The organism is Serratia sp. BW106 (genome assembly GCF_002607755.1).
Taxonomy (GTDB): domain Bacteria; phylum Pseudomonadota; class Gammaproteobacteria; order Enterobacterales; family Enterobacteriaceae; genus Serratia; species Serratia proteamaculans.
Genome location: NZ_MCGS01000014.1, coordinates 57,672 through 115,342, shown reverse-complemented (window position 1 = coordinate 115,342; position 57,671 = coordinate 57,672). Strand labels below are relative to the sequence as shown.

49 protein-coding genes (2 of these 49 cut by a window edge) are annotated in these 57,671 nt (G+C 55.6%); 23 read left to right on the top strand and 26 right to left on the bottom strand.

What is annotated here, in order from left to right; genetic code table 11:
- A protein-coding gene (gene malP, locus BEI65_RS11745; protein ID WP_099063490.1) for a maltodextrin phosphorylase crosses the window boundary here: on the bottom strand, window positions 1-1,136 show its beginning. It extends 1,270 nt beyond the left edge of the window; the window shows 1,136 of its 2,406 coding nt (coding positions 1-1,136); its start codon is at window positions 1,134-1,136; its stop codon lies beyond the left edge, outside the window.
- Between the two features lie 544 nt (window positions 1,137-1,680).
- Here malP and malT point away from each other — a divergent pair.
- The 5 genes from malT (at window position 1,681) to glpD (ending at window position 8,961) form a co-directional block, all read left to right on the top strand.
- Window positions 1,681-4,395 (top strand): HTH-type transcriptional regulator MalT, encoded by a 2,715-nt coding sequence (malT, locus tag BEI65_RS11735; protein ID WP_099063489.1) that lies wholly within the window; start codon window positions 1,681-1,683, stop codon window positions 4,393-4,395.
- Between the two features lie 666 nt (window positions 4,396-5,061).
- Window positions 5,062-5,388, top strand: coding sequence for a thiosulfate sulfurtransferase GlpE (gene glpE / locus BEI65_RS11730; RefSeq protein WP_099063488.1), 327 nt, complete (start codon window positions 5,062-5,064; stop codon window positions 5,386-5,388).
- 164 nt (window positions 5,389-5,552) lie between these two features.
- Entirely contained in the window at window positions 5,553-6,389 is an 837-nt protein-coding gene (gene glpG, locus BEI65_RS11725) for a rhomboid family intramembrane serine protease GlpG (protein WP_099063487.1), read from the top strand.
- A 36-nt stretch (window positions 6,390-6,425) separates the two neighbouring features.
- Window positions 6,426-7,184 carry a DeoR/GlpR family transcriptional regulator gene (locus BEI65_RS11720; RefSeq protein WP_020837378.1) on the top strand — a complete coding sequence of 253 codons (759 nt, stop codon included), beginning with the start codon at window positions 6,426-6,428 and terminating at the stop codon, window positions 7,182-7,184.
- A gap of 268 nt (window positions 7,185-7,452) precedes the next feature.
- Window positions 7,453-8,961, top strand: a complete 1,509-nt coding sequence (gene glpD, locus BEI65_RS11715; RefSeq protein WP_099063486.1) for a glycerol-3-phosphate dehydrogenase — start codon at window positions 7,453-7,455, stop codon at window positions 8,959-8,961.
- A gap of 43 nt (window positions 8,962-9,004) precedes the next feature.
- Here the strand turns inward: glpD and glgP are convergent, their stop codons facing one another.
- The 6 genes from glgP to asd form a co-directional block, all read right to left on the bottom strand.
- Window positions 9,005-11,452 (bottom strand): glycogen phosphorylase, encoded by a 2,448-nt coding sequence (gene glgP, locus BEI65_RS11710; protein WP_099063485.1) that lies wholly within the window; start codon window positions 11,450-11,452, stop codon window positions 9,005-9,007.
- Window positions 11,453-11,543: 91 nt separating this feature from the next.
- The gene (gene glgA / locus BEI65_RS11705) at window positions 11,544-12,977 is read right to left on the bottom strand and encodes a glycogen synthase GlgA (RefSeq protein WP_099063484.1); all 1,434 of its coding nucleotides are present in this window, start codon (window positions 12,975-12,977) and stop codon (window positions 11,544-11,546) included.
- A gap of 131 nt (window positions 12,978-13,108) precedes the next feature.
- A complete protein-coding gene (gene glgC, locus BEI65_RS11700; RefSeq protein ID WP_099063483.1) occupies window positions 13,109-14,386 on the bottom strand; it encodes a glucose-1-phosphate adenylyltransferase in 1,278 nt (425 codons plus the stop codon).
- 12 nt (window positions 14,387-14,398) lie between these two features.
- Window positions 14,399-16,384, bottom strand: a complete 1,986-nt coding sequence (glgX, locus tag BEI65_RS11695; RefSeq protein ID WP_099063482.1) for a glycogen debranching protein GlgX — start codon at window positions 16,382-16,384, stop codon at window positions 14,399-14,401.
- A complete protein-coding gene (glgB, locus tag BEI65_RS11690; protein WP_099063481.1) occupies window positions 16,381-18,567 on the bottom strand; it encodes a 1,4-alpha-glucan branching protein GlgB in 2,187 nt (728 codons plus the stop codon). Before glgB ends, glgX begins: the two co-directional genes overlap by 4 nt.
- Window positions 18,568-19,065: 498 nt before the next feature.
- Window positions 19,066-20,169 carry an aspartate-semialdehyde dehydrogenase gene (asd, locus tag BEI65_RS11685; RefSeq protein WP_099063480.1) on the bottom strand — a complete coding sequence of 368 codons (1,104 nt, stop codon included), beginning with the start codon at window positions 20,167-20,169 and terminating at the stop codon, window positions 19,066-19,068.
- Window positions 20,170-20,408: 239 nt separating this feature from the next.
- Between asd and BEI65_RS11680 the strand changes: the two genes are divergently transcribed.
- Window positions 20,409-21,002 carry a YhgN family NAAT transporter gene (locus BEI65_RS11680; RefSeq protein ID WP_165366405.1) on the top strand — a complete coding sequence of 198 codons (594 nt, stop codon included), beginning with the start codon at window positions 20,409-20,411 and terminating at the stop codon, window positions 21,000-21,002.
- 48 nt (window positions 21,003-21,050) lie between these two features.
- On the opposite strand, the gene gntK is transcribed toward BEI65_RS11680, so the two are convergent.
- The 4 genes from gntK to BEI65_RS11660 all read right to left on the bottom strand — a co-directional run bounded on the left by gntK (window position 21,051) and on the right by BEI65_RS11660 (window position 25,187).
- Complete coding sequence (gntK, locus tag BEI65_RS11675; RefSeq protein ID WP_085119867.1) at window positions 21,051-21,578, bottom strand: gluconokinase; 528 nt, start codon at window positions 21,576-21,578, stop codon at window positions 21,051-21,053.
- Window positions 21,579-21,706: 128 nt separating this feature from the next.
- Entirely contained in the window at window positions 21,707-23,023 is a 1,317-nt protein-coding gene (gene gntT / locus BEI65_RS11670; protein ID WP_099063479.1) for a gluconate transporter, read from the bottom strand.
- A gap of 341 nt (window positions 23,024-23,364) precedes the next feature.
- Entirely contained in the window at window positions 23,365-24,360 is a 996-nt protein-coding gene (gene gntR / locus BEI65_RS11665; RefSeq protein WP_099063478.1) for a gluconate operon transcriptional repressor GntR, read from the bottom strand.
- 131 nt (window positions 24,361-24,491) lie between these two features.
- Entirely contained in the window at window positions 24,492-25,187 is a 696-nt protein-coding gene (locus BEI65_RS11660; protein WP_099063477.1) for a pirin family protein, read from the bottom strand.
- A gap of 388 nt (window positions 25,188-25,575) precedes the next feature.
- On the opposite strand from BEI65_RS11660, the gene BEI65_RS11655 reads away from it, so the two are divergent.
- Window positions 25,576-26,094 carry a GNAT family N-acetyltransferase gene (locus BEI65_RS11655; RefSeq protein ID WP_099063476.1) on the top strand — a complete coding sequence of 173 codons (519 nt, stop codon included), beginning with the start codon at window positions 25,576-25,578 and terminating at the stop codon, window positions 26,092-26,094.
- A complete protein-coding gene (locus BEI65_RS11650; protein WP_099063475.1) occupies window positions 26,091-27,269 on the top strand; it encodes a P1 family peptidase in 1,179 nt (392 codons plus the stop codon). Before BEI65_RS11655 ends, BEI65_RS11650 begins: the two co-directional genes overlap by 4 nt.
- 64 nt (window positions 27,270-27,333) lie before the next feature.
- On the opposite strand, the gene iolE is transcribed toward BEI65_RS11650, so the two are convergent.
- The 5 genes from iolE to BEI65_RS26805 all read right to left on the bottom strand — a co-directional run bounded on the left by iolE (window position 27,334) and on the right by BEI65_RS26805 (window position 32,680).
- Window positions 27,334-28,230, bottom strand: a complete 897-nt coding sequence (gene iolE, locus BEI65_RS11645) for a myo-inosose-2 dehydratase (protein ID WP_099063474.1) — start codon at window positions 28,228-28,230, stop codon at window positions 27,334-27,336.
- Between the two features lie 58 nt (window positions 28,231-28,288).
- Window positions 28,289-29,173, bottom strand: a complete 885-nt coding sequence (locus BEI65_RS11640) for a sugar phosphate isomerase/epimerase family protein (RefSeq protein ID WP_099063473.1) — start codon at window positions 29,171-29,173, stop codon at window positions 28,289-28,291.
- Between the two features lie 39 nt (window positions 29,174-29,212).
- Complete coding sequence (locus BEI65_RS11635; protein WP_099063472.1) at window positions 29,213-30,226, bottom strand: Gfo/Idh/MocA family protein; 1,014 nt, start codon at window positions 30,224-30,226, stop codon at window positions 29,213-29,215.
- Between the two features lie 64 nt (window positions 30,227-30,290).
- A complete protein-coding gene (iolD, locus tag BEI65_RS11630) occupies window positions 30,291-32,231 on the bottom strand; it encodes a 3D-(3,5/4)-trihydroxycyclohexane-1,2-dione acylhydrolase (decyclizing) (RefSeq protein WP_099063471.1) in 1,941 nt (646 codons plus the stop codon).
- 149 nt (window positions 32,232-32,380) lie between these two features.
- A complete protein-coding gene (locus tag BEI65_RS26805) occupies window positions 32,381-32,680 on the bottom strand; it encodes a hypothetical protein (RefSeq protein ID WP_157765447.1) in 300 nt (99 codons plus the stop codon).
- Window positions 32,681-32,765: 85 nt separating this feature from the next.
- On the opposite strand from BEI65_RS26805, the gene iolC reads away from it, so the two are divergent.
- Together iolC and BEI65_RS11620 are read left to right on the top strand one after the other, a co-directional pair.
- Entirely contained in the window at window positions 32,766-34,694 is a 1,929-nt protein-coding gene (iolC, locus tag BEI65_RS11625; RefSeq protein WP_099063470.1) for a 5-dehydro-2-deoxygluconokinase, read from the top strand.
- 197 nt (window positions 34,695-34,891) lie between these two features.
- Window positions 34,892-35,728, top strand: coding sequence for a MurR/RpiR family transcriptional regulator (locus BEI65_RS11620; protein WP_099063469.1), 837 nt, complete (start codon window positions 34,892-34,894; stop codon window positions 35,726-35,728).
- A 64-nt stretch (window positions 35,729-35,792) separates the two neighbouring features.
- Here BEI65_RS11620 and iolB read toward each other — a convergent pair whose 3' ends face one another.
- Both iolB and BEI65_RS11610 read right to left on the bottom strand, forming a co-directional pair.
- Complete coding sequence (gene iolB / locus BEI65_RS11615; RefSeq protein ID WP_099063468.1) at window positions 35,793-36,614, bottom strand: 5-deoxy-glucuronate isomerase; 822 nt, start codon at window positions 36,612-36,614, stop codon at window positions 35,793-35,795.
- 86 nt (window positions 36,615-36,700) lie between these two features.
- On the bottom strand, window positions 36,701-38,206 hold the full coding sequence (locus tag BEI65_RS11610; RefSeq protein WP_099063467.1) for a CoA-acylating methylmalonate-semialdehyde dehydrogenase: 1,506 nt from the start codon (window positions 38,204-38,206) through the stop codon (window positions 36,701-36,703).
- Window positions 38,207-38,773: 567 nt separating this feature from the next.
- On the opposite strand from BEI65_RS11610, the gene BEI65_RS11605 reads away from it, so the two are divergent.
- A complete protein-coding gene (locus tag BEI65_RS11605) occupies window positions 38,774-40,201 on the top strand; it encodes a sugar porter family MFS transporter (protein ID WP_099063466.1) in 1,428 nt (475 codons plus the stop codon).
- 45 nt (window positions 40,202-40,246) lie between these two features.
- Window positions 40,247-41,083: a TIM barrel protein gene (locus BEI65_RS11600; RefSeq protein ID WP_099063465.1), complete on the top strand. Its 837-nt coding sequence runs from the start codon at window positions 40,247-40,249 to the stop codon at window positions 41,081-41,083.
- A gap of 82 nt (window positions 41,084-41,165) precedes the next feature.
- On the opposite strand, the gene fetB is transcribed toward BEI65_RS11600, so the two are convergent.
- The 3 genes from fetB to BEI65_RS11585 form a co-directional block, all read right to left on the bottom strand.
- Window positions 41,166-41,939: an iron export ABC transporter permease subunit FetB gene (gene fetB / locus BEI65_RS11595; RefSeq protein WP_099063464.1), complete on the bottom strand. Its 774-nt coding sequence runs from the start codon at window positions 41,937-41,939 to the stop codon at window positions 41,166-41,168.
- Window positions 41,926-42,603, bottom strand: a complete 678-nt coding sequence (gene fetA, locus BEI65_RS11590; protein ID WP_099063463.1) for an iron ABC transporter ATP-binding protein FetA — start codon at window positions 42,601-42,603, stop codon at window positions 41,926-41,928. Before fetA ends, fetB begins: the two co-directional genes overlap by 14 nt.
- A gap of 183 nt (window positions 42,604-42,786) precedes the next feature.
- Window positions 42,787-43,068, bottom strand: a complete 282-nt coding sequence (locus BEI65_RS11585; protein ID WP_085119890.1) for a FaeA/PapI family transcriptional regulator — start codon at window positions 43,066-43,068, stop codon at window positions 42,787-42,789.
- A gap of 1,169 nt (window positions 43,069-44,237) precedes the next feature.
- Between BEI65_RS11585 and BEI65_RS11580 the strand changes: the two genes are divergently transcribed.
- The 9 genes from BEI65_RS11580 (at window position 44,238) to BEI65_RS11540 (ending at window position 53,143) form a co-directional block, all read left to right on the top strand.
- A complete protein-coding gene (locus tag BEI65_RS11580; protein WP_099063462.1) occupies window positions 44,238-44,768 on the top strand; it encodes a fimbrial protein in 531 nt (176 codons plus the stop codon).
- A gap of 88 nt (window positions 44,769-44,856) precedes the next feature.
- Complete coding sequence (locus tag BEI65_RS11575; protein ID WP_099063461.1) at window positions 44,857-45,408, top strand: fimbrial protein; 552 nt, start codon at window positions 44,857-44,859, stop codon at window positions 45,406-45,408.
- A gap of 98 nt (window positions 45,409-45,506) precedes the next feature.
- The gene (locus BEI65_RS11570) at window positions 45,507-48,008 is read left to right on the top strand and encodes a fimbria/pilus outer membrane usher protein (RefSeq protein WP_157765446.1); all 2,502 of its coding nucleotides are present in this window, start codon (window positions 45,507-45,509) and stop codon (window positions 48,006-48,008) included.
- A gap of 19 nt (window positions 48,009-48,027) precedes the next feature.
- Window positions 48,028-48,783, top strand: a complete 756-nt coding sequence (locus tag BEI65_RS11565) for a molecular chaperone (protein ID WP_099063460.1) — start codon at window positions 48,028-48,030, stop codon at window positions 48,781-48,783.
- 11 nt (window positions 48,784-48,794) lie between these two features.
- Entirely contained in the window at window positions 48,795-49,409 is a 615-nt protein-coding gene (locus BEI65_RS11560; protein ID WP_099063459.1) for a fimbrial protein, read from the top strand.
- Window positions 49,387-50,331, top strand: coding sequence for a fimbrial protein (locus BEI65_RS11555; RefSeq protein WP_099063458.1), 945 nt, complete (start codon window positions 49,387-49,389; stop codon window positions 50,329-50,331). The genes BEI65_RS11560 and BEI65_RS11555 overlap by 23 nt, the downstream gene beginning before the upstream one ends.
- Before the next feature lie 11 nt (window positions 50,332-50,342).
- The gene (locus tag BEI65_RS11550; RefSeq protein ID WP_099063457.1) at window positions 50,343-50,870 is read left to right on the top strand and encodes a fimbrial protein; all 528 of its coding nucleotides are present in this window, start codon (window positions 50,343-50,345) and stop codon (window positions 50,868-50,870) included.
- Between the two features lie 24 nt (window positions 50,871-50,894).
- Window positions 50,895-52,529 (top strand): PglL family O-oligosaccharyltransferase, encoded by a 1,635-nt coding sequence (locus BEI65_RS11545; RefSeq protein WP_099063456.1) that lies wholly within the window; start codon window positions 50,895-50,897, stop codon window positions 52,527-52,529.
- A gap of 2 nt (window positions 52,530-52,531) precedes the next feature.
- Complete coding sequence (locus BEI65_RS11540; RefSeq protein ID WP_099063455.1) at window positions 52,532-53,143, top strand: LuxR family transcriptional regulator; 612 nt, start codon at window positions 52,532-52,534, stop codon at window positions 53,141-53,143.
- A gap of 12 nt (window positions 53,144-53,155) precedes the next feature.
- Here BEI65_RS11540 and ctlX read toward each other — a convergent pair whose 3' ends face one another.
- Entirely contained in the window at window positions 53,156-54,082 is a 927-nt protein-coding gene (ctlX, locus tag BEI65_RS11535; protein WP_099063454.1) for a citrulline utilization hydrolase CtlX, read from the bottom strand.
- 143 nt (window positions 54,083-54,225) lie between these two features.
- Between ctlX and BEI65_RS11530 the strand changes: the two genes are divergently transcribed.
- Window positions 54,226-54,648, top strand: coding sequence for an Lrp/AsnC family transcriptional regulator (locus BEI65_RS11530; RefSeq protein WP_099063453.1), 423 nt, complete (start codon window positions 54,226-54,228; stop codon window positions 54,646-54,648).
- Window positions 54,649-54,738: 90 nt separating this feature from the next.
- Here BEI65_RS11530 and BEI65_RS11525 read toward each other — a convergent pair whose 3' ends face one another.
- The 4 genes from BEI65_RS11525 to BEI65_RS11510 all read right to left on the bottom strand — a co-directional run bounded on the left by BEI65_RS11525 (window position 54,739) and on the right by BEI65_RS11510 (window position 57,474).
- Window positions 54,739-54,948 (bottom strand): hypothetical protein, encoded by a 210-nt coding sequence (locus BEI65_RS11525; RefSeq protein WP_099063452.1) that lies wholly within the window; start codon window positions 54,946-54,948, stop codon window positions 54,739-54,741.
- A gap of 51 nt (window positions 54,949-54,999) precedes the next feature.
- Window positions 55,000-55,209 (bottom strand): hypothetical protein, encoded by a 210-nt coding sequence (locus BEI65_RS11520; protein WP_099063451.1) that lies wholly within the window; start codon window positions 55,207-55,209, stop codon window positions 55,000-55,002.
- Between the two features lie 559 nt (window positions 55,210-55,768).
- The gene (locus BEI65_RS11515; protein ID WP_099063450.1) at window positions 55,769-56,530 is read right to left on the bottom strand and encodes an SDR family NAD(P)-dependent oxidoreductase; all 762 of its coding nucleotides are present in this window, start codon (window positions 56,528-56,530) and stop codon (window positions 55,769-55,771) included.
- A 158-nt stretch (window positions 56,531-56,688) separates the two neighbouring features.
- Entirely contained in the window at window positions 56,689-57,474 is a 786-nt protein-coding gene (locus tag BEI65_RS11510; protein ID WP_099063449.1) for a hypothetical protein, read from the bottom strand.
- A 112-nt stretch (window positions 57,475-57,586) separates the two neighbouring features.
- Between BEI65_RS11510 and BEI65_RS11505 the strand changes: the two genes are divergently transcribed.
- Window positions 57,587-57,671, top strand: the beginning of a protein-coding gene (locus tag BEI65_RS11505) for a LysR family transcriptional regulator (RefSeq protein ID WP_099063448.1). 836 nt of this gene lie beyond the right edge of the window; only the first 85 of its 921 coding nucleotides appear in the window; the start codon lies at window positions 57,587-57,589; its stop codon lies beyond the right edge, outside the window.

The window sequence follows — 57,671 nt, the reverse complement described above, 5'->3', positions numbered from 1 at the left end:
TGCTTGATGATGGAGAAATGACGTGGCAGCAGGCTGCGCACCAGTTTCTCATCCCAGCACTCCAGCGCTTCCGGCATCAGGGTATGGTTGGTGTAGGCGAAAGTTTTGCTGGTGATCGCCCAGGCGGCATCCCAGTCCAACTGATGTTCATCCAGCAGAATACGCAGCATTTCCGGAATGGCGATGGTCGGATGGGTGTCATTCAACTGGATCACTTCGTACTTCGGCAGGTCTTCAATTTTGCGCCCCGCCAGATGGTGCTTACGCAGAATATCGGCCACCGAACAGGCGCACTGGAAGTATTGCTGCATCAGGCGCAGGCGCTTGCCCGCCTGGTGGTTGTCATTCGGGTACAGCACCTTGGTCAACCTGGCGGCTTCTACGCCCTGCTTCTCCGCCTGCAGGAATTTGCCGTCGTTGAAATCGCTCAGGTCAAACGGATGCTGATGGGTCGCCTGCCACAGGCGCAGCGGCTGGGTCACGCCATTACGGAAGCCCAATACCGGCAGATCCCAGGCTTCGCCGCGCAGGGTAAACTCAGGACGCCACAGTTCGCGGCCATCGGCCAGTTTTTCCAGCTTCCCACCGATGCCGACATCCACCGACAGCGCCGCATTGTGACGGAACCACGGGTAGCTCTCGCGCTGCCAGTTATCCGGGGCCTCTTGCTGCTGGCCGCCGCTAAACGACTGGCGGAACAGCCCATACTGGTAATTCAGCCCGTAGCCGGTGGCCGGTTGTTCCACCGTCGCCATCGAATCCAGGAAGCAGGCCGCCAAGCGCCCCAGTCCGCCATTGCCCAACGCCGGATCGGTTTCCTGCTCCAGCAGGTCTGCCAGCTTGATATCCTGTTCCGCCAATGCCTGCTCGACGGTGTCGTACCAGCCCAGGTTAATCAGGTTGTTGGCCGTCAGGCGACCAATCAGAAACTCCATCGAAATGTAGTTCACATGGCGCAGCGGCTTACTGCTTTTGGGTGGCGCAGGCTGTGCAGCAAGCTGTTCGGCCAGTGCGCGGCTTACCGCTTCCCACCATTGGTGCTGGGTCATCTGTTGTGCAGAACTGAGGCCAAACTGTTGCCACTGACGGGTCAGTGCCGCCAGAAAAGCATCCTTTTTAAGCGTAGGCTGTGACATAAGGAAAACTCTCTATCCAGTAAGTGGGTCAAATTACCGTTATCGTGCCGGGGAGAAACAGTGAAGGCATCATCCCGCCTGGGGATTAGCTGGGGAGGAGGATTGGGGCGTAGCTAAAATTGTGATCTCAGGCACTTTTTGACTCCCTTGCATCATGCAAAAAAGCCCACCGACGAAGGCAGCGAGCACTGAGAATACGCTGAAAACTTGTTCAATGACGTTAGCATAGTTATTGCGCTGGCTATAGTGGCGCAGATTGCCAGAAATGCTTTTCTGTATCTGCGTCACCAAACCGTGCCACACCACGGCTATTCCACAAGGAATTGCCTGCAAACGTAAAAAAGTGTGATCAATAGCAATTTAACTCCAAGCCAATGCTGAACCTTGTTGCAATACGTTTAACGTTGTCAGAAGTTAGGAGGGGGATTAATTACGAGCCATAAAATAATTAGCCTCACTCCGATCCCGGCAGGCGTCACGATGAAAAAAACGCCATCGGGCCGGCCTACGGCGGCGGGAACCGCGCTTTTCACTCTGGAATACTATGCTGATCCCATCAAAACTGAGCCGCCCGGTACGGCTGCAAAATACCGTGATCCGCGATCGCCTGTTGGCCAAATTGGCCAGCGCGGCCAACTATCGTCTGACATTGGTCAATTGCCCTGCGGGATACGGAAAAACGACGCTGGTCGCACAGTGGGCGGCCGGCAAATCAGACTTAGGCTGGTACTCGCTGGATGAGAGCGACAACCAGCCCGAGCGTTTCGCCAGCTATTTGATCGCCGCCTTGCAACTCGCCAGCGGTGGCCACTGCGTGAAGAGCGAAGCGCTGAGCCAAAAACATCAGTACGCCAGCCTGTCGGCGCTGTTTGCCCAGTTGTTTATCGAACTGTCTGACTGGCACCAGCCGCTGTACCTGGTGATTGATGACTACCACCTGATCACCAATGATGTCATTCACGAAGCCATGCGCTTTTTCCTGCGTCACCAGCCGGAAAATCTGACGCTGATCCTGCTGTCCCGTACCCTGCCCCCGCTGGGTATCGCCAACCTGCGCGTGCGCGACCAGTTACTGGAAATGGGCACGCAACAACTGGCGTTTACCCATCAGGAAGCCAAACAGTTCTTCGACTGCCGCCTGGTCGCACCAATGGAGCAACAAGACAGCAGCCGCCTGTGCGATGAGGTCGAAGGTTGGGCCACCGCGCTGCAGCTGATCGCCCTGTCTGCCCGGCAGTCTACCTCTTCCGCCCAACAGTCGGCCAAACGCCTGGCCGGGCTGAACGCCAGCCACCTGTCGGATTATCTGGTGGACGAAGTGCTGGATCACGTCGACGCCGAGGCACGCGCCTTCCTGCTGCGCTGTTCGGTATTGCGCTCCATGAACGATGCGCTGATCGTACGCCTGACCGGCGAAGACAATGGCCAGCAACGGCTGGAAGAGCTGGAGCGCCAGGGGTTGTTTATCCATCGCATGGACGACAGTGGCGAGTGGTTCTGCTTCCACCCGCTGTTCGCCACTTTCCTGCGTCAACGCTGCCAATGGGAGCTGGCCCTGGAACTGCCCGGCTTACACCGTGCCGCCGCCGAAGGCTGGCTGGCATTGGGTTACCCGGCAGAGGCGATTCACCACGCACTGGCGGCCAGCGACGTCAGCATGCTGCGAGATATCCTGCTGCAGCACGCCTGGTCACTGTTCCATCACAGCGAATTGGCCCTGCTGGAAGAGTGTCTGAATGCACTCCCCTATGAACGGCTGATTCAAAATCCCAAGCTGGCACTGCTGCAGGCCTGGCTGGCACAGAGTCAACACCGCTACAGCGAAGTGAACACCCTGCTGGAGCGGGCCGAACAGGCGATGCGCGAGCAAAAAATTGAGGTTGACCGCACCTTGCAGGCCGAATTTGACGCCCTGCGCGCCCAGGTGGCGATCAACGCCGGTAAACCGGAAGAAGCCGAGCGCCTGGCCACCGAAGCGCTGAAGTTCCTGCCACTTTCCAGCTATTACAGCCGCATTGTCGCCACTTCGGTGACCGGCGAAGTCCATCATTGCAAGGGCGAACTGGCCCGGGCGCTGCCGATGATGCAGCAAACCGAGCAAATGGCCCGGCGTCATCAGGCATACCACTATGCGCTGTGGGCGCTGTTGCAGCAGAGCGAAATTCTGATTGCACAGGGTTTCCTGCAGGCCGCCTACGAAACACAGGACAAAGCTTTTGAGTTGGTGCGTGAACAGCACCTGGAACAGTTGCCGATGCATGAGTTCCTGCTGCGCATCCGTTCGCAGATCCTGTGGTCATGGTCGCGGCTGGACGAAGCGGAAGATGCGGCCCGCGAGGGCCTGAAAATCCTGGCCAACTACCAGCCTCAGCAGCAGTTGCAATGCATCGCCATGCTGGCCAAATGTTCGCTGGCGCGTGGCGATTTGGATAACGCCAATGCGCACATGCAACGTTGCGAAGTGCTGTTGCACGGCACCCAGTACCACCGTGACTGGCTAACCAACGCCGATAAACCGCGGGTGATCCACTGGCAAATGACCGGTGATACCGCGGCGGCGGCCCAATGGTTGCGTCAGACCGAAAAACCCGGCATGGCGGACAACCACTTTATGCAGGGCCAGTGGCGCAACATTGCCCGGGTGCAAATTATGCTGGGCCAGTATGAAGAGGCCGGGGTGGTGTTGGACGAACTCAACGAAAACGCCCGTCGCCTGCGCCTGGTCAGCGATCTGAACCGTAACCTGCTGCTCAGCAACCAACTTTACTGGCAGATGGAACGCAAAAGCGACGCGCAAAAGGTATTGATGGAGGCGCTGTCACTGGCCAGCCGCACCGGATTTATCAGCCACTTTGTCATTGAAGGCGAAGCGATGGCGCAGCAGTTGCGCCAACTGATCCAGCTCAATACGCTGCCGGAGCTGGAAAACCACCGCGCCCAACGTATTCTGCGCGACATCAACCAACATCATCGGCATAAGTTCGCGCATTTTGACGAGAACTTCGTCGATAAGCTGTTAACGCACCCGCAGGTGCCGGAACTGATCCGCACCAGCCCGCTGACGCAGCGCGAATGGCAGGTGCTGGGGCTGATTTACTCCGGTTACAGCAACGACCAGATTGCCGGTGAACTGGCAGTAGCGGCCACCACCATCAAAACCCACATCCGCAACCTGTACCAGAAGCTGGGCGTCGCCCACCGACAGGAAGCGGTACAGCAGGCTCAGCAATTGCTGAAGATGATGGGCTACGGCGCTTAAAAGAGCACTTCAACAGCGAGTGGAAGAAGTGTTGAGGTAAAAGATGGCCGCAAAGCGGCCATCTGGCTTACTTGCTCTGGTGATAGATTGTTACCGAAATAACGTTGTCGGAGAGATTCCAACTTCCCTTTCCAGTCGACAACATCACACCAGATACAACGAGCACAACACAAAAGTATCGTTTCATTGTGCGGTCCATGCTCAAACCGCTTCACGTCAGCACCACCGGTGATACCACCGTGAAAAGCAAGCACCGAACCGTGCTTGCATTTACGGCTATTGGAATCCTTTCCCCAAAACCGATGCCCACTTGCTTAAGGTGGCGGAAAAGCCCACAAACACTATATGCCTTTTATGCTGGCCTGACACTTGACACTGCATGTTAAGCAGAACAAAATATGAACACCGGATCGTGCTTGCACTACATCAGTATCAAACCTGCTGGAATGGCCGCTTACCGGACTAGCACAAAGAAACCGCCATCTCGGCGGTTTTTTTGTTTTTGTCCCTAAGAACATGGCTGTCAGCCCGCAGGATAAACTTTAAAAATGCAGTTTAAGGTATGAAGCCGATACGCCGCCTAAAAACCATAATATTGCTCTGGTCTTAATTGCCTCGGAGTTGGTTACAATAGCGACATTACTAATTACGAGGCAGTCGGAAGTCATGGAACAGTTTGAAGCGATCAACGTTGAGCAGGCATACGGCCGTTGGAAAGACGGCAGTGCCGCCCTGGTCGATATCCGCGATCCACAGAGTTTTGAAGCCGGGCACACGCCGGGCGCTTTTCACCTTACCAACGCCAGCCTGCAAACTTTTATGCAGCAGAATGACTTTGAGCGACCGGTGATGGTGATGTGCTACCACGGCAACAGCAGCCGCAGCGCGGCGCAATACCTGCTGCATCAGGGGTTTGACGCGGTGTACAGCATCGACGGCGGCTTTGAGGCCTGGGCGCGTCAGTACCCGCAGGACGTTGAAACCTCCGTATAATCCTTTCCCGTCCCTGCGGCGGGTTCCTTTCTCGTGCCGTTAGTGAGTGTTTTTACTGGTTTTTCGCAGATCCTTTGCCTGCGCTCAGGATTTCGACGGTATAATCGGCCGTCAACGCCGTCGGGTCACCGGCGGCTAAAATCATTCACTTAGACGGAAGAGCAATGGTTAGAGTAATCGCCGTATCCAATCCCCGCCTGGCGCAGGCCTTTGTCGACTACATGACGACACAGGGCATTGAGCTTAAGGTGCACAATACCGGCGAGACGGCGGAAATCTGGCTGGCAGACGACCGTCATCTGGAGCAGGTGCAACACGAGCTGCAGCAGTTCCTGATCGACCCGCTCAACAGTCGCTATCGCGCCGCCAGCTGGCAGGCCGGTAATACCGACGCCGATCTGCACTACCAGGGCTTTTCCTACCTGCAAACCCTGCGCAGCAAAGCCGGGCCGCTGACGCTGGGCGTGATGGTGCTGTGCATTGCGGTCTATATCCTGATGCAGGCGCTGGGCGACGACACGGTGATGTACTGGCTCTCCTGGCCGCAAAACAGCAGCCAGTACCTGCAGCTGTGGCGCTGGGTCAGCCACGCTTTCCTGCATTTCTCCCTGCTGCATATCACCTTTAACCTGCTGTGGTGGTGGTATCTCGGCGGCCCGCTGGAAAAACGCCTCGGCGCCGGCAAACTGTTCGTGCTGGCGGTGGTCTCGGCCTTCTTCAGCGGCTGGGCGCAGTCACTGTTTAGCGGTGCCCTGTTCGGCGGCCTGTCAGGCGTGGTCTACGCGCTGATGGGTTACTGCTGGCTCAGCGGTGAAAGAGCGCCGGAACGCGGCCTGATGCTGCCGCGCGGCCTGATGGTGTTTTCAGTTCTGTGGCTGGTGGCGGGATATTTCGATATTTTAGGAATGTCGATCGCTAACGCGGCACACGTGGCCGGTTTAGTGTTAGGGTTATTGATGGCATTTTGGGACACGCGTCATCGCGCGCACAACGAACAATAACAGCCAGGTACAAGCCAGGCGTTTTAGGGGATTACCGTGAAGCAAACACAGCGTCATGACGCTATTATCGAGCTGGTGCGCCTGCAGGGTTATGTCAGTACGGAAGAACTGGTCGAACATTTTGACGTTAGTCCGCAAACGATTCGCCGTGATTTGAATGACCTGGCCGATCAGAACAAAATCCAACGCCACCATGGTGGGGCAGCCTTGCCTTCCAGTTCGGTCAACGCCGCATACAACGATCGTAAAGTGATGTGGTCGGAACAGAAAGCGCGTATCGCCCAACGTGTCGCCAGCCAGATCCCGGACGGGGCCACGCTGTTTATCGATATCGGTACCACACCGGAAGCGGTCGCCCATGCGCTGATGAACCACAAGAACCTGCGCGTGGTGACCAATAACCTGAACGTCGCCACCCTGCTGACCGCCAAAGAAGACTTTCGTCTGATCCTGGCCGGCGGTGAAGTCCGCACCCGCGATGGCGGTATCATGGGTGAGGCCACACTGGACTTTATCTCCCAGTTCCGCCTCGATTACGGCATTCTGGGCATCAGCGGCATCGATATGGATGGTTCGCTGCTCGAATTCGACTATCACGAAGTGCGCACCAAACGCGCAATTATCGAAAACTCACGCTGTGTGATGCTGGTTACCGACCATTCCAAATTCGGCCGCAACGCGATGGTAAACCTCGGTAATATGAACCTGATCGATTACCTGTTTACCGACCAACTGCCGCCACCGAGCGTGATGAAAATCATCGAACAATACGACGTACAGCTCGAGCTTTGCTAAGTCTTTCCCACCGCTGTTAAACCCAATGGCGCCGCCCATTGCGCCCTTCATGCCTGCCATTTTATTACGGGGTTCAGCCTGCTGAACCCCGTAATTCCTGACGCCAATACCCCTTCTTTTTGTATAACTACTATCATCAAACTGTTACCTCTATCACGCCTAAATGTTTTTGTTTGGTTAAGTCTTGGCTTGTTTGTTGGTTTTTGATTACAATCATGAGCGAAAACGAACATGAAAGAGCTATTTCGAACATCTGGAGGAAGTTGACGTGGAAACCAAAGACTTGATCGTTATCGGTGGCGGCATCAACGGTGCCGGCATCGCGGCCGATGCTGCCGGGCGCGGGCTGTCCGTTCTGCTACTGGAAGCGCAAGACTTGGCCTGTGCTACGTCTTCCGCCAGTTCCAAACTGATCCACGGTGGCCTGCGCTACCTGGAACACTACGAATTCCGTCTGGTGAGCGAAGCGCTGGCCGAACGTGAAGTGCTGCTGAGACTGGCACCACACATTGCCTTCCCTATGCGCTTCCGCCTGCCGCATCAGCCGCACCTGCGCCCGGCCTGGATGATCCGTATCGGCCTGTTCCTGTACGATCACCTGGGCAAACGCACCAGCCTGCCAGGCAGCAAGGGCTTGCGCTTTGGACCAGAATCGGTGCTGAAGCCTGAGTTAAAGCGCGGTTTCGAATATTCTGACTGCTGGGTCGACGATGCTCGCCTGGTGGTACTGAACGCTCAGGAAGTAGAGAAACGCGGTGGCGAAGTGCGCACCCGCACCAAAGTGACCCGCGCATGGCGTGAAAACGGCCTGTGGATGGTGGAAGCCGTCGACGTCGACAGCGGCAAAACCTTTACCTGGCGCGCCAAGGGCCTGGTGAACGCTACTGGCCCGTGGGTGAAACATTTCTTCGACGACGGCCTGAAGCTGAAATCTCCTTATGGTATTCGCCTGATCAAGGGCAGCCACATCGTGGTGCCGCGAGCACACGATCAGCCGCAATCCTATATTCTGCAGAACGAAGACCACCGTATCGTCTTCGTGATCCCATGGAATGACGAATTCTCGATCATCGGCACCACCGACGTGGAGTATCACGGCGATCCGAAAGACGTGAAGATCGACGATAACGAAATCAACTACCTGCTGAAAGTGTATAACGATCACTTCAAGAAGCAGTTGGGCCGCGACGATATCGTCTGGACTTACTCTGGTGTGCGTCCGCTGTGCGACGATGAGTCAGACTCACCGCAGGCGGTAACCCGTGACTACACGCTGGACGTACATGACGAACAGGGCAAAGCGCCGCTGCTGTCAGTGTTCGGCGGCAAGCTGACCACCTACCGCAAGCTGGCTGAGCATGCGATGGAAAAACTGGCGCATTACTACCCTGGCTGCGGCCCGGCGTGGACCAAAAACGGTTCGCTGCCAGGTGGCGACATCGGTGGCGATCGCGATAGCTACGCCGCAAAACTGCGCCGTGAGCACAGTTGGTTGCCGGAGTCCCTGGCACGCCGCTTTGCACGCACCTACGGCAGCCACAGCGAGCTGATCCTGGCCAATGCCAATAGCCTCAGCGACCTGGGCGAAGATTTCGGTCATGGCCTGCATGAAGCCGAGTTGCGCTACCTGATCGACAAAGAGTGGGTAGTGGAGTTGGATGACGCGATTTGGCGCCGTACCAAGCTGGGCATGTGGTTGGACGAGGCGCAGCAGGCACGGGTGAAAACCTGGCTGGCAGAACACGTGAAAGCGAAGACCTTGTCTCTGGCATCGTAACTCGCCAAACGTAAAAAGGGCCGGATATCCGGCCCTTTTGCATTTACAGCTTGATAGGTTTGATGTGCCAGATTTCGTCCGCATACTCCTGAATGGTGCGGTCGGAAGAGAAGTACCCCATGTTGGCGATATTCAATATTGCCCGCCGCGTCCAGTCATCCTGATTACGATACACCTCATCCACCTTGTCCTGCGTATCCACATAGCTGCGGTAATCCGCCAGCAGTTGGTAGTGATCGCCCAGGTTAACCAGTGAATCAAACAGGTTGCTGTAGCGTTTTGGCTCCTCAGGACTGAAAACCCCGGTGGCGATCTGGGTCAGCGCCTGATGCAACTCGGGATCCTGCTCATAGTAAAGATGCGGGTTGTAACCGTTGCGTCGCAGCTCTTCTACCTGCTCGGCGGTATTACCGAAGATAAAGATGTTCTCCTCCCCCACGTGCTCCAGCATCTCGACGTTGGCACCGTCCAGCGTGCCGATGGTCAGCGCACCGTTAAGAGCAAACTTCATGTTACTGGTGCCGGACGCCTCGGTGCCCGCCAGTGAGATCTGCTCAGAAAGATCCGCCGCCGGAATGATCATCTGCGCCAGACTGACACCGTAGTTCGGGATAAACACCACTTTCAGTTGCGTATGCACTCGCGGATCGTTGTTGATCACCTTGGCGACATCGTTGATCAAGCGGATGATCTGCTTGGCGGCGTAATAAGCCGAGGCCGCCTTGCCGGCAAAGATCACCACCCTTGGCACCCGCTCGGTTTCCGGATCCTGCAGCAGACGGTTATACAGCGTGATCACGTGCAGTACGTTGAGCAACTGCCGTTTGTACTCGTGGATACGCTTGATCTGTACGTCGAACAGCGCGTCCGGGTTGACCACCACATTCAGCGTTTTGGCGATGTAGGTAGCCAGTCGCTCCTTGTTCTGCCGTTTGGCGGCCTGCACCGCCTGCAAGAAGCTCGGGTAATCGACATTGGCCTTGATCTCGCTCAGTTGACTGAGATCGGTGCGCCAGGTCTGTCCGATGCTGTCATCCAGCACGGCGGAGAGCGGCCGGTTAGCCAGTCCCAGCCAGCGGCGCGGCGTCACCCCGTTGGTTTTATTGCAGAAGCGATCGGGGTAAATATGGGCGAAATCGGCAAACAGCGATTGCACCATCAGCTCGGAATGCAACGCGGAAACGCCATTAACCTTGTGGCTGGCTACCACTGCCAGCCAGGCCATGCGCACCCGACGGCCATTGGTTTCATCAATGATCGACACTCGCGCCAGCAGGTCGTTATCGCCCGGCGCGACCTCTTGTACGTGCTTGAGGAAGTGATCGTTGATCTCGAAAATCAGCTGCAGGTGACGCGGCAGGATCCGGCCGATCATATCCAGCGGCCAGGTTTCCAGCGCTTCGCTCATCAGCGTGTGGTTGGTGTAGGAGAACACCTGCTCCACCACCGCCCAGGCATCCAGCCAGCTGAATTTATGCTCGTCGATTAAGCGGTGCATCAGTTCCGGGATCGACAGCACCGGGTGGGTGTCATTCAGGTGAATGGCAATCTTGTCCACCAGGTTGTCGAAGGTCTTATGCATCGTCCAGTGGCGGTTGAGGATATCCTGCACCGTGGCCGACACCAGGAAATACTCCTGCCGCAGGCGAAGTTCGCGCCCGGAAGAAGTTGAGTCATCCGGGTACAGCACGCGCGAAACGTTTTCAGAGTGGTTTTTATCCTCAACGGCCGCAAAGTAATCGCCCTGGTTGAATTTGCCCAGGTTGATCTCATTACTGGCCTGGGCGCTCCACAACCGCAGCGTGTTGGTGGCGTCGGTATCAAAACCAGGGATCACCTGATCGTAAGCGGTGGCAATGATCTCTTCGGTTTCTACCCAGCGCGCCTTGGCGCCTTCCTGTTGGATCCGTCCGCCAAAACGCACCTTATAACGGGTGTTGTGGCGCGGGAACTCCCACGGGTTGCCATATTCCAGCCAGTAGTCTGGTGACTCCATCTGCTGACCGTTGACGATATTTTGTTTGAACATGCCGTATTCGTAGCGAATGCCGTAACCACGACCCGGCAGCGCCAGCGTCGCCAGTGAATCAAGGAAACAGGCTGCCAGTCGCCCCAGGCCGCCGTTACCCAACCCCGGATCGTTCTCTTCCTCCAGCAATTCAGCCAGGCTCATGCCCATCTCATTCAACGCGTCGTCGATATCCTGATAAATTCCCATCGACAGTAAGGCGTTGGACAGCGTACGACCGATCAGGAACTCCATCGACAGGTAATATACCTGGCGCACATCCTGTGAAAGTTGCGCACGGTTAGAACGCAGCCAGCGCTCCACCATACGGTCGCGTACCGCAAACAGCACGGCGTTCAGCCAGTCATGCTCGGTAGCGATAGCCGGGTCCTTGCCGACAATAAACATCAATTTATAGGCGATGGAGTGTTTCAGCGCTTCAACACTGACCGTGGGTGAGGTGTAACTAATCGGTAACGTCATAGTTTTTCGATCCCAAGTGCGTGATTGCCCGTCGCCTTTCAAGCCGCAGCCTTGTTACCTGCAGCTTGAAATTCATAGGGCATAACAATAGTTACGATAAGCGTTGATAAAGCGACAGATATTCCTGTGCCGCGACCTGCCAGCCAAAATCCACGTTCATGGCGTGGCGCTGGACGTGACGCCAATGCTTAGGTCTGCTCCACAGCACCATGGCACGCCGGATGGCGTTACCCAGTGCGGCGGCGTCACAATCATCAAAGACAAATCCGCTGGCGCTGCCGTCGGCCAGATTCTCCAGCGCGCAGTCCACCACCGTGTCCGCCAACCCACCGGTGCGGCGCACCAGCGGCAGCGTGCCGTATTTCAGGCCATAAAGTTGGGTCAGCCCGCAGGGTTCAAAGCGGCTCGGTACCATAATCACATCCGCCCCGCCGATAATGCGGTGGGAGAAAGCCTCGTGGTAACCAATCTGCACGCCAACCTGTTCCGGATAGTCGGCGGCCGCGGCCAGAAACGCCTGCTGCAGCACCGCATCGCCGGCCCCTAGCAGCGCCAGTTGGCCGCCCTGCTCCAGCAGCGCCGGCAGCGCTTCCAGCACCAAGTCCAGACCTTTCTGGTGGGTCAGACGGCTGACTACCGCAAACACCGGCAGCGACTCATCGACCTTCAGCCCCATGGCTTTTTGCAGGTGCAGCTTGTTCTTGGCCTTGCTCTTCAGATCGTCCGCGTCATAACGGGCGGTCAGGCGCGGATCGTGGGACGGATCCCAAATTTTGTCATCCACACCGTTAAGAATGCCGCTCAACCGCCCCTGCCGCTGGCGTTCCTGCAACAGCCCTTCCATGCCGTAACCAAACTCCGGCCGGGTGATCTCACGTGCATAGGTCGGGCTGACGGCGGTGATATGGTCGGCGTAGAACAAACCGGCTTTCAGGAATGACATCTGGCCGTGAAACTCCAGGCCATAAATGTTGTAGAACGACGGCGGCAACCAGAGTTCCGGCACGTGATGGGGGGAAAACAACCCCTGATAGGCCAGGTTGTGCACGGTAAAAATGGAGCGCGCCGGATGGCCATTGGCCGCCAGATAGGCGCAGGCCAGCCCGGCGTGCCAGTCATGGGCGTGCACCACCTGCGGTCGCCAGTAGCGATCCAGCCCTTTGGCCAGCTCACAGGCCATCCAGCCCAGCAGGGCAAAGCGTCGGTGGTTATCGGAATAGGCATTCATCGACTGGTCGTGGTACGGGCTACCCGGTCGATCGTACAACCAAGGGGCATCGATCAGGTAGATGCCCACGCCGTGATAGGTACCGTAACGCAGACCAACCCGGCCGGCGAACGAATCGATTTCCGCCACCAGCACAGAGTCCGGTATGCCGTTGCGCACGTCAGGAAAAGCGGGCAATAGCACCCGAACATCGCCGCCTTCGGCGATCTGAGCTGCCGGTAATGCGCCAACCACGTCTGCGAGCCCCCCGGTTTTCAGCAGGGGGAACATTTCAGAACATACGTGTAAAACCTGCATTATCACTCCTGAGAATCGGCAAATTAACTCTGGAAAAGCAGGCTTGCCGCTGTTGTTAATCCCGCGTTGTGCAAGCCATCAGTCAGTCCGTTTATATGGCGGCAGGCTATCTTTCTGCCGGATACCTTAACTCACAACTTTGACAACATTTCGCGCGTGACCAACACAATGCCGCCTTCCGAACGATAAAAGCGTTTGCTGTCCTCATCGGCGTTTTCGCCAATCACCATCCCCTCGGGGATATGGCAGGCGCGGTCGATGATGCAGCGTCGCAGGCGGCAGGAGCGGCCGACGTTAACGTCCGGCAGCAATACAGTAGAGTCGATGGTACAGAACGAGTTCACCCGTACTCTTGGGAACAGCACCGAATGCACCACTACCGAACCGGAGACAATACAGCCGCCGGACACCAGCGAGTTCATGGTCATGCCGTGGCTGCCGGAGCGGTCCTGTACGAACTTGGCCGGCGGCAGCGGCTCCATATGGGTACGGATCGGCCAGGCGCGGTCATACATATCCAGCTCCGGCGTCACCGAAGCCAGATCGAGGTTGGCACGCCAGTAAGCTTCCAGCGTCCCCACGTCGCGCCAATATGGCGGCAGCTCGGGGTTGGAGGTCACACAGGACAGTGTGAACGGATGCGCCCAGGCCGCTTTCTGCGCGGTGATTTTCGGGATCAGATCCTTGCCGAAGTCATGAGTTGAACCCGGCGTCGACATGTCCTCTTCCAATAGTTTGAACAGGTAGTCGGCGTTAAAGATGTAGATCCCCATGCTGGCCAGCGACATCTCCGGGTTGCCCGGCATCGGCGGTGGATTGCTGGGTTTTTCCAGGAACTCAAGGATCAGATCGTTCTCGTCCACTTCCATCACGCCAAACTCGCTGGCCTCATCACGCGCTACCGGCAAGCAGGCAACGGTACACTGCGCCCCCTTTTCCACGTGGTCGATCAGCATGCGCGAGTAATCCATCTTGTAGATATGATCACCCGCCAGGATCACTACGTATTCGGCCTCATAACGGCGAATGATGTCCAGGTTCTGGTACACCGCATCCGCCGTGCCCTTGTACCAGTGTTCGGTACTGAGGCGTTGCTGGGCCGGCAGCAGATCGACAAATTCGTTCATCTCTTCGTTGAGGAACGACCAGCCACGCTGAATATGCTGCACCAGGGTATGAGACTGATATTGGGTGATCACACCGATACGGCGGATCCCCGAGTTCAGGCAGTTCGACAGGGCAAAATCAATGATGCGGAATTTACCGCCAAAGTGGACGGCCGGCTTGGCACGGGTTGAGGTTAAATCTTTCAAACGCGAACCGCGGCCACCGGCCAAAATCAGGGCGACGGACTTAATCGGCAGTTGGCGTGCCAACATCAGGGGGTCTTTATTTTCAAACCTAACCATAGCTGACTCCTTTTATTTTTTCTTTACCAGCACGCAAATCGAGTGCGCAGCCTGGTTCCAGGCGGGTAAAACCGCCCGCGAATCTTCCTGAGTAAAGGGGGCGACAAGCTGCCAATCGCCGGTGGGCAACGTCATCTCCACCGCCTGCTGCGTGGCATTCACCACCACCAGCCAGCGTTGCGACAGGAGGATCTGCAATTGCAGTGCACCCTGCTCCCACTGTTGCGCACTGGGGGGTTGCCCCTGCACGTTCAGCCACTGCACGTTACCGTCGCCCTCCAGCCACCAGCGGTCATGCTGCAGGGCGGGAATTTGTTGGCGCAGGTGGATCAGTGCGGCGGTGTAAGCGGTGAGTGAGTCATCCGCCGTGGCCCAATCGAGCCAGGTGATAGCGTTGTCCTGACAATAGGCATTGTTGTTGCCCTGCTGGCTGTGTCCATGCTCATCGCCGGCCAGCAGCATCGGCGTACCCTGGGACAGCAACAGCGTGGCAAGCAGCACCTGCCGGCTGGCCCTACGGCGTTGCACAATGGCGTCGTCGGCAATCGGGCCTTCAACACCGTGGTTATTGCTAAAGTTACGGTCGCTGCCGTCACGGTTACCTTCACCGTTCAGTTGGTTGTGCTTGCGGTTAAAACTGACCAGATCCTGCAGGGTAAAGCCGTCATGAGCAGTCAGCATATTGATGCTGGCGTACGGCGCACGCCCGCGTTGGTTGAACAGGTCGCTGGAAGCGGCAAAACGTTGGGCGAACTGGCCCAGCGAGATATCGCCCTGCAGCCAGAAGCGGCGCATATCGTCCCGGTAATGGTCGTTCCACTCGGCAAAGCGGCCGGGAAACTCCCCCACCTGATAGCCACCGGGGCCAATATCCCAGGGTTCGGCGATCAGCTTACAGCGTGACAGCAGGTCGTCCGCCAGCATCGCCTGGAACAGCGGCGCGTCACGATCGAACGCCGGCGTGCGACCGAGCACGCTGCCCAGATCAAAGCGGAAGCCGTCTACATGACATTCCCCCACCCAGAAACGCAGGCAATCCATCACCCAGGCCACGCCCGGTGGCTGATCCAACCGCAGCGTGTTGCCGCAGCCGGTATCGTTCACGTAGCCACCCTCGGGCGTGAGCCAGTAATAACCCGGGTTATCGATCCCTCGCAGCGACAACGTCGGCCCGTCCATGTCCAGTTCGGCGCTGTGGTTGAACACTACGTCGAGGATCACTTCAATCCCGGCCTTATGCAGTGCCTTCACCGCATCGCGGAATTCACGCAACGGCGTCATATCAGTGCGCAGGCTGGAGTAGCGGTTATCCGGCGCATAATGCGCCAGCACGTTATAGCCCCAGTAGTTAATCAACCCCAGGCGCTGCAAGCGCGGCTCGGAGCTGTGTTGCTGCACCGGCAGCAGTTCCAGCGCGGTAATGCCAAGACGTTTGAAGTAGGCGATCATCACCGGATGACCCAGCGCGGCGAAACTGCCACGCAGCACCTGCGGGATATCCGGGTGTTGCAGGGTCAGGCCGCGCACATGCGCTTCGTAGATCACCGTTTTGCCCCACGGCGTCGCCGGTGGGCAATCATCCTGCCAGTCATAGGCTTCGTCGATCACCACGCACTTGGGCATCAGCTCCGCGCTGTCTTGCGTGTCCGGTTGGTCATAACCACCATGCAAATAGGGATCATCGGCCACCGGCCCCTCAACCGCACGGGCGGCGGGATCCAACAGCAGCTTATTGGGGTTAAAACGCAGCCCATGTGCAGGATCAAACGGGCCATGCACCCGGAAACCATAACGCTGGCCCGGTTTACCGCCCGGCAGATAACCGTGCCAAACATCACCGCTGCGCGCCGCCAGCGGCAGGCGCTCTTCGCGCTGTTGTTCGTCAAACAGGCACAGTTCCACCCCGGTAGCATGGGCGGAATACAGGCTAAAGTTGATGCCGTTACCGTCATAATGCGCCCCGAGAGGCGCGGCGATGCCGGACGTCAGCTCAGTCATTGCACCTCCCGCAGCAGGTAGATGGTCGCCAACGGCGGTACGGTGACGCTAATCGAATGCTCGCGGCCATGGTTGCCTATCTGCTCGGACACCACGCGGCCCTGGTTACCGGTATTGCTGCCGTGATAGTGGTGCGAGTCGGTATTGAGAATTTCCCGGTACTCGCCGGGGCGGGAAATACCGATGCGATAGTGGTGGCGCGGCACCGGGGTAAAGTTGCTGACGGCAATCAGCTCATTGCCGTGCGCATCATAGCGGGCAAAGGCAAACACCGAGTTGTCGTGGTCGTCCACCACCAGCCACTCAAAACCGTCCGGGCGATAGTCACGCTCATACAACGGTGCCTGCTGCTGATAGCAATGGTTAAGATCGCGCACCAGTCGCTGCACGCCGTGGTGCCAGTTATCCAGCCCTTCCAGCAGATGCCAGTCGAGGCTACTGTCGAAGTTCCATTCGCGCCCCTGGGCGAACTCGCAACCCATAAACAGCAGCTTCTTGCCTGGGTGCGCCCACATAAAACCGTAGTAGGCACGCAGATTGGCGAACTTCTGCCAGGCATCGCCAGGCATGCGGTCGAGAATCGATTTCTTGCCGTGCACCACTTCGTCATGGGAAATCGGCAGCACGAAGTTCTCGGTGTAGGCGTACAGCATGCCGAAGGTCATCTGATTGTGATGATACTTGCGGTGCACCGGGTCGCATTGCATGTAGTTGAGCGTGTCGTGCATCCAGCCCAGATTCCATTTGTAGTGGAACCCCAGGCCATTGGACTCCGGTGGCAGCGTCACCCCCGGGTAATCGGTGGATTCTTCCGCCAACGTCACCGCACCGGGCCGCTCTTTGCCGACGCTGTGGTTGGTGTAACGCAGGAAGGCAATGGCCTCCAGATTCTCGTTGCCGCCGTAGTAATTCGGCACCCATTCACCGTCGGCACGGCTGTAGTCGCGGTAAATCATCGAGGCCACCGCGTCGACACGCAGCGCGTCAATGCCATAGCGCTCCAGCCAGTAAAGGGCGTTGCCCGCCAGATAGTTACGCACCTCATGGCGGCCATAGTTGTAGATCAGGGTATTCCAGTCCTGATGGAAGCCTTCACGCGGGTCGGCGTATTCATACAACGCAGTGCCGTCGAAATTCGCCAGACCATAGGCATCGCTGGGGAAATGCCCAGGCACCCAGTCCAGGATCACGTTGATGCCCGCCCGGTGCGCCGCCGCGACAAAATCTTTGAAGTCGGCCGGGGTGCCGAAGCGCCGGGTCGGGGCGTACAGTCCTAACGGCTGATAACCCCAGCTTCCGTCAAACGGATGCTCGTTAATCGGCAGCAGCTCGATATGGGTGAAGCCCATGTCTTTCACGTAGCCAATTAACTGTTCCGCCAGTTCGCCATAGCTGAGCCAGAAATTATCGTCGGTGTGACGTCGCCACGAACCAAGGTGCACCTCGTAAATCGACATCGGTCGGTCAAAATCATTGGCACGCTGACGTTCCGGGGTGTTTGCTACCACCTCCGGCAGCGGCGTTACCAGCGACGCCGTATCCGGCCGCATTTGCGCCTCGAAGGCGTAAGGATCGGCCTTCAACTGGGTATTGCCGTAGCAGTCGATAATTTCGTATTTGTACAATTGCCCGGCTTTCACCCCCGGCAGGAACAGCTCCCAAATCCCGTTTTCACGCCGCAGGCGCATCGGGTGGCGGCGGCCGTCCCAGAAGTTGAACTCGCCCACCACCGAAACGCGTTGGGCATTCGGCGCCCAAACGGCAAAACTGACGCCTTCGACGTCATCCAGCGTGGTGAGGTGGGCGCCCAACCGCTCATACGGACGCAAATGGGTGCCTTCGGCCAACAGCCAACTGTCGATATCCTGCAGCAGGGTACCGAAACGGTAGGGATCTTCGACAGTCTGCTGACTATCTTGCCAGCGAACCTCAAATTGATAGCGGAACGGAGTTTTGCGACGGGGCACCGTCGCGCTGAAAAAACCGCGCGGATCATCGCAGTCAAGCTGCACCAGGTGGCGGCCGGTTTGCTGCTCCAGCAACCAGACTTCGCTGGCGTCAGGCAACAGCGCACGCACCTGCAGGCCGTTATCGGCCGCATGCATACCCAGCAGGGAAAAGGGGTCGGCAGAGTTGCCGGAGAAAAGCTGATCAATCACGTCACGATCGGGAAGTACAGGCATAGTCTTCTTCCTAAGATTAAGAGCATGATTTATAAGAGGCCGCGTAGCCCATCGCCTTTCAGGTTGCAGCTGAGTTGGCTGCACCTTGAGATCCACAGGACGTAACGCTTAATCCATAGCCGTTTTGGTTATCATGCAATTCATTCGGTATCTAAAGCGTGATTGCGGTCGGTTATTGATCAATTCTCACCTTCCCGGCCCGAATTCCGCTCTTTATGCTTATTTTTAGCGCTGGTGAAAATTTATCCGCCAGCCCTTTAAGCATAGCTAATGTCGGTTAAAAACATTGCCGCATTACCAAGGAAAATTCTTCATTAAGAAAACTGCCAGCCTGACAGCGTCTTTGCGCTGCTGCCCGCATGGAGGAGTGCTGATGACCTGTGCCCTTTCTCTGGTTGGCAGCCAGTTAGTCCATAACGCGCCGAAACGGGGAAAACGGAAGAAAATAAGGCTTTTGGGGGCTGAAAGAGCTCAGCCCCCGGGAAGTACGGTTCAGGTTTACAGCAGGATACGCAGCATGCGGCGCAGCGGCTCGGCCGCACCCCACAGCAACTGGTCACCTACGGTGAACGCAGACAGATATTCCGGCCCCATATTCAGCTTGCGCAGGCGACCGACCGGCGTATTCAGCGTCCCGGTAACCGCTGCCGGCGTCAGTTCACGCATGGTCAGCTCACGGTCGTTCGGGATCACCCGCACCCAGTCATTGTGGGTCGCCAGCATCTGTTCGATTTCCGGCAGTGGGACGTCTTTTTTCAACTTCAGGGTAAACGCCTGACTATGGCAGCGCAGCGCGCCGACGCGCACGCACAAGCCGTCGACCGGGATCACCAAGCCGCTGTTGAGGATTTTGTTGGTTTCCGCCTGGCCTTTCCACTCTTCACGGCTCTGGCCGTTATCGAGCTGCTTGTCGATCCACGGGATCAGGCTGCCGGCCAATGGCACACCAAAGTTATCGGTCGGCAGTTTGCCGCTACGGGTGGCCGCAGTGACTTTACGTTCGATGTCCAGGATCGCCGAAGCCGGATCCTGCAGCTCTTTCGCCACGTCGGCGTGCAGCATGCCCATTTGGGTCAGCAGTTCACGCATGTGTCGTGCGCCGCCGCCGGAAGCCGCCTGATAGGTCGCCACAGACGCCCACTCCACCAGATCATTGGCAAACAGACCGCCCAACGACATCAGCATCAGGCTGACGGTGCAGTTGCCGCCGACAAAGGTCTTGATGCCTTTATCCAGGCCCTGCTGGATCAGCGCACGGTTGACCGGATCCAGGATGATAATCGCGTCATCCTGCATACGCAGAGAAGAAGCGGCGTCGATCCAGTACCCCTGCCAGCCGCTTTCACGCAGCTTCGGGTAAATTTCGTTGGTATAATCGCCGCCCTGGCAGGTAATAATAATGTCGAGCGCGCTCAGTGCATCAACATCGTAGGCATCCTGCAGCGTGCCCTGCTGGCCGCCGAAGCTTGGCGCCGCTAAGCCGTGTTGCGAGGTGGAGAAAAAGACCGGGCGGATGGCGTCAAAATCGCGCTCTTCCGTCATGCGTTGCATGAGTACGGAGCCGACCATTCCGCGCCAACCGATGAAACCAACGTTTTTCATAATGACTGTCCTGCCTTGGAGGATGACTGCTATAAGTTGTGTGCAATATCTCCCCACCTTACAAAATGTCGGCGCAGGCGCAAAGTGAATTTATTCGATGGGAGAGCGATTCTCAGCAATCCTTCTTATATACCTGAGAGATGAGCCAACGGGTCGCCTGGCTGTAACTTGAAAGCCATAGGGTATAGGTTATTAAGCGGTCGGGATGGCCGACGCGTTTTTCAGATTCAGAGGTAATGATGATAGAGATGGTTTCGGTCACGGTATTGCTGTTTTTAATCATGGATCCACTGGGCAACTTGCCGATTTTTATGTCGGTACTCAAGCACCTGGAGCCGCGCCGCCGCCGGGTGGTGCTGATCCGCGAACTGCTGATCGCCCTACTGTTGATGCTGATTTTCTTGTTTGCCGGTGAGAAAATTCTGGCGTTCCTTAACCTGCGCACCGAGACCGTGTCGATTTCCGGTGGGATCATTCTGTTCCTGATCGCCATCAAGATGATTTTCCCTTCGCAGGAAGGTGACAGTAGCGGGCTTTCCGCCGGTGAAGAACCCTTCCTGGTCCCGCTGGCCATCCCGTTGGTCGCCGGCCCTTCGATTCTGGCCTCGCTGATGCTGCTTTCGCACCAGTATCCAAACCAGATTTCATATCTGGTGGTGGCACTGCTGATTGCCTGGGGGATTTCCGCCGCCATTCTGCTGATGTCGAACCTGTTCCTGCGCCTGCTGGGTAGCAAAGGCGTGAGCGCGCTGGAGAGGCTGATGGGACTGATTCTGGTGATGCTGTCTACCCAGATGTTCCTGGATGGTGTGCGCGCTTACATGAAGTTGTAGTTAATCTCCGGGCGCCTGTTCGGCGCCAAGAGGTCGCGGTAGCCCGGGTTACTGGGCTGCAACGCGCCGAATATAAGCCAGGGTATCTGCCACCACGCCGTCCAGCGGCTGGTCAATCTCGATCGCCTGCACGTCCGTCTCCTGCGCACCCGGCTCTTCCAGGGTAGCGAATTGGGAAACCAGCATCTGTGGCTTGAAGAAATGGCCCTTGCGCTGCTTCAAACGCTCTTCAATTACCGCCTTGTCACCTTTCAGATAGATGAAATGCAGATTGCGATTGCCTTCACGCAGACGGTCACGATAGCTTTTTTTAAGCGCCGAACACACCAACAAAGAAACGTCGTTGGTGCGTTCCATAGCAAAGATGGCGTCATTCAACGCCGCCAACCACGGAGCACGATCGTTATCGTCCAACGCATGCCCGGCGGCCATTTTATTAATATTGGCACGCGGATGCAGGTAGTCACCGTCCAGCATCGCAGCACTGGCTTCATGGGCAACAGCGCTGGCCACCGCGGACTTACCGCTGCCTGAAACGCCCATCAAAATAAATACGTGGTGCTGTGGATTACTCATATTTCATGCCCTTATGGAGTCAGATGACGCTGACAGCGTCATCAAAAGCGCCCCAAACTCAAAATGGTTTCCGGCACCGCCCTGGGCACCGGAAACCTCACTATACCCAACAAATTTATACGACCGTCTTATACGACCGTCGCCAGCAGCAGACAGCCCACCAAACCACAGACTGAAATGATGGTTTCCAGCACCGACCAGGACTTGATGGTTTCCATTATGCTCAGGTTGAAATACTCCTTGAACAACCAGAAACCCGGGTCGTTGACGTGAGAGAAAATCACGCTGCCGGAGCCGACCGCAATCACCATCAGTTCCGGGCTGACGCCGGTAGTGGCGATCAGCGGAGCTACGATGCCCCCCGCGGTGATTGCCGCCACGGTAGCCGAGCCCAACGCCAGACGCAGCGCGGCAGCAATCGACCATGCCATCAGAATTGGCGAGACGTTACTGCCTTCCATCAGCGCGGCAATGTATTTCTCTACGCCACTGTCGACCAGCACCTGCTTGAACGCACCGCCACCGCCGATGATCAACAGCATCATGGCGATAATTTTGATTGAGTCGGTGATGGTCCCCATCACTTCATCCATGGTACGGCCACGGTTCAGACCAAAGGTAAAGATGGCGATCAGCACCGCAATCAGCGTTGCCATCACCGGATCACCGAAGAACTCGGCAAAGCGCAGTACGCTGTGGCCCTTCGGCAGCACCATTTCGGCTACTGCACGCAGTGCCATCAGGATCACCGGCACCAGAGAAGTCGCAACGCTGATACCAAAGCTTGGCATTTCCGCTTCGGTGAAGATTTTTGGGTTATACAGGCCTTCCGGTACCGGCTTATCGATGCCTTTCAGGAAGCGAGCGTAAACCGGGCCGGCCAGGATCACCGTTGGAATAGCCAACAGCGTGCCGTACAGCAGGGTTTTGCCCATATCGGCATGGAAAATGGTGGCAATCGCCGTTGGGCCAGGGTGCGGCGGCAGGAAACCGTGGGTGACCGACAGCGCAGCCGCCATCGGCACACCGACATACAGCAATGGCACGCGGGCAGAAGCGGCGATACTGAATACCAGCGGCAACAGCAGCACAAAGCCGACTTCATAGAACAGGGCAAAGCCGACGGTAAAACCGGTCAGCACCACTGCCCACTGAATGTGTTTCTTACCGAACTTTTCGATAAGCGTAGTGGCGATGCGCTGGGCACCACCGCAGTCCGCCAGCAGCTTGCCGAGCATGGCACCGAAGCCCATGATCAGCGCCAGGCTGCCCAGCGTGCCGCCAACGCCGGCCTTGATGGAGCCGATCACTTTATCGACTGGCATACCCTGGGTGATACCGACCGCCAGAGCAACCAGAATCAGAGAGATAAAGCCGTTCAGCTTAAAGCGAATCATCAGCAGCAGCAGCAGCGCTACGCCGCCTGCAACAATCACTAATGGCATAATTTTTCTCCAACCTTTTTATCGCAGACCTCTTTACGATAGGCCGTAAAGCGCGCGTTTGTTTTATTTTTAGGCTCTTCCCGGTGTTAGAAGACGAGCTGTAGGTGGTGCTGAGGCAAAGGTTCTATCTCGATCAATATCACCGCTCGCTCATTGTTACCGGTATCATGATACCGGTAACAACCCGATCGCCGGAACCGGGTAACGGGCTAAAATTCGCGTTCTGGGATAGAGATCAAACTTATGGGGGTAACAGGCGACAAGCTTACAGAGGGGAATGAAAACGCGCCGGACGGCGCGGTTGCAGAATTAAAATTGCTCAAACAAAGGCTTAAAACCGATCAGATGCTGCCACCGGGGATCACGGTGAAACCGACGTCAACCATACGTGGGCTGACCGTTTCACCCCGCAGTCGGGCCAAGAGACGTTCGGCGCCGATTTGCCCCATGCGTTCACGCGGCGTCAACACGCTCGCCAGCTTCGGCACCATCACCTGGCCGATATCGTGGCCGTGGAAACCGGCAATTGCCATATCTTTAGGGATCGACAACCCCTGCCGCTGACACTCGAAGGTCGCCCCGATGGCCAGGTCATCGTTGGTGCAGAAAATACTGTCAATTTGCGGGTAGTCGCGCTGCGCCTGACGCAGTAACTCCCCCCCGGCGGAATAGGACGACGAACGCGCAGTCATCACGCTGTACGGCTGCAGGCCAGATTCACGCATCGCCTGCTCGTAGCCCTGCTGTTTGATAATGGTACGCTCATCCTGACGCGCGCCAAAATACACCACGTGGCGATGACCATGCGCAATGATTTGCTGGGTCATCTGGCGCGCCGCTTCAAAGTTATTGAAGCCGACCGCCAGATCGATGCACGGCGAAACGCAGTCCATCAGTTCCACTACCGGGATCCCCGCCACCTCGATCATCTTCATGGTGCGCGCCGTATGGTGGCGTTCAGACAGGATCAGGCCATCAATATTGTAAGACAGCAGCGAGGTCAGCCGCTGTTCTTCACGCTCCGGCAAATAACCGTAGTGCGCCAGCATGGTCTGGTAATTGTGCGCATCCGTGACGCTCTCAATGCCGCGCAACACTTCGGCAAACACCTGGTTGGTCAACGACGGCAGCAAGACGCCAATGGCGCGACTGGTGGAGTTGGAAAGGATATCCGGCGCACGGTTGGGAATGTAGCCCAGCTCATCAAGCGCGACGGCAATTTTTTGCTGCAAGACGGCAGAAACCTGATCGGGATTACGCAGATAACGGCTCACCGTCATCTTGGTCACGCCAACCTTGTCTGCAACATCTTGGAGTACCGGCCGTTTTTTCTTCATTATCAATGAACTGGCTAACCGTGAATGGGCGCTCATTTTAGCAAAAAAAAACCGGGGCCGATATTGTTGGTTATGGAAGGGTACAACGTAAAAAGGGCTCACCCTGTGAGCCCTTGATATTTACCGCTTAATCAGACTGGCGGCAGATCGAACAGTAAGATTTCACTGTCTTCATCGGCTTTAATCGACAGTGCAGTTTCATCCCACACCGCGAAAGCATCGCTGGTGCCGGCCTGCTGACCATTGACCACCACCTTGCCGCGTACCACCTGAACCCATACACGGCGCCCAGCTTCAATCGGGCATTCCGCCTGCTCTTCTTTGCTCAACGCCCAACGGGACAACGTCATGTCCTGGAACACCTTCAGCGAACCCTCACGTGCATCCGGCGACAGCACCAGTTGACGGCCCTGTGGCGCATCAAACATGCGTTGCTCATAGCGCGGCTCCAACCCAACCTGATCGGGAATGATCCAAATCTGGTACAGGTGCAAAGGACGATCGCTGTTGCCGTTGTACTCGGAGTGGCGCACCCCGGTGCCGGCACTCATGATCTGGAATTCACCGGCCTGGATCTGCTCTTTGTTACCCATGCTGTCCTGATGTTCTACCGTGCCGCTCAGCACGTAGGTCAGGATTTCCATGTCTTTATGCGGATGGGTGCCGAACCCCTGCCCTGCATCGATCATATCTTCGTTGATCACCCGCAGCGCCGAAAAGCCCATAAAATCAGGGTCGTGATAGTTGGCGAATGAGAAGGTGTGCCAGCTATCCAGCCAACCATGATTGGCATGACCACGATCTTCTGCCTTACGTAAGTAAATCATATTCAACTCTCCTCAATGTTTTTTACAGTCTAGTCCTGACAGCAGAATATGAAAGCGCAAAAAACTCTTCGCTCTGTTCAAAAAATTAGATGGAGTTTTGAAGCGATTAACAGTGGATTTGTTGAGGACTCGCAGGGGCGGAAAACAGGCAAAAAAAAAGCCAGCACCCGAGCTGGCTAAGTAATACTTGGAAGCAATGTGAGCAATGTCGTGCCTTCGCAGCGAGGGTACCAAAGGTTGATACTCTCCCCGGAACGCATCGCAATAATAATCATTATCATTCGCACCTGTAAAGCGTTTTTTTAACCAATACGTAATAATATTGACTCGACACATTAAACGGATAAATTCAGAGGTTATTCAACCGGTAAGCCAAAGGAGCAGCGCAATGAGCGAAATAGTGGTTCGTCACGTGGAAACGGCAGATGCCCAAGCCCTTCATCAGCTTTACTCTCAGCCAAAGGCTTACCGTGACACACTGCATCTTCCGCTACCTTCAATCGAGTTGTGGCACAAGCGCCTCGCCAACCTCGAACCGGGTACCCATAACCTGGTGGCCTGTATCGACGGGCAGATCGTCGGCCAGTTAGGCCTGATGCTCAATCAGCGCGTGCGTCGTCGTCACGTGGCGAGCTTTGGCATTGGTGTCGACGACCGTCATCAGGGTAAAGGCGTCGGCAGCAGTCTGATGAAGGCGATGATCGACCTTTGTGATAATTGGGCGGCCATCGAACGCATCGAACTGACGGTGTTTACCGACAACCAGGCCGCCATTGGGCTATACCGCAAGTTCGGTTTTGAAATTGAAGGCACCAGCCGCGCCTATGCCATACGCGACGGCGAGCTGGTCGACTCCCATCACATGGCGCGTTTTCGCAGCGAACAGCAGAAAAAACCTTCATTATGAGTGAAAACAAAAGTGGAACCGGGGCGGATAACCGCCCCTTAACCGTCAGCCGCCGCACCTTTGTGCAAACGCTGGCCTGCGTAACGGGTGCTATCGGCATCCTTTCTCCCACCACCTTCCTGGGGGCCGCGATGCCAACTTCTCCTGCCGTACGTACCGGCACCCGTAACCTGATTACCGACGTGCCCGGCCTGCGGGTCGGTGTCGCCCAGGACAGCAGGGTGCGCACCGGCACCACGGTGATCTTGCCGGATCGCCCGGCGATCGCTGCAGTCGACGTGCGCGGCGGTGGCCCGGCAACCCGGGAAACCGATGCACTGGGGGAAGATAACCTGGTGCAGACCATCGATGCGTTAGTGCTGAGCGGTGGCTCGGTGTATGGCCTGGCCGCAGCCGACGGCGTGGCTGCCTGGCTGGGGCAACAAGGCAAAGGTTATGCGCTGCGCCCGGCACCGGGCGTGCCGGTTTCCCCGATAGTTCCCACCGCCTGCCTGTACGATCTCAGTAACGCGGGCAACAAAGACTGGCAGTTGAATCCACCTTATCGCCAACTGGGGATAGAAGCCGCGAGCAAGGCAGGCCATGATTTCCCACTCGGTACCGTGGGCGCAGGCTATGGCGCCATGACCGGCATGAGCAAGCTGAAAGGCGGACTGGGTTCGGCTTCGATCGTAGCGGCTAACGGCGCGACCGTCGGCGCTCTGGTGGCGGTCAACAGCCTGGGGTCGGTGGTGGCTCCCGGCACTCGTGCCTTCTGGGCCACGCCCTATGAAATCAACGGTGAGTTTGGTAACGGCGGCCCCGCAGCGCTGGCACAACTGCACGGACAGGGGGAAGACTGGATGCCGGAAGAGCCGACAGGCGGCAGAAAAAACACCACCCTGGCCTGCATCGCCACCGATTTGGCGTTGACCCGGGTTGAACTTAAACGCGTAGCGATCATGGCACAGGACGGCATGGCGCGTGCTATCCGCCCACTGCACAGCCCGTTCGACGGTGACGTGGTGTTTGCCCTATCCACCGGCCAGCGTGAAGTCGAAGGCAGCCGAGAACTGGCGGTGCTGCAAATTGGCGCACTGGCAGCGGACACCCTGGCGCGAGCGATCGCCCGTGGCGTTTACGCCGCAACCCCATGGCCCGGCGGGCAGGTCACCACCTGGAAAAGCCTCACCTGACCCCCACCAGTAATAAAAAGGGGCGCATTGATTGCTCAAGCGCCCCTCCCAGACCTCTGCCGGATTAAATGCCGGCGGTCTCTTTGATATAGCGGCGTGCCTTCACCGCATACTCAAACGGGTTGGCCAACGCCGGATCCTGCTCAGCCTCCACCACCATCCAGCCTTTGTAACCGCGCTCATCCAGCAGTTTAAATACCGGCAGGAAGTCGATCACCCCGTCCCCTGGCACGGTGAAGGTGCCTTTCTTCACGCCATCGAGGAAGCTCAGTTTGTTGGCCTTCACTTCTGCTACCACTTCGTCACGCACATCCTTCAAATGCACATGGTTGATTCGCGGCAGGTATTTTTCCAGGATCGCCATCATCGCCTGTTGGCTGCCTTCGGAGTAGTAGGCATGGCCGGTATCAAACAGCAGGTAGACGTCGTCGTTCACCATGCTCATGTAGCGGTCGATCTCGGCGGTAGTCTGAATGCCGGTGCCCATATGGTGGTGCAGGCAGACCTGCATCCCCTTGCCCGCGGCAATTTTAGCCAGCTCATTGTAACCTTCAGCCGCCCGCTGCCACTCTTCATCAGTGAAGTACGGCTTCTCTTCGAACACCCCTTTGGTGGTGCCCTGAATACTCTTGCTCTGCTCGGAGCAGCCAATCACTTTGGCCCCCATCGCATGCAGGAAATTCATATGGTTAATAAATTCATCGATGGTTTTTTCTTTCAGGCCATCGGCGAAGAAGGTGCTGAACCAGGCATTGCAGATCTGAATGCCGCGGATATCCAGCATCGGCTTCAGCACCGCCGGATCGCGCGGGTACTTGCTGCCCACTTCACTGCCGGTGAACCCGGCCAGCGCCATTTCACTGACGCACTGTTGGAAAGTGTTCTCTTTGCCCAGGTCGGGCATGTCGTCATTGGTCCAGCCAATCGGGGCGATGGCCAGTTTTACGTTGTCTTTATTCATTGTCAGCCTCAATAGTCAGATCGGCCTGGCGGTGATTTTCACCCACACAGCCGGGGATTTATTTACCCAACAGCTCTTTTTCGATCCGCTCGCGGGTCGCGACCGCCTGGGTTTTCATTCTTTCCGGATAACCAAACAGCGAGGTGCAGATAATCGACTCACCGCCGACCTTAAAGCTGCGATTGGCAAATTCCATATCGCGCAGGGTCTGGAACAGGATGTCGAAGTCCACTTCGCCTTCGCCGATGCCCATATGCTGGTGCACAGCGGCGTCGACACCCGGTGGGTTGACGATATAACGGCAGTGTTTGGTATGGTTCATGGTGTCGGCGATCAACACATGCGAGAGATCGTCACCGGCATATTTCAGCATACCGGCCACGTCGCCCTGGCCTTTGTCGTAGTAGAAGGTGTGCGGCACGCTATAGAGGTACTTAACGTGATCGCTGCGCAACGATTTGACGATATCGGCGGTTTCGTTACTCAGTTCGCAGAAGTCCCAAGGATGAGACTGGATCTCCATGCGGATACCTTCGCGCTCGATAATCGGCAACAGCTCTTCCATGGAGCGATACCACAACTCTTCACAGATCTCCGGCTCATTGGGGTTGCCCGCCAGCTCGGTGTTGATCACCTGCACCCCCATTTCCACTGCGATTTCGATCATCCGACGCCAGTTTTTGACTGCCGCCTGACGACGATCTTCTCCCGGGCCGGACCAGCGATACACCACGATAAATGAGGAGATCTCCACGCCGGTGGCTTTCAGTGCGTTTTTGTATTCCGCCATCACTTCACGCCCGGCTTTCGGATGCTTGTAGAACGGATTGATCTGCGGATGCGGTGACTGCTCAATATACTGATAGCCCCAGTCCGCCACCTGTTGAACCATTTTGGTGATGCCCAGGTCCCTGATGACATCAACATCAAAAGCGATCTTCATAGTGATTCCTCTTTAAACGTGAGTACGGCGTTCAGCACACTACTTGTTGTAGAACGCCGGACGCGGCGGCAGGGTCACCGGCACAATCTCACCGCTGAGCTGTGCAGCCACGCAGGCATCGGCCGTCACGGCGGCAGCGTAGCCGTCCCAGGCGGAAGGCCCGGTCAGCGCGCCTGCCAGCACATCATTGATAAAGCCTTGCAGCTCAACGTCATAGGCATCGATAAAGCGGTCTTTCCAGTCGGTCAGAATTTCGGTCGAGAGTCGGGCACCGCTGCGCATCTGTACCGAGGAGGGCTCTGGCAGTTTGGCGATGCCGGTTTCACCCACTACTTCACACTGGATGTCATAGCCGTACTGGCAGTTAACGAAGATTTCGACATCGATGCGCGTGCCCTTGACGGTTTCGAACAGCACAATCTGTGGATCTTTCAGATGCGGGAATGCTTTGGGGCTTTTGCGTGGGAACACCACCTGCACCGAAACATAGTCGTCATCCAGCAGCCAGCGCAGCACGTCGATCTCGTGGATCAGGGTGTCGGTGATCGCCATATCTGTGGTGTAAGCTTCACCAACGGTGGGGTTGCGGTGCGCGCAGTGCAGCATCAGCGGCTCGCCGATTTGCCCGCTGGTCAGCACCTGTTTCAGCGCACGATAGCCCTGATCGTAAGGGCGCATAAAACCGACCTGCACCAGGCGTTTACCGTGTTTGGCTTCAGCCTCAACGATGTTTTTACAGCCCTGTGCAGTGACCGCCAGCGGCTTCTCACAGAATACCGGCTTGCCGGCGGCAATCGCAGCCAACACGAACTCTTCATGGCTCGGGCCCCAGGAGGTGACCAGCACCGCCTGCACGTCCGCGGCCTTGACCAGATCGTGGCCGTTGTCATACACCTTGGCGTCCAGCTTCAGGTCGCTCACTACCTTGGCAGCGTTATCACGGTTGATATCATTCACCGCCACGACGCGGCTGCCTTGCAACACTTTGCTGCAGCGACGAATGTGATCCCGACCGATTGCGCCGGTGCCAATAACCCCAATGTTCAGTGTCATTTTCGTTATCCTCTTCAAATAGTTGCGGCAGACGCAAGGTCTGGGTAATCAAGCCATGTGTTAATCAGTAGTCGCGAGCCTTGTCGATGTTCTCTTGCAGCTTGCGGGCTACGGCGACGATTTTTTCGCTGTCGGCAACCTGGGCACCGCCCACGCGCCACCAGCTGAGATATTTGTGCACCATGGTTTTTGGCAGCACTTTGATGTCCAGCAGGGTAGAAACGCTTTGCAGACGCGCATCGGCCAGCGCCTCGATCAGCTGCTGTTCGGTGGTCACGCTGTAGGTTTTACAGCCGTAAGCCGCCGCCAGCATGGCGAAATTGACCGGTACCAGCTTGCCGTCGAGTTTGCCGCCCTGCGGGTTGCGGAAGCGGAATTCGGTGGTGTAGCTGTCCATGCCGTGTTCCATCTGCAGGTTGTTGATGCAGCCGTTGGTCATGTTGTCGAACAGCACCACGTTGATTTTGCAGCCTTCCTGAATCGAGGTGACCAGCTCGGAGTGCAACATCATAAAGGCACCGTCACCAACCATCGCGTACACCTCGCGCTGCGGTTCGGCCAGTTTGACCCCCAGCGCGGCATTAACCTCGTAGCCCATGCAGGAGTAGCCATATTCCACGTGATAACCGTGCTCGCCATGGTTCTGCCACACGCGCTGTAAATCCCCCGGCAGGCTACCGGCGGCGGCCACGATCACGCTGTCCTGTGGCAGATGCTGATTCAGCACCCCCAGCACCCGGCTTTGGGTCAGCAGCGAATCGGTCTTTTCAATAAATTCGGCAAACACGCGGTCTCGATCGAGATGGTCGTCGATTTCCGGTACAAAGCCTTCGCCGGTGTATTCCACCGCATAAACGCGGGCGGTTTCCTGCTGTTGCGCACGACGAGCCTCGGCAATGGCATCGCCCCAACCGGCGCGGTAATCGGCCTGCGCCAACCGTGCCCCCAGGGCAGACAGTGCCTCGCGGGCATCGGCCAACACCTGCAGGCCATCGAGCTTGCCGGCGTCAAAGGCGCTGACATTGACGTTGAGAAAATCGACGTCGGGATTCTGAAACAGCCATTTGGACGAGGTGGTGAAGTCGGTATAACGGGTGCCCACACCAATCACCAGATCGGCCTGTCGGGCCAGGGTATTGGCGGCCAAACAGCCGGTTTCACCAATGCCACCCAAGTTAAACGGGTGGCTGGACGGGACCGTGCCCTTGCCGGCCTGGGTCTCCACAAACGGGATCTGGAAGCGTTCGGCGAACTCGCGCAGCGCCTGGCCGGCCTGGGAATATTTCACCCCGCCGCCGCACACCAGCAGCGGTTGACGCTTGGTGGTCAACAGCGCCAGCGCATCGGCCAGCATGCCCTCGGTCGCCGGGCGGCGATCCAGACGATGCACGCGTTTCTGGAAGAAGTAATCAGGGTAGTCATAGGCTTCGCCCTGCACGTCCTGCGGTAAACTCAGCGTCACCGCACCGGTTTCTGCCGGATCGGTCAGCACGCGCATCGCGTTGATACAGGCGCTCATCAACTGTTCCGGTCGCACAATACGATCCCAGTACTTGCTCACTGCACGGAAAGCGTCGTTGGTGCTGATGCTGAGATCGTAAGACTGTTCAATCTGCTGCAACACCGGGTCCGGCTGGCGCGAGGCGTAAACATCACCCGGCAGCAGCAATAAAGGAATGCGGTTGGCGGTGGCGGTCGCGGCGGCGGTGATCATATTGGCGGCACCCGGGCCGACGGAAGAGGTACAGGCGTAGATCTGCTGGCGCAGTTTCTGCTTGGCAAAACCGGTCGCGGCGTGGGCCATGCCCTGCTCATTACGCCCCTGATGCACCACCAGCTCGCCGCTGTCCTGTTCCAGCGCCTGTCCCAGGCCAAGCACGTTGCCGTGGCCGAAAATAGCAAAGATGCCTTTAACGAATTTGGTTTCCACACCGTCGACCAGCAGATACTGGTTGTCGAGAAACCTGACGAGTGCCTGTGCCATGGTTAACCGGATCTTGCCCATTTGCTCACCCTTTTAGAGTAGTCACGCCCGTTCCGGCACCACCCGCATGCCGAACCTGAGAAGCTGTGTGATATCCGCCGTCTTTCAGCGCGCTGCGCTACTTAAGCCGACAACCTGAAACGTGAAGCGATTATAAACAAATATATTTTTCATAAAATCACATTACAGAAGAAAAATTTCATTTTGCGATAAAGATCGCATATTGATGAAAACACCGTTTCATCCATGCCTTTAGAATTCACTGACTTAGCACCTCCTGCCCCCACCGATGTCCCGGCCCATCCGCAGCCTAACTCGCTGTAACCCTTGGTACCGTCGGCCTGTGGCGCCCTCAATGCCCTTGCCGTTTGCCGGTGTTTTCCCTTCAGGCAGGGCGCGGTTTTTAGTGCTTTTCGCTGGCGTATTGGCGCGGTTTTAAATGCATCACATTTTTGGGGTGTAAATTTCATTCAATCTTGAAATTGAAATTTTTATTCCTCATACTCCAAAAATGCTTCGTAGTCGGGGTTTGGCTTAATACAGAAGGAAACGGGTATGGCTACACAAGAAAAACAGCTTGATGTCATTTGTCTCGGGCGTATTGCCGTCGATTTCTATGCACAACAGATCGGCGCACGCCTGGAAGATGCCAGCACATTCTCCAAATATCTCGGTGGCTCTTCCGGCAACGTGGCCTACGGCACCGCCATTCAGGGTCTGAAGTCCGGCATGCTGGCCCGCGTCGGCGACGAGCATATGGGCCGTTTCCTGCGCGAAGAACTGCAACGCGTCGGTGCAGACACCCAGAGTCTGATCACCGACCCCCAGCGCCTGACCGGCCTGGTGATCCTCGGCATCAAGGATCAGGAAACCTTCCCGCTGATTTTCTACCGTGAAAACTGCGCCGATATGGCGCTGACGCCGGACGATATCGATGAGTCCTACATCGCATCCTCGCGCGCACTGGCCATTACCGGTACCCACCTTTCACACCCGAACACCCGTGCGGCGGTATTGAAGGCGCTGGAATACGCCCGCCGCCACGGCCTGCGTACCGCGCTGGATATCGACTACCGGCCGGTGCTGTGGGGGCTGACGTCGCTGGGTGACGGCGAAACCCGTTTTGTCGAGTCAGAAAAAGTGACCCGCGAACTGCAGGAAGTACTGCATCACTTTGATTTGATCGTCGGCACCGAAGAAGAGTTTCATATTGCCGGCGGCAGCACCGATACCCTGACCGCACTGAAAAACGTGCGTAAAGCGACCCAGGCCACGCTGGTTTGCAAACGCGGTGCACAAGGCTGTTCAGTATTCGAAGGCGAGATCGCCAATGACTGGCAGCAGGTAAAGCTGCATTCCGGCGTGCGGGTTGAGGTGCTGAACGTGCTGGGCGCGGGCGATGCCTTTATGTCCGGCCTGCTGCGCGGTTACCTGAACGATGAAGGTTGGGATCAGGCCTGCCGCTATGCCAATGCCTGCGGAGCCTTGGTGGTTTCGCGCCATGCTTGTGCCCCGGCGATGCCCAGCAAACAGGAGCTGGATGACTATCTGCAACGCGAACAGCAAGTGAAACGCCCGGACCGCGATGAGCGGCTTAACCATCTGCACCGGGTCACCACCCGTAAACAGCAGTGGCCGGAACTGTGCGTGTTCGCCTTCGATCACCGTAAACAGCTGGCGGACATGGCGCGAGAAGCCAATGTCAGCGAAGAACTTATCCCCAAACTGAAAACCCTGCTGCTGACGGCGGCGCAACAGGCCGCAGAAGCCGCCGGGCTACAGGGCAACAGCGGCATTCTGGCCGACACCACCTATGGTCAGGCCGCATTGAACGAGATCACCGGCCAGGGCTGGTGGATCGGTCGACCGGTCGAGCTGCCCGGCTCACGGCCGTTGCGGTTGGAGCATGGCAATATCGGTTCGCAACTGATCGACTGGCCGCAGGAACACGTAGTGAAATGCCTGGTGTTTTACCATCCGCATGACGCCGTCGAACTGCGCAGCGAGCAGGATGAACTGATTAGCGACGTGTATCGCGGCTGCTGTAAGTCCGGCCATGAACTGTTGCTGGAGGTGATCCTGCCAGAAAGTAACGCTGACAAGAATGAAAGCTACTACCTGGAGATGCTGCAGCACTTTTATCAGCTGGGCATTAAGCCGGACTGGTGGAAATTGCCGCCGTTGAGCGCCGAGCACTGGCAGCAGGTCGGCGCGTTGATCGACGCTAACGATCCGCACTGCCGCGGGGTATTGATCCTGGGGCTGGATTCGCCGGAAGAAACGCTGAAAGCCGGTTTTGCGGCGGCGGCGGATGCACGCTGGGTGAAAGGTTTTGCCGTCGGCCGCACCATTTTTGGCCAGCCTTCACGCCGCTGGCTGCAGGGTGAGCTGGATGACGCCGCTTTAATCGAGCAGGTGAAACAAAAATACCTGACGCTGATTGGCTTCTGGCGTCAATACCGTCCGACACCTCACCAGCATTAATTGCCGAACCCTCCCCTTAAACGGATTTTCGCCGCTTTAAGGGGATTTTTTTGCCTGTTTTCTGTGAAGTAACGCATCTTGCAATCGAATAAATCGCTTTTTGGTGAAATGAAATTTCCAATCCATCTGTTAGAATAACCTGTCAATTACTCAGGCGTCAGGCCGATACGCCTTAGCCCACACTGCGAGCCGAATGGATGAACAACCCAACTCAACTTTCGCTGTTACAGGACGAGATCCGTCACCGCTATGAAACGCTGAGCAAGCGTTTGAAACAGGTGGCGCGTTACATTTTGGATAACAGTAACAGCATTGCTTTCGATACCGTCGCCTCCATCGCCGCACAGGCCAGCGTCCCCCCCTCTACCCTGATCCGCTTCGCCAACGCCTTTGGCTTTAGCGGCTTCAACGAAATGAAACAGGTTTTTCGTCAGCACCTGATGGAAGAAACGGTCAACTACACCGAGCGGGCGCGTCTGTTTCGTCAGACCTCGACCGACGGTAACGTGGCACCGGAAAAGCCGGCGGAAATCCTTAACGTTTTCACCATGGTCAACTCCCAGGCGCTGCAACAATTGGCGATGCAAACCAGCTCCGAGCAGTTGGATCGGGCAGTTGAGCTGCTGAATAACGCCGAGAATATCTACGTGATTGGTCTGCGCCGTTCTTTCAGCGTCGCGTCCTACCTCACCTATGCGTTACGCCATCTGGAGCGCCGGGCATTCCTGATTGACGGACTGGGCGGCATGTTTACCGAACAACTGAGCATGGTGAAGCCGAATGACGTGGTGATCGCCATCAGCTATTCGCCGTATGCGCAGGAAGCACTGGAACTGGTTGAATTGGGTGCCAAAAGCGGTGCGCAGCAGATCGCCATTACCGACAGCCAGGTCAGCCCGCTGGCGGCCTTCAGCGACGTGTGCTTTGTGGTGCGTGAAGCGCAGGTGGATGGTTTCCGCTCCCAGGTCGCTTCAATGTGTCTGGCGCAAACCCTGGCGGTATCGCTGGCATTGAATAACGCCAAAGAAGAGTAACGAAGAATTACCCTCTCCCCCTGGAGAGGGTGACGCTCATCTTAGCAACGTCGTAAATATGCAATTATTTAGCTGCGGGATAGCCGTCAGTATTAATCCAGGCGTGGTCTTTTTCCCAGGTAAACTTCCACAAGCGTACTGGCCCGGCCATCACGTTAAGATAGTAGCTGTCGTAACCGGCCAGCGTCGCCACCGGGTGGTAGCCGCGCGGCACCTTGACCACGTCACGGTTATACACCGGCATGCATTCATCCAGTGAGCGATCGTCGGTATACACCCGCTGCATGCAAAAACCCTGCTCCGGTTGGATCCGGTGATAATAAGTCTCTTCCAGATAGGTTTCATCCGGCGAGTCTTCCTGGTCGTGTTTGTGGCTGGGATACGAACTGGTATTCCCCTCATCCGTATAAACTTCCACCACCAGCAGGCTGTCGGCCGGTTCACTGTCCGGCAGAATATTATGTACCAGACGCTGGTTACGCCCTTTGCCACGACGTTCGACGCCCACCTCTGCCGGGGTGATCAGGCGCGACGGCAGGTGCCCATGACCCGGTGCGCTGCAGACCGCCAACTCCAGTGTGGTTTCCGCCCGGACTTCAATCTTGTCGTGATGCGGCACGTAAACCGCGTAAGGCGGTGTGCGCTCAAACGGGCTCATACGTTTGCCGATGCTCGGGTATTCCGCACGCAGGGTAGCGACGGAGGCAATACCGGCGACCAACACCAGACATAATTCTTTGTCGCCGCTTTCCAACTGCAGCGACTGACCGGCCTCAAGGTGATAAACATCAAATCCGACAAAGCGCCAGTCGGCATTCTCTGGGGTGACATGCTGGATGCGGCCCTGACCATCCGGCGGCTGACACTTGGCGAGTAATGAAGACATAGTATTCCTCCTGTAACCTGACGATTCGGTAAAACGACAACGGCCGCTACCCCATTGGAATAACGGCCCCTGCTGCCTAAAGGGACTTAACCCAGCGTCGGCATGCTGTATTCCGACACCGTCTGCTGCCCGGTTGGCCAGCGGGCGGTGGCGGTTTTCATGCGGGTGTAGAAACGTACACCGTCGGTGCCATGGACGTTCAGCGCACCGAACACCGAGCGCTTCCAGCCGCCGAAGCTGTGGAATGCCATAGGAACCGGCACTGGCACGTTGACCCCCACCATACCGGCTTGCACTTCTTGCACGAACTGGCGTGCGTAGTGGCCGTTGCTGGTAAAGATGGCGCTACCGTTGCCAAACTCATGACTGTTTACCGTGTCGATGGCGGTCTGGTAGTCCGGCACGCGGACAATGCCCAACACCGGTCCGAAGATCTCTTCACGATAGATACGCATATTCGGTTTGACGTGGTCAAACAACGTGCCGCCAACATAGTAACCGTCCGGGTAGCCCGACACCTGATAATTGCGGCCGTCAGCCACCAGCGTTGCGCCTTCTTCCACGCCCAGATCGATATAACCCAATACTTTCTTCTGGTGCGCCGAGGAAACCAGCGGCCCCATTTCGTTTTCTTCGCCGCCCTGCTGAATGCCTGGGCCAACGCGCAGTTGGGCGATCAGCGGTTTCAGCCTGGCGATCAGTTTATCCGCCGTGTCGTCACCCACCACCACCGCCACCGGCAGCGCCATACAGCGTTCACCGGCAGAGCCAAAGGCACCGCCCATCAGGGCATTTACCGTCGCGTCCAGATCGGCATCCGGCATGATGATGGCCTGATTTTTCGCCGCGCCGAAGGCCTGTACCCGCTTACCCTGGGCGCTGGCCGTGGTATAGATATGTTCCGCCACGGCGGACGAACCGACAAAGCTCACCGCCTGAATATGCGGATCGGTGCACAGTTGCGCGGCATCTTCGTTAGCGCAGTGCACCACGTTGAATACGCCGTCCGGCAGACCGGCTTCTTTCAGTAATTCTGCCATCCGTACCGACGCCGAAGGCACCAAGGCCGGTGGCTTAAGCACGAAGGTGTTACCGCAGGCCAGCGCGATAGGGAACATCCACATCGGCACCATCGCCGGGAAGTTGAACGGGGTGATACCCGCGACCACGCCCAGCGGCTGCATCAGCGAGAAGCTGTCAACGCCGCTGCCGACGTCCGCCGAATACTCGCCCTTGATCAAATGTGGAATGCCGCAGGCAAACTCGACCACTTCAATACCGCGGGTCAGTTCGCCGAGTGCATCGGAGTAAACCTTGCCGTGCTCACTGACGATAAGCTTCGCCAGCTCGTCGCGATGCTGTTCCAGCAGCGCCTTAAAATTGAACATGATGCGCGCCCGGCGCAGCGGTGTAGTACGCGACCAGTCGGCAAAGGCCTGGTGAGCCACGTCAATGGCCTGCTTCACCTCGGCGGCGGTGCTCTGCGTGACGCGCCGTTCAACCTGTCCGGTGGCCGGATTATGCACGTCGACGGTTTGATTGCTGCTGCTCAGGCACACCTGCCCGCCAATAAAGTTACCCACGGTTTTCATGTCTCACCCTCTTTTAAGTCCGCTGTCGCCTGACCGCCTGTGCGGCACTGCCGCACAGGGTAGCGTTTTCATCACACCACTTGCCGGAAACTGCCCACAAGCAGGCTAAATCCTGACCGGATGAAGCAAACTCTATTTCATTGAAAAAAAAGTTTCAAATAAATTATTTTAGAAAATTTGTTTTTAGTGCGGGAGGTCGCAATTTTGCCATGCCCTTGTGCAAAGCCATTACATGTCGGGAAAAAAGCCGCCCTGCCGATCATCCGCCAACCGGCGGGAATTAACCCTGACTTTTATACAGAAACAGGTAGCCCACCGGGCACTACGACAAAGCCTGAGGCAAAGGGGTAGCCTGGTAACGCGGGTGGACTGTTTGCGGTTTTTTTTGAACTGGATCTAACAATCAATATTTCATTATTCACTAATTATGAAATAAATGTTCTTGTTTAGCCCAGATTATTTCGAATATCACCGCCTTGATGACAGGCACGGTTCACACCCTTCCGCCTCCCTCTTCCCTACAACCTACTGCGCGGGTGGAAGCCAGGATAAAAATCGGAGCAACACATGTCACATCAGCGTAAGCATAATACCGGGTACATACTGCGAATTTGCGGCATTGCGGCACTCGGCGGCATTCTGTTCGGGTACGACACCGCCGTGATCTCCGGCGCCATCGATGCCCTGAAAACCTATTTTGACCTTAGCCCGGCTGAAACCGGCTGGGCGGTTTCCAACGTGGTGATCGGCTGTGTGGTCGGTGCTTTTGGTGCCGGGCCATTGGCTGCGCGTTACGGCCGCAAGAAGGCTCTGATGCTGGCAGCGGTGCTGTTCACCATCTCGGCAGTGGGTGCTGCGCTGGCCGCCACCTTCACCTGGTTTGTGATTTACCGCATTATCGGCGGTCTGGCCGTGGGCATCGCCGCCACCGTCTCCCCCATGTACATGTCGGAAGTCTCGCCAAAAGACATGCGTGGTCGGGCGCTCAGCATGCAGCAGTTCGCCATCGTGTTCGGCCAAATCGTGATTTTCTACGTTAACTTCAAAATCGCCAGCATCGCCAGCGAAGCCTGGCTGGTGGAAATGGGGTGGCGCTGGATGATAGGGTCGGAAGTGATCCCCTGCATGCTGTTCCTGATGTTGGTGTTTATCATTCCGGAATCACCGCGCTGGAGCGTGATGGTCGGCCGTGACGATCAGGCTTTGGCGATGCTGACCAAAGTCTCCAACGCCGCCCATGCGCAAAGCGTGTTGCAGGAAATCAAAGACTCATTGCAGCAGGACCAGCAAAAAAGCCGGCAGAAGCTGAATTTCGGCGACGTGCGGGTGCGCTTTATTCTGTTTGTCGGCTGCATGATCGCCATGCTGCAACAGGTCACCGGCGTCAACGTGATGATGTACTACGCGCCAATGGTGCTGAAAACCGTCACCGAAAACGCCCAGGAAGCGCTGTTCCAGACCATTTGGATTGGCGTATTGCAGTTGGTCGGTTCGGTGATTGGCGCCATGCTGATGGATCGCATAGGCCGCATTCCACTGATGCGTTACGGCACCCTGGGTGCCATCGCCGGGTTGCTGATCACCTCTTATGCCCTCTACACCCAGGCCACCGGCTACTTTGCCCTGTTCGGCATGCTGTTCTTTATGGTGTTTTATGCCCTGTCCTGGGGCGTCGGTGCCTGGGTACTGGTGTCAGAAATCTTCCCTAATCGCATGCGGGCGCAGGGCATGAGCATCGCCGTCGGCTGCATGTGGCTGGCCAACTTTGTTGTTTCGCAAAGCTTCCCGATGATCAACGACAACCCTTATCTGTTCTCCAGCTTCCACGGCGCGTTCCCAATGTGGGTCTTCGCCGCCTGTTGCCTGTTTAGCTACTGGTTTATCAGCCGCTACATTCCTGAAACCAAAGGCGTCTCGCTGGAAAAAATGGAAGACGTGGTGATGGCCAAACGCTATCGCCAACCGCAACCCGAAACACAAAGAACGCCGCTGTAAGTCGGCAAAACTCAGGCTTCTCACATTATTCAGGAGTAATGCATCATGACCATTGCGCCAGACCGTTTTTGTATCAACCGCAAGATCGCGCCAAATCTGGATTTGGAGCCGTTTTTCAGCCTGGTGAAAAGGTGCGGGCTCAGCAAAGTTGAGCTGCGCAACGACATGCCGAGCGGCAAGGTGACCGATAACCTGAGCAACGATCAATTAAATGCGTTGGCGGCAAAATACGGTATCGAAATCATCACCATTAACGCCCTCGGCAGGTTTAACCTGCTGGACGATCAGGCCGGGTTGCAGAAGAACGCCGAGGCGCTGTTGTCGCAGGCTCAGGCGATCCATAGCCAGGCATTGGTGCTGTGCCCGCACTGTAGCGCGGACGATCGGCGCAGTGAGGAGCAGAAAAAAACCGACACGCTGGCAGCCCTGAAGCTGCTGGCGCCGCTGTTCAAGCAATACGGCGTGCAGGGTTACGTCGAACCGCTGGGGTTCGGCATCAGTTCACTGCGGTCATCCTTGCTGACGCAGTCCCTGATCCGCGATTCAGGCGCGCCGTACAAAATCGTGCTGGATACCTTCCACCATTATTTAAGTGATGTGGCGCAGCCTGAGTTTGATGCGCAGATTCAGATCGAGGGTATTGGCCTGGTACACCTTTCCGGGGTGGAAGATGCACGAGACAAAAGTGCGCTCAGCGACGAAGAACGCATCATGCTGAGTGACCAGGATCGGCTGGAGAGTAAAAAACAGGTGCAGAACCTGGAGCGCCTGGGCTACACCGGCATTTACGCCTTCGAGCCGTTCTCTTCGCAGTTGGATAGCTGGACAGAGGCGGATATCGAACGTGAAATCCGCCAAAGTATCGCTCTGCTGCAAGGGTAATGGCCACTGCGTAGGGGTCGAGCATGCTCGACCTGATTTCACCGGGCGCAGCGTGCAGCGCCCTCCCCCTATTTTTATGACGCTATTTCAGCGTACTCACCACCAGTTGGTGACGGGCATTGTAGAACTTACGGTAGGCCAGGTAGCAGGCGATAATGGTCGACAGGCTGGCGGTGGAAAGCAGCATAAAAGTCACCATAATCTGGTACTTAATCGCCTTCACCGGATCAATACCGGCGAAGATCAGGCCGGACATCATGCCAGGCAGGCTAACCAGTCCAACGGTTTTGGCCGAATCCACCGTCGGGATTAACGAGGCGCGGATGCTGTCGCGGATCAGCGCCGCTGAGGCAAACTTCGGTGATGCCCCCAGGCTGAGCATCTCCTGAATTTTCTGCTGATCGCTTTTGAAACGCTGCCCCAAATTGTTGTAACACAGCCCGACCGCCACCATCGCATTGCCGGCCACCATGCCGGAGATCGGGATCACCTGCATCGGGGTAAACTCTATCGAGCCGGTCAACACCAGCACCACCAGGGTTAAAACCGCGCCGGTGGTGATGGCTATAAACGAAGTCATAAACGCATGATCGATATATTTGCTGCGCTTTTGCGCGTTGTAAGCCGCGTTAAAACAGATAAACAGCACCATCAACACCGTCAGAATGGCGTTGTTCACATCAAAAATATATTTCAGCACGTAGCCGACAATAATCAGCTGCACCACCGCCCGGAAAATGCTCCAGATAATGTCTTTTTCCAGCGCCAGCTTTTCTTTATGGCTGATTAAAATGGCGATAATCACCAACACCATCGACAGGGCCAAGGATTCATTGCTGATATTATGCTGGTTCATCGGTTTTCTCCTGTGCCCGGGCACCCTGCGCACTCAGGGTAATGACATCATCCGCATGTTTGATTTCGTCTTTATCATGCGTAACCCACAACACCGCCACGCCATGCTGCGCTACCAGCTGATGAATAATCTCGTTCACGTTACGCTTGTTATCTTCATCCAACGCGCTGGTGATCTCATCCAATAACAGCACCTTGGGCATAAACTGCAGATTACGGATCAACGAAATACGCTGCTTCTCCCCACCCGATAATTCGTTAACGCTTTTTTTCAGCATATTTCCCGGCAACCCGAAACGCACCAGATCGGCCTGCATTTTTTTCTCGTCCGGTTTTTGCTTACGGATCTGGTAAGGCAGCGCAATATTGTCATACACACTGTCGCCAAACAGCGAGGGGGTTTGAAAACAGTAAGATACCTGTTGGCGATACTCTTCCGGCGCTATATCGGTGATGGCCTTGCCGGCAAAGATAATTTTTCCACGGGTCGGATCGATCAGCGAGGAAACGATTTTAAGCAGGGTGCTTTTTCCACAGCCGGACGGCCCGGTAATCAGTTTAAACTCCCCCGAATTCAGGCTGAAAGACACTGAATCCAGAATAACTTGCTCATCTATTTGATAATGAATATCATCCAATAAAAGTATTTCTTTGCTTTCCTTCATTTAAGCCCGCATCCCTCATGAACATATTTGCACTCAGGCCGCCAGTATAGAGCTTAAAAAAATGCGCTGGCAATGGTTGGTCATGCATCGTAACAATGGCGTCGGGCTGAGGAGCATTTCGCCCCACCAGCCCTGTATTGATTCACTGTGAAAGGTAGTCAAAAACACAAAACAGGAAAGGAATTACCGTTTTTTGGGTGATGCGCAAATATACCAGCGTAATGAATTATTGATGCTGCGGTGGGTACAACTCACTTTCCCCTCTTTTTCCAGTGCCAATAACAACGTACGCGTGGTGTAAATGTTCTCACCGCATTTGTCTGCCAACTCCCTGGTTTTAGGCCAGTGTTCCGGAGCCGGCGGATGGTGCCCGCCCGCCCCCGCCGCACGTTCCATACACAGTTTTCGTAACACGTTTAGCATATGTGACTTCCTGATTTCATATGTTATCGGCGCCTTGGCCATCGCGTTCTCCTTGAGTTACTTTTGCCTGCTCCTGTCCTGCGGCAGCACGTCGGCCACCCGCAGGGTGTAAATCATGGTGGCTCCCGGTGGAATGGCCGGGGGGCTTTCATCGACATTACTGCGAATGTCGGCATATTCGGGGCGTTGGACAACGACCCGTTAAAATAAGACCCAACGACTCTGGTAGCCTGGTAGATTAATATTCTTAAACGAGTTAACGCGTTGCTGACAAAACGCGATGCGTTACTCTTCAGCTTTTTCCTTAGGATTATTCTGTGAAACTTTTTTCACAGCTACGTTACCCGTGCTATTTTTCCAGCGCAGTTGGACAACAGTAAGCAGATCATTATCAACGCGACCGTAGCGACTGCATAACGGCGAGTTGAATCATTAATTCTGGTAATCATTCCGTTTATCATCCTTTAATTATCGCTTAGGTCATTATTATGTTTCGTGGCCCTTTTTTGATCTGCCAGACCACGATTAATCCTACCCAGCCAAATAACAAAAAATCGCAACAACGTCGGATTTTGGTAATAATCACGCCTCATTGATATTGTTATAATTTTGTTAATTTAAAAAAGGAAACCCTCGTCGTCATAATGAATAAAAGCCGTATTCCAAGCCAAAAACATCGGCATTCTAACCTTTCAAAACAACGAGTTAACTTTTAACTTATGATTAACAGACAGAATTCATCATCTGCTGTTTGAGGGCGATATTATCAAAACAATATTGTTAATTGTAGTGTGATGGACAGCTCTGCCGATCTAATATATCGCATATTGCTATTTACGCAGTCATTTATTCTGCATAATATTTGTATACGATCTATTGATTTTCAATAATATATATTTCTTTTTCCTTTTGGTTTTATATTCTGTATTTGACTTAAATTAATAAAAGGTATTTCCAAGCACACCTATTATTTGCAAGAATAATCCCAGCAAAACGCTATGGCGATTTACCTGTTTTTATTTTACAGATTTTGCCTATACGACTTCCCAAACCTTTCGTTATTTACCCATAAATAACGGGTGGTGGCGTATTGCCCAGAGCAAAAGGATCTGGCTCCAACTACCACGTCGGCGACATGAGGTTGCTGGCGTTGTGGGGGATTTAGATGTGCTGTTCTTTTTATTTAAATACTCTCTACAGGAAATTGAGAAATGAAACTGAATAAATTAATGCTGGCAACCATGATTGCTTTCGCTTCTGCATCTGTTGCTCACGCCGCATCTAACCAGGGCAGCGGTAAAGTTACTTTTACCGGTGAAATTATTGATGCGCCATGCAGCGTAGCACCGGGTTCTGTTGAGCAAACCGTGCCAATGGGTCAAATCAGCAGCCGTCTGTTGGCCAAAGAGGGTAAATCCAGCTCTGAGCCATTCAGCATTGAACTGAAGGATTGTTCTGTATCGACCATGAATAACGTCAAAGTGACCTTCACCGGTACACCGGACTCAGATAACAACAAATTGCTGGCTCTGAGCGGCACTGCCACCGGCGCTGGCATCATGATCTACGACAACCTGCACTCCAAAGACGTTGAACTGGGCACCGCGACCGATGGTCAGGGCCTGACCGAAGGCAATAACTCTCTGAAATTTGCCGCTTACCTGCAAGGTAGCAGCGCTTCTGGCGCAGTGGTTCCAGGCGAGTTCACCAGCGTTGCAAACTTCACTCTGGCTTACCTGTAATCCCTGGCTGGGGATGCCCCTGCGGTATCCCCGCTTTGCCTGCACGGACATTGGGTTACGGGACCAACGGCAACAGGGAGACGCCGGCATGACCAACCAGATTTGGGGTGTATTGCTTATTGCGCTCAGCGTTTGCAGCGCAGAGGCGATGGCAAAAAATCAGGGCCACGGCACGCTCAACCTGGGTGGCGAGATCGTCGAAACCCCCTGCGGGATTGCCAGTGAAAGCCTGGATCAAACCGTTGATTTCGGGCTGGTATCCATGACCGATGCCGCGTTGGATGGACAGCCGGTTCTGATCGGCAGCCGCCGCAACTTTGAGATCAAGCTGGTGAATTGCGAACTGGCAAGCCAGGTCAAACCCGACTTTATCTACCGCGCAGCCACCGTCACCTTCGACGGTACGGCCGACAGCCGGGATCCCGCTTTATTGGCCGTTTATGGCGAAGCGCAAGGCGTGGCTATTGAGCTGCTGACCGCCGACGGCATCCCGATACCGCTGGGTAGCACCACGGCGGATTACCAAATTGTTGCCGGCAATAATACGCTGCGCTTTGGCGCTCAACTACGTATTCATCCTGACAGGGCACGAGCCGGCGGATTCAGCTCACTGGCGAAATTCACCCTGTCTTATCTGTAACGCCTCGTTAGGCGGGTACCGCCATCAGGTACTGAATGACATCACGTATTACGTTTTCAGGTCGTACAGGATGACCTGCTATTGGGCGCGGATTTGCCATGAGTGATTATGCTATGACGTCATTACTGACACGGAAAAAAATACCCCTCACCGTCATTCTATCTTTCCTCTGGGTGCATCCGGCTTTTTCCGCCACGGAATTTAATACCGACGTATTAGATATTGCCGATCGCAGCAAAGTGGATTTATCGCGTTTTTCCGATGCCGATTACGTCATGCCCGGTACCTATTTGCTGGATATCAAGATCAACCAAAAAAACCTGCCGCAGCGCAGCATCCAGTATTATCCGTCGCCGGACCAAAACAACCGTTCTCGCGTCTGTCTGCCGCCGGATCTGGTTGAAAAAATGGCGTTGAAAGAAGAAGTCGTCAAAAAAATCACCCTGTGGCACGACAACAGCTGCGCCGATATCAGCGGCATTAAAGGGGCCACGATTTCCGACCGCATCGGCAGCGGCGTGTTGGCGATTACCATCCCGCAGGCCTGGATGAAATATTCCGATCCGGACTGGACCCCACCGGAGCAATGGGACGACGGCATTCCCGGCCTGTTGCTGGACTACAGCATCAGCGGCCAGATCGGCAAACAGAGCCACAATCACAATACTGCACAAAACCTCAGCAGCTACGGGACCATGGGCGCTAACCTCAGCGCCTGGCGCCTGCGCGCCGATTATCAGGCCAACTACAACCAGCAGGCCGGTGAGCGTGACAGTAATTTCGACTGGAATCGCATCTACGCCTATCGCGCGCTGCCAATGCAGGCCGCCAAGCTGACTCTCGGTGAAATCTATCTTGATTCGGGGATATTCGACTCCTACCGCTTTACCGGCCTCAACCTGGCCAGCGACGAACGTATGCTGCCACCAAACCTGCAGGGTTATGCGCCGGAAGTCCGCGGCATCGCCAAAAGCAACGCCAAGATCACCGTGTCGCAGGAAGGCCGTACGCTGTATGAAACCACCGTGCCTGCCGGGCCGTTCGCCATCCAGGATCTCAACAGTTCGGTACGCGGCCGGCTGGATGTGAAGGTGGAAGAACAAGACGGCAGCGTTTCAACCTTCCAGGTAGATACCGCCACCATTCCTTACCTGACGCGCCCCGGCTATGTTCGCTACAACGTCGCCGTAGGTAAGCCCTCGGCTTACGATCACCGCACGCAGGGGCCGGTGTTCTCCACCGGCGATTTCTCCTGGGGGTTAACCAGCGCCTGGTCACTGTACGGCGGCGCACTGCTCAGCGGCGATTACAACGCTTGGGCGCTCGGCCTGGGCCGCGATCTGAACGTGTTTGGTGCCATGTCGGTTGACGTGACGCAATCCATCGCTCGCCTGCCCGGTGAACCCACCGCCAGCGGCCTGTCATTCAAGGTCAACTACGCCAAACGCTTCGATGAGATGAACAGCCAGATCACCTTTGCCGGCTACCGTTTCTCACAGCGCAAGTTCATGAACATGTCGCAGTACCTGCAAGAACGCTACAGCGACTACGACGAACGCTATGACGGCCGCCAGAAAGAGCTGTACACCATCACCGCCAGTAAAACCTTTATGGCAGAAGACAACGCCAAAGCGATCACCGCTTATCTGACCTATTCGCACCAAACCTACTGGGATGCCAGGGCACAGGATCGTTACGGGGTGTCCGCCAGTAAATTATTCAACGTCGGCAATGTCAGCAACATCACCGCATCGCTGTCGGCCTATCGCACCACCTATCACGGCCGTACCGATGACAGCACGATGGTGAATTTCAGCGTACCTATTGGCGATCGTCGGCAACTGGGCTATTCGCTGCAAACCAGCAACAGCGACGTAACGCAGACCGCGTCTTATAACGACTACAGCGATCCGAACAACACCTGGCAGCTCAGCGGCGGCTTTAATCAGTCCGGCAAATCGCTTACCAGTGGCTACTACAGCCATAACGCCTCGTTTGGCACACTCAATGCCAGTGCTTCTTACCAGCAGGACAGCTATTCGTCGATCGGCGGTACCTTCCGCAGCGGCGTTACCGCTACCCGACATGGCGTAGCCGCACACCAAAACTCCAGCAACGGCGGCAGCCGGATGATGCTGGATACCGACGGCATCGCCGAGGTACCGATCAACAACGGTCGCGCCTACAGCAACCGCTTCGGTCTGGCAGTGATCTCCGACATCACCAGCTACTACAACACCGACACCCGCATCGACGTCAATACCCTGGCGGACGACGTGGAGGCCACCCGGGCCGTAGTCCAGGGCACGCTGACCGAAGGTGCCATCGGCTACCGTCACTTTGAAGTGGTGAAAGGCAGCAAGCTGCTGGCCACCATCAAACTGGCTGACGGCAGTGAACCGCCGTTTGGTGCCATGGTGCTGAGCGAACGTGGCCGTGAAGTGGCGGTAGTGAACGACGGTGGCTCGGTCTACCTGACCGGCGTGCAGCCGCAAGAGCAGCTGGACGTCGCCTGGGAAGGCCAACGCCAGTGCCGCATTGTCATACCGACTGCCGCCAAGCCGCTGGACCAGCTATTGCTGCCCTGCACCAAACTGTAATCCGTAACACAGAGAATTAATGATGATGAACAACTTCCCGTTAGTAAAAATGGCCGCGCTGGGCCTGGTATTGACCGCTGCAGCCCCTGTTGCCAATGCGGCGATATCGCTGGATCGCACCCGTGCCGTCTACCTCAGCGACGCGAAATCGATCAGTCTGAATATCGTCAACGAAAACAAGGAACTGCCTTTCCTGGCGCAGTCCTGGCTGGAAAACGAGCAGCACCAGAAAATCACCTCGCCGTTGGTCGTGTTGCCGCCATTGCAAAGGGTTGAAGCCAATGAACGCAGCGTGGTGCGCATCACCAAGACGCCGGAGGCTGACCGCTTGCCGCAGGATCGCGAATCAGTGTTCTATTTCAATCTGCGAGAGATCCCGCCGAAAAGCAGCAAAACCAATGTGATGCAGTTGGCACTGCAAACCCAGATCAAACTGTTTTATCGGCCGAAGGCCATCGTCGCGCCGAAAGGCGAAGTGTGGCAGGAGAAACTGGTGTTCCGCAAAAACGACGGCGGCTTCACCATTGAGAACCCTACGCCGTTTTACATCACCCTGACCGGCATGACCCGCCAGACCGAGAAACAAGGCGGCGGCGCACTCGGTGACTTTAAAGCGGTGATGCTGAAACCGAAGTCCAGTGAATCCGTCAAGCTGCGCGACAACGGGCTCAACAGCTTTGTCGTCAGCTATATCAATGACTACGGCGGCCACCCGGAGCTGCGCTTCGTCTGCAATGGCAGCGTCTGTAATGTCGTACCCGATGCGAAAAAATAAGGAGATAGCACATGGCTGAATTCACCGGCGGCCGTCTGCGGCCACTGTTGCTCGGCGCGTTGCTGCTCACCGGCAGTGCGACGGCGGCAACGCCATTGGGTGTGATCCAAGGCACCACCGGCACCGTCAGTTTTCATGGTGGCCTGCTCAGTTCCCCCTGCAGTCTGACGCCGGACAGCCAGGATCAGGCGATTGATTTGGGTGATGTCAACGCAAGTGATTTCCAAAATGCCGGCGATCAAAGCGCGCCGGTGCGTTTTCGTCTCTCCTTTCGCAACTGCCTGCTGGGAGCCAAAGCATTGGCAGATAACCCGGCAGGCCCCCGCAATGGCGACGCCGGACAGCTTTATCTGAAGGGCGAACAGGCCGTTACTCTGGTGTTTCTCGGCGACAGCGATGTCAACAACCCGGATCTGCTGAAGCTTAACGGCGGTGTGCAGGGCGTCGGCCTGCGGTTGAAAGATCAACAAGGCCGCGCACTGTCGCTTAACCAGCAGAGTCGCCCCTACATTCTGCAGCCCGGCAGCAATACGCTGTGGTTCAGCGCTCAAGTCGAGTCCACACAGAAATATCCTCTGGCAAATCAATTCAACGGAGTGGTGCATGTTCAATTGGTCTATTTATAAACGCCTGCTGCTGTTGAGCAGTCTGACGATGCCGTTCAGCGTACAAGCTCTGGAATGTCATCTGGATAGCGCCAATGGCATTACAGAAGAAAGCGAAGATATCGGTCAGTTAAAGATCCCGGCGACTCTGCCGATCGGCGAACGGCTTTGGACCTCGCAGCCGATGAGCCGCAACGTAGTCTGCTGGGGCTACTCCAACGTGCCGCAAGGGGAATGGGTTTATTTCTATCCGAACCCGGATAAAAAACTGTTCGCCCCGGGCATTTCCATGGGCGTCATTTATAACGGCACTGACCTGGGCTTGATCACCACCGCTGCCCAAACAGACATGTTCCGCAAACCCAATCAAAAGGAAATGGGTCACGTCAACTATCAAGTCTATCTGCAAAAAACCGGAGACATCACGCAGGGGGGGTCCAGCCAGATTTCGATCTTTCAACTGGATGGGGTCAAGGGCCTCAATAATAAACCGGGGAAAAACTACCGATTTACCCTGACCGGACTGGACAAGATCCAGGTGATCCAGTGTTCCGCATCGGTAGAGCTCACCACACCGGAAGGCGTCAATTTTGGTGAGGTCCCGAGCTGGAAACCCAATGCCGGCACGGTAGCAAGTAAAGATTTTACCGTATTGATCCGTAAAAATGGCTGCAGCGACAAGTTCTCACTGAACGCTAACTTTATGGTGAAAAGCGGTTCGTTAGTCGATGCCACGGGCCTGGATATGGATAACGGCTCGGCATTGCGCATTTACGACAACACCAACCCCAAGTGGATAAAATACAACCAATTCGACAGTTTTGCCGATATGACTAACCGCGATCAGGTGCAGAAATCTTATACCGCATCGTTGCAGGCAACCGCCGAAGGAAAGGAGGGCGACTTTCAAAAAACCCTTATTTTGTTGATTAACTACATTTAATGGCGGCTGAAATGAAAAAATACGCTGTTATTACCACCTTGTGCAGCATCAGTTATTTATTTTCCTGCACCGCGGCGGCAGAAAATAAAGAAATCGATTTTTTCGGCACCGTGGTAAGCCGCCCCTGCAATATTGAACCGCAATCGGCCGATCAGGTGGTGGAAATGGACACGGTGATCGTCAAAACGCTGTACCGCTACGGCCATAGCAACCCGGTGCCCTTCAACATCAAGCTGACCGACTGTAAAACGACGGTGTTCAAATCCGTCAACGTGACCTTCAGCGGCACCGAAGACGGCGAATTGCCGGGCAAGCTGGCGATTAATAACGGCACCAACGGCGCCGCCATCGCCCTGTTTGACAGCAAAGGGGCCGATATTGACTTGAACCAGGCCACCAGCGCGGTGGCATTGCAGGACGGCGCCAATATTCTGAATTTCACCGCCTATGTGCAGGGTCACCCCAGCGCAATACAGAATAAAACCATAACCGAGGGTGAATTCAGCTCGGTGGCCAATTTCGTGCTGGCCTACCAATAAGCCCGGCGTCTGCAGGAACAAGTGATGATGTCCAAATCCAAAGCGGCCTGGCTATTCGGGCTGGCGGCGTTTTATTGCCTGATCGCCATGCATATTTACTGGCCCAATCGCGGCGGCAGCGGTTTTTATCTGCCGTGGAATCTGGTCGGTGGAATTTTTATCGCCCTGACTATCCTCGGCGCGATGCTGTTCAGTCGACCGCCGTTGGCGGTTTCCGGCTTTTTTAACCGGCTGGCACTGGGTGGCCTGATTTTATTTTTGCCGCTGTTGTGGGCGCAACAACCCTGGCTGAGTGAAGCCTTACCGCGCCTGATCGGGCTGGCACTCGGCGTAATGGCCTACTTCGCGTTGCTGCAGATCCCACTCGACCGCTCACGGCGGCGCAGGCTGCTGACATTGCTGCTGGCGGCGACGGTGATCGAGGCCCTGTTCGGTCTGGTGCAATACAGCCTGCTGCAACCGGGCAACTGGATCGGCTATAACAGCCTGAAAAACCGCCCCTATGGCATCTTTCAGCAATGGAACCTGATGGCCAGCTTTATGGCCACCGGCCTGGCGCTGGCGCTGTATCTGCTGAGTAACCGTCGCCCCTTGTCGCGCAGCCTGCAAGGGTTGAGCACCAGCATACTGGTGCTGGCACCGCTGTTGCTGGTGGTGATTGCCTCGCGCGTCGGCCTGCTGGCCGCCCTGCTGCTGTCGCCGCTGCAACTGTGGATGCTGTACCGTATTAATCGCCGCCGTGCCGCCGCCGCCTTGTTGCTGCTGATTGCCGGGGTTGGCTCCGGCCTGCTGCTGGTGCTGATCAACGGCGCGACGCGGGCGATCACCGTGGCGGAGCCGATTTTCTACCGGTTGGCTTACTGGCAAGAAGCGCTACGCATGATCGCCGAGCGCCCGTGGTTTGGCTGGGGTTACGGTCATTTTCAACACGATTTTCTGCATCATTTCTACACCACCCACAGCAGCGGGATGGAAAGCGTTGCGATCAGCCACCCGCATAACGAAATTTTGCTGTGGGGCATCGAAGGCGGGCTGCTCAGCCTGAGCGGCATCGCTATCGTCTGCTGGGGGTTATGGCGTTTGCTGCAACGCACCCGGGCGTTGCCACTGCGCCCCGCTCCCTGGCTGGCAGCGCTGCCGATCCTGCTGCACATGATGGTGGAGTACCCACTTTATCTTTCCGCCGCCCATGCCGTGCTGCTGCTGGTGATCCTGCGTTCTGGCGACGTACGCCGCCGTTTGCGATTACCCCACCGCCCACAGCAAACCCTGCGCCTGCTGACCGGCATCACCGCTGTACTGATGCTGCCCTATCTGCTTAACGGCCTGCACAGCGCGCTGATCATTACCGCGGTGGAAAAAACCGGCCTGCGGCAGTTTGGCCCCATGAGCCAGGTGCTGGCGCCAACGCCCTGGCAGGTGCGATATGACTACGATGTCCAGTTGCAGCGGCTGCTGCAATATCCGCAAACCCGCGATGCCACCACCCTGTGGAGTTACCGGCAATGGGCCGAAAACGAAATCCTTGTGCGGCCGGACGCCAATATCTATATCAACCTGATAGCGGTCAGTCGCCTACTGCAACAACCCCAGCGGGCCGCCGATCTGCAGCGTCAGGCACATCGACTGTTTCCGCACGATATGCGCTTTGAGGAGTAATCATGCTTAATATTCGGTTCACCCTGCTGGGCAGCGATAACTTTTATCAATTCGGCTTACGGCTGCTACTGGAAGAGTATCTGCAAGACCTGAACAGCAGCAGCCGTAGATATCCGATCGATCTGCAGAATCTGGATCCGATCGAAATCGTGTTCCGCACCCTGGAAGATACCTGTGGCTGTGCCCGCTGCTATCAAAGCCCGCACCAGACGCCGCGCCACCGGCAAATGACCGTGCTGGTTCTCGATGAACGTGACATCCGTTATTCACACGCCCATCCGGCGCTGTTCAGCATTAACCGCCGCGATGCCACCGCCATGATCCGCAACAAGTTGCAAATGGCACTGGAGCATTTTTGCCAACAGCCCTGGGTGGCGCTGCACGCCAGCGACATCTGGAAATGTCGGCAGTGCCGCATCGCCGCCCTGAGCAGTTGCGAAAAGAAAGTGCTGAAACTGATGAGCACCGGTATGTCCGCCTGCACCATCGCCGGCATGTTAGACCGCAGCCAGAAGACCATCAGCGCCCATAAGCGCTCGGCGATGCGCAAGCTGAACGTAAACAAAAACACCGAGCTAAACAAAATGCTGTTGAATCAGATGGGGTTGAATTAAAACCGGCAGGGATCAACCCACCGCCAGTTTCTTTTGCAGGAAGATCTCCGCCAGCATGCAGCGTGCACCACCGCCGCCGAGATCTTCAATAATGTCGATCGGCCCCAGTGCCAGTCGGGCATAACCGCTAATCAACCCCTGCTGCTGCGGGGTGAAACTGGCCCAGGCGCGGGTCGACATGGCGTAAACCGGGCTGCCGTCTTCGGCGCGCAGTTCCAATACGTTGCAGGCGAACGCCTCCATCTGAGCGAAGCTGACGTCAATAAGGGTTTTTCCGCTGCGTTCCAGCGTGGCGATCAGCGCGCTTTTTTGCGCCTCATTACACAGGCTTTCAAGACAAATAATGGCGAACTGAGCGCCGACGCTCATCATCACATTGGTGTGATAGATCGGTTGATTATTACGATCCACCGCGTCAAACCAGACAATCTTATAGCCGGAGTGGCATTCAAATTCGTGGCCAACCTCCGGCGAACTGCGGGAAGACAGGCAGCAGTAAGCCAGCTTGTGCTGGTGATCCAGGATCAGTGAGCCGGTGCCTTCCAGAAAGCGTCCGGCCAATTCGTGGGTGGAAAGATCGATTCGTCGTTCAATCACAAAATCATTGGCGAGCTGCGCGATAATATCCTGGCGGCGTTCCCGTCGTCGGTTGAGCGCTTCCATCGGAAAGGTGAACAGGCTGCCGTCACCCAACAGAGCAATCCAGTTATTGGGAAATAAGGCGTCCGGCGTTTCCTGCCCGCTAATCTCATCAATCACCCTGACATCGACCCCGGCTTGCTGTAATGCAGCGACGTAGCCGTTAAAGGCAACCAATGCCTCTGCCATGTGATTTTCATTTTTCTGCGTAATCTTCTGGAAAAAATTACTGAGCAGGGTTTCCTGATTGGCGGCAAAGCCAGACGGCCTGATCATAAAAACGGATTGGGTGGTTTGCATGATATTTCTCACCGGGTTCAGGATTTTCCAAGGGCTGGCACGACACCATTATGGATAATCAACTTGAAGCCAAACAGTGTGAAAAATGACTAAATTGCTCTATATTTTTACAAATCGATACTTAACAGTGACACTTTGACAGCATGAATGATACCGATCGCCAGATCCTCGCGCTGCTGCGCGAAAACGCGCGTACCTCCGTCACCGAGATCGCCGGCAAGGTGCGAGTCTCGCGCGCAACGGTACAAAAAAGAATTGAGGCGCTGGAAGCACAGGGGATCATCACCGGCTACACCATCCGTATAAAACCGGGCGTGGAACATAACCGCATCCGTGCCTGGATGTCTGTGGCGGTAGAAGGCACCAAGGCGCAAAGCGTGTTGCAACAGCTGCGCGGTGAGCCTTCGGTCTTCACCCTGCACACCACCAACGGCAAATGGGACATTCTGGTGGAGATCCGTACCGACAGCCTGGAGAACTTCGATAAAATTTTGGGCCGCATCCGGCGCATCGCCGGTATTTCCAGTACCGAGACCAGCATCCTGCTGTCGACGCACAAGGCTTAGCGGCTCACGGGAGGTTTGACTACCCCAAATTTTAAACAGGCAATACCGCAGATGAAGGTAGGGCTAAAACGAAGCGGTAAGTGATGGCTGTTATTTAAACTCTTTATCATTACACCAATAGTATAAAGCGAAGATGCTCATCCACAGGGTATAAAACCCTACAAAAGAAAGAGCTGCGACGATAACGTCAATCAGCTGTCCACAAGGCTGGACAATCTGCAATGATGACTTATTGATAAACCATAGATTAAAACAACTGGCAGCCGCAGCTAGCGGCCTACAGGATTTTCTGCTTTCCATGCCACTCTCCTTTTACGAGTTAAATTAAAAATAAACGGTAATTGATAGCGGTTACTTAAATTCTTCCCCCTTATACCAAAAGTACAAAGCAAATACATTCATCGACAAGGTATAAAACCCGACAAAAGAAATAATCGCAACAATGATATCAAAGACATCTCCACAAAACTGGGCAATCTGCAATGATGATTGATTGACAATCCACATATTAAAGGAACAAGAGCCTACAGCTGATGGCATCCAGGATTTTCGACTTGCCATGTTATCCCCTCTTTGCGAATTTTTATTAGATGCTCGGGTAAATACTACCCGAACATTACTTACAATTACCAATGGCACTGGCCATTTACGCTGTTTGGATTGGCATCGCCCCCAAAAGCGCCCCGCCCCCTATCACCATTATCGGTACGGCCCCCGCCATTATTTCCTCGGCCAACGGCTATCTGATCTAATAAATTGCAATCAATAGTTTTCATTAACGGTTCATTTTATTAGTATCGTTTAATTGACCTACACCTTTTAACTCTATTTATTGTTAACCTGTAAAAATCTCAAAAGCAAGCCGATACCAATAAAATAAAAACGCGTAGTTCACATATTTTCAACGCTACATATAAATACATATAATAATTTAATCATTAAACAATGATTCATTAATGCAGCGATGGGAATAAGGGGGGGTGTTTTTTTAGCTTTATCACGTGCAAATACTTTTCACTTACCGATTCATTTAAATCTTATAACTGATATATAACGCACGCGGCCACTGCCGGGGAAGGCAGTGGCCGCATCAATTTAATGCTAGTGAAAATTCACATACTTAAATTACATGGTTACCCGCGGTGATACCGCCGTCAACAAGCAGGGTTTGCCCGGTCACAAACCGGCTACCTTCGCCGGCCAGCATATCGGCCCAGGCGACAATGTCGGATATTTTACCCAGTTTGCGTAATGGGTGCAGGTTCGCCAACGCGCGGAAGGCCTCTTTATCCATCAGTTCATCGTACAGCGGGGTTTCGATCACGCCCGGTGCAATGGTGTTAACCCGGATATTGTCTTTGGCAAACTCGATCGCCAAATGGCGGGTCAGCGTGTGCATACCCCCTTTGGCCACCTGTGAGGCGGAGCTTGGCGTCGCTTCAAGCGGGTGCTCTACCCACATTGAACCGATATTAATGATAGAACCGCCGCCTTGCTTGATCATGGTAGGGATCACCGCCTGTGACGCAAAGTAAGGTCCTTTTACGCCACTGGCGTAATAACGATCCAAATTCTCTTCGGTCTCATCAAGGAAAGGCTTGGGAACAAAGATACCCGCATTATTGATCAGCACATCTATCGTACCGAATTTTTCCATCGCCACCCGGGCCATATTATCACTGGTGGTTTTCAGACTAATATCTCCGGGCGCCAATGCAATGCGATCTTTATCGGCAGGGTGTTCAGCCAGAAACTTTTCTAGTTTCGACGCGGTCCGACCGTTAATCACAACATTGGCGCCCTTAGCCAGAAAGTGCTCTGCCATCGCTTTCCCCAGGCCTGAGGATGCACCGGTGATCAATACTGTTTTTTTAGCAAACATACTATTTCCTTACTTATCAAATATCATCAGGACTACTCTGCTGGGGATAACTACCTGACCGCTGAAGCAGTAATACTGAAAAATTACAGGCCGCTGACCAACCAGCGGCCCTGATTAACGCCGAGCCTTGCGAGAAACTCGCAAGGCAGATATCGCAGTTACACGCGTTGTGGCGCAACCTGAGGTTGGGCAAAAGGAGGCGACATAGGGTAAGCCGAAGGCTCGCCATGTAAGTGCCGCGACAGTGGTAACCACATCGTCAGGATCGGCGTAGTGCGATCAAATACTTTTTGCACATTAAGCTCTAATGGCAACAGGGGTTCCGCTGATGGAAGTAACGCCAGACGATCTATTGAGCGTGTCGCAACGTTACTCGGCTGGTCGCCATCAACCTTGCTGGCAACGCTCAGGATGGCGATTTGTTTCTCATCCGGCTGGTACATCAACCACACCGCCGCCAGCCCCTGCTTTTCGGCCTGCTTGCGCAGGGTCGGCCAGATGCGGGTCAGCAACTGCTCTGGGTTATCGCCATTGAATGTCCAGCGCTCGAAGCGGTTCACATGGTGAGTGGTCGCTAATGGGGTAAAGTCATGGGCGCCGATCACCTTCCAGATATGGCGATCTACCGGGCCAAAAATATCGCGGTCCCAGAATTTAACCCCCGGTTCAAACTCCAGCTCTTCACTGGTAAAACGGGCGTAATCGCTCACATTTTCCCAGGTATCAAACAAATATCGGCCACCATTAATTTGCGCGCCCGTGGCGGCATGGAAACCCAGCGGCGAATATTTACGGTTCATGCCAGGACGAATATCCATGCTGCGTCGTTCTATTTCCATTTGATCAACCAGCACCTGATTCGGAATATCGCCAACTAATTCAAAATCGGAAGTCATTGCTGCTTTGGCAAGGATCTCGCCAGTTTCATAACCTAAAATAGTCATTCGTTATCTCCTTAAAATATCCAGTACTGCTTGAGAGGAAGCTACTGTACTTCCCCCCTGCGGAATGATAAATAAGGTAAAGAACACAGGGCTTATTACATGGAGTAACAGATTGCAGCGAAAATTCGACGATCTTCAATTGGGCACGCTCGAGCTATTTTGCCTGGTCGCTGAGGTGGGCAGTTTTTCAGCGGCGG

Bases quoted from the DNA above. Each gene is read 5' to 3' on its own strand.
- malT (WP_099063489.1), top strand. From the start codon at position 1,681: ATGCTGATCCCATCAAAACTGAGCCGCCCGGTACGGCTGCAAAATACC.
- glpE (WP_099063488.1), top strand. From the start codon at position 5,062: ATGGAACAGTTTGAAGCGATCAACGTTGAGCAGGCATACGGCCGTTGG.
- glpG (WP_099063487.1), top strand. From the start codon at position 5,553: ATGGTTAGAGTAATCGCCGTATCCAATCCCCGCCTGGCGCAGGCCTTT.
- glgP (WP_099063485.1), bottom strand. From the start codon at position 11,452: ATGACGTTACCGATTAGTTACACCTCACCCACGGTCAGTGTTGAAGCG.
- glgA (WP_099063484.1), bottom strand. From the start codon at position 12,977: ATGCAGGTTTTACACGTATGTTCTGAAATGTTCCCCCTGCTGAAAACC.
- glgC (WP_099063483.1), bottom strand. From the start codon at position 14,386: ATGGTTAGGTTTGAAAATAAAGACCCCCTGATGTTGGCACGCCAACTG.
- glgX (WP_099063482.1), bottom strand. From the start codon at position 16,384: ATGACTGAGCTGACGTCCGGCATCGCCGCGCCTCTCGGGGCGCATTAT.
- glgB (WP_099063481.1), bottom strand. From the start codon at position 18,567: ATGCCTGTACTTCCCGATCGTGACGTGATTGATCAGCTTTTCTCCGGC.
- asd (WP_099063480.1), bottom strand. From the start codon at position 20,169: ATGAAAAACGTTGGTTTCATCGGTTGGCGCGGAATGGTCGGCTCCGTA.
- BEI65_RS11680 (WP_165366405.1), top strand. From the start codon at position 20,409: ATGATAGAGATGGTTTCGGTCACGGTATTGCTGTTTTTAATCATGGAT.
- gntK (WP_085119867.1), bottom strand. From the start codon at position 21,578: ATGAGTAATCCACAGCACCACGTATTTATTTTGATGGGCGTTTCAGGC.
- gntT (WP_099063479.1), bottom strand. From the start codon at position 23,023: ATGCCATTAGTGATTGTTGCAGGCGGCGTAGCGCTGCTGCTGCTGCTG.
- gntR (WP_099063478.1), bottom strand. From the start codon at position 24,360: ATGAAGAAAAAACGGCCGGTACTCCAAGATGTTGCAGACAAGGTTGGC.
- BEI65_RS11660 (WP_099063477.1), bottom strand. From the start codon at position 25,187: ATGATTTACTTACGTAAGGCAGAAGATCGTGGTCATGCCAATCATGGT.
- BEI65_RS11655 (WP_099063476.1), top strand. From the start codon at position 25,576: ATGAGCGAAATAGTGGTTCGTCACGTGGAAACGGCAGATGCCCAAGCC.
- BEI65_RS11650 (WP_099063475.1), top strand. From the start codon at position 26,091: ATGAGTGAAAACAAAAGTGGAACCGGGGCGGATAACCGCCCCTTAACC.
- iolE (WP_099063474.1), bottom strand. From the start codon at position 28,230: ATGAATAAAGACAACGTAAAACTGGCCATCGCCCCGATTGGCTGGACC.
- BEI65_RS11640 (WP_099063473.1), bottom strand. From the start codon at position 29,173: ATGAAGATCGCTTTTGATGTTGATGTCATCAGGGACCTGGGCATCACC.
- BEI65_RS11635 (WP_099063472.1), bottom strand. From the start codon at position 30,226: ATGACACTGAACATTGGGGTTATTGGCACCGGCGCAATCGGTCGGGAT.
- iolD (WP_099063471.1), bottom strand. From the start codon at position 32,231: ATGGGCAAGATCCGGTTAACCATGGCACAGGCACTCGTCAGGTTTCTC.
- BEI65_RS26805 (WP_157765447.1), bottom strand. From the start codon at position 32,680: ATGAAATTTACACCCCAAAAATGTGATGCATTTAAAACCGCGCCAATA.
- iolC (WP_099063470.1), top strand. From the start codon at position 32,766: ATGGCTACACAAGAAAAACAGCTTGATGTCATTTGTCTCGGGCGTATT.
- BEI65_RS11620 (WP_099063469.1), top strand. From the start codon at position 34,892: ATGAACAACCCAACTCAACTTTCGCTGTTACAGGACGAGATCCGTCAC.
- iolB (WP_099063468.1), bottom strand. From the start codon at position 36,614: ATGTCTTCATTACTCGCCAAGTGTCAGCCGCCGGATGGTCAGGGCCGC.
- BEI65_RS11610 (WP_099063467.1), bottom strand. From the start codon at position 38,206: ATGAAAACCGTGGGTAACTTTATTGGCGGGCAGGTGTGCCTGAGCAGC.
- BEI65_RS11605 (WP_099063466.1), top strand. From the start codon at position 38,774: ATGTCACATCAGCGTAAGCATAATACCGGGTACATACTGCGAATTTGC.
- BEI65_RS11600 (WP_099063465.1), top strand. From the start codon at position 40,247: ATGACCATTGCGCCAGACCGTTTTTGTATCAACCGCAAGATCGCGCCA.
- fetB (WP_099063464.1), bottom strand. From the start codon at position 41,939: ATGAACCAGCATAATATCAGCAATGAATCCTTGGCCCTGTCGATGGTG.
- fetA (WP_099063463.1), bottom strand. From the start codon at position 42,603: ATGAAGGAAAGCAAAGAAATACTTTTATTGGATGATATTCATTATCAA.
- BEI65_RS11585 (WP_085119890.1), bottom strand. From the start codon at position 43,068: ATGGCCAAGGCGCCGATAACATATGAAATCAGGAAGTCACATATGCTA.
- BEI65_RS11580 (WP_099063462.1), top strand. From the start codon at position 44,238: ATGAAACTGAATAAATTAATGCTGGCAACCATGATTGCTTTCGCTTCT.
- BEI65_RS11575 (WP_099063461.1), top strand. From the start codon at position 44,857: ATGACCAACCAGATTTGGGGTGTATTGCTTATTGCGCTCAGCGTTTGC.
- BEI65_RS11570 (WP_157765446.1), top strand. From the start codon at position 45,507: ATGAGTGATTATGCTATGACGTCATTACTGACACGGAAAAAAATACCC.
- BEI65_RS11565 (WP_099063460.1), top strand. From the start codon at position 48,028: ATGATGATGAACAACTTCCCGTTAGTAAAAATGGCCGCGCTGGGCCTG.
- BEI65_RS11560 (WP_099063459.1), top strand. From the start codon at position 48,795: ATGGCTGAATTCACCGGCGGCCGTCTGCGGCCACTGTTGCTCGGCGCG.
- BEI65_RS11555 (WP_099063458.1), top strand. From the start codon at position 49,387: ATGTTCAATTGGTCTATTTATAAACGCCTGCTGCTGTTGAGCAGTCTG.
- BEI65_RS11550 (WP_099063457.1), top strand. From the start codon at position 50,343: ATGAAAAAATACGCTGTTATTACCACCTTGTGCAGCATCAGTTATTTA.
- BEI65_RS11545 (WP_099063456.1), top strand. From the start codon at position 50,895: ATGATGTCCAAATCCAAAGCGGCCTGGCTATTCGGGCTGGCGGCGTTT.
- BEI65_RS11540 (WP_099063455.1), top strand. From the start codon at position 52,532: ATGCTTAATATTCGGTTCACCCTGCTGGGCAGCGATAACTTTTATCAA.
- ctlX (WP_099063454.1), bottom strand. From the start codon at position 54,082: ATGCAAACCACCCAATCCGTTTTTATGATCAGGCCGTCTGGCTTTGCC.
- BEI65_RS11530 (WP_099063453.1), top strand. From the start codon at position 54,226: ATGAATGATACCGATCGCCAGATCCTCGCGCTGCTGCGCGAAAACGCG.
- BEI65_RS11525 (WP_099063452.1), bottom strand. From the start codon at position 54,948: ATGGAAAGCAGAAAATCCTGTAGGCCGCTAGCTGCGGCTGCCAGTTGT.
- BEI65_RS11520 (WP_099063451.1), bottom strand. From the start codon at position 55,209: ATGGCAAGTCGAAAATCCTGGATGCCATCAGCTGTAGGCTCTTGTTCC.
- BEI65_RS11515 (WP_099063450.1), bottom strand. From the start codon at position 56,530: ATGTTTGCTAAAAAAACAGTATTGATCACCGGTGCATCCTCAGGCCTG.
- BEI65_RS11510 (WP_099063449.1), bottom strand. From the start codon at position 57,474: ATGACTATTTTAGGTTATGAAACTGGCGAGATCCTTGCCAAAGCAGCA.